At 40.9% G+C, this 57,671-nt stretch carries 44 protein-coding genes (2 of these 44 running past the window's edge); 5 read left to right on the forward strand and 39 right to left on the reverse strand.

Going from position 1 to position 57,671, the window contains the following annotated elements:
- The 31 genes from wecB to G631_RS0116840 all read right to left on the reverse strand — a co-directional run.
- On the reverse strand, positions 1-264 hold the beginning of the coding sequence (gene wecB / locus G631_RS0116675; protein WP_026490403.1) for a non-hydrolyzing UDP-N-acetylglucosamine 2-epimerase. It extends 843 nt beyond the left edge of the window; the window shows 264 of its 1,107 coding nt (coding positions 1-264); it begins with the start codon at positions 262-264; its stop codon lies off the left edge, out of view.
- Positions 265-287: 23 nt separating this feature from the next.
- The gene (locus G631_RS20495; protein WP_051197347.1) at positions 288-1,370 is read right to left on the reverse strand and encodes a glycosyltransferase; all 1,083 of its coding nucleotides are present in this window, start codon (positions 1,368-1,370) and stop codon (positions 288-290) included.
- Positions 1,371-1,391: 21 nt separating this feature from the next.
- Entirely contained in the window at positions 1,392-2,327 is a 936-nt protein-coding gene (locus G631_RS0116685; protein ID WP_026490404.1) for a radical SAM protein, read from the reverse strand.
- Between the two features lie 46 nt (positions 2,328-2,373).
- Positions 2,374-3,378: a polysaccharide pyruvyl transferase family protein gene (locus G631_RS0116690; RefSeq protein ID WP_026490405.1), complete on the reverse strand. Its 1,005-nt coding sequence runs from the start codon at positions 3,376-3,378 to the stop codon at positions 2,374-2,376.
- Positions 3,378-4,502, reverse strand: a complete 1,125-nt coding sequence (locus G631_RS0116695; RefSeq protein WP_026490406.1) for a hypothetical protein — start codon at positions 4,500-4,502, stop codon at positions 3,378-3,380. Before G631_RS0116695 ends, G631_RS0116690 begins: the two co-directional genes overlap by 1 nt.
- A gap of 117 nt (positions 4,503-4,619) precedes the next feature.
- Entirely contained in the window at positions 4,620-5,618 is a 999-nt protein-coding gene (locus G631_RS0116700) for a hypothetical protein (RefSeq protein WP_026490407.1), read from the reverse strand.
- Positions 5,619-5,655: 37 nt separating this feature from the next.
- Positions 5,656-6,123: a hypothetical protein gene (locus tag G631_RS0116705; RefSeq protein WP_026490408.1), complete on the reverse strand. Its 468-nt coding sequence runs from the start codon at positions 6,121-6,123 to the stop codon at positions 5,656-5,658.
- Between the two features lie 741 nt (positions 6,124-6,864).
- Entirely contained in the window at positions 6,865-8,097 is a 1,233-nt protein-coding gene (locus G631_RS0116715; protein WP_026490409.1) for a hypothetical protein, read from the reverse strand.
- A complete protein-coding gene (locus G631_RS0116720) occupies positions 8,087-8,836 on the reverse strand; it encodes a hypothetical protein (protein ID WP_155833957.1) in 750 nt (249 codons plus the stop codon). Before G631_RS0116720 ends, G631_RS0116715 begins: the two co-directional genes overlap by 11 nt.
- A gap of 484 nt (positions 8,837-9,320) precedes the next feature.
- A complete protein-coding gene (locus tag G631_RS0116725) occupies positions 9,321-9,542 on the reverse strand; it encodes a hypothetical protein (protein ID WP_035789975.1) in 222 nt (73 codons plus the stop codon).
- Complete coding sequence (locus G631_RS0116730) at positions 9,539-9,787, reverse strand: hypothetical protein (RefSeq protein WP_026490412.1); 249 nt, start codon at positions 9,785-9,787, stop codon at positions 9,539-9,541. Before G631_RS0116730 ends, G631_RS0116725 begins: the two co-directional genes overlap by 4 nt.
- Before the next feature lie 417 nt (positions 9,788-10,204).
- Positions 10,205-11,017, reverse strand: coding sequence for a tetratricopeptide repeat protein (locus G631_RS0116735; protein WP_026490413.1), 813 nt, complete (start codon positions 11,015-11,017; stop codon positions 10,205-10,207).
- A 42-nt stretch (positions 11,018-11,059) separates the two neighbouring features.
- A complete protein-coding gene (locus G631_RS0116740) occupies positions 11,060-12,022 on the reverse strand; it encodes a vWA domain-containing protein (RefSeq protein ID WP_026490414.1) in 963 nt (320 codons plus the stop codon).
- The gene (locus G631_RS0116745; protein ID WP_026490415.1) at positions 12,019-13,137 is read right to left on the reverse strand and encodes a hypothetical protein; all 1,119 of its coding nucleotides are present in this window, start codon (positions 13,135-13,137) and stop codon (positions 12,019-12,021) included. The genes G631_RS0116740 and G631_RS0116745 overlap by 4 nt, the downstream gene beginning before the upstream one ends.
- Entirely contained in the window at positions 13,128-13,622 is a 495-nt protein-coding gene (locus tag G631_RS0116750; RefSeq protein WP_026490416.1) for a hypothetical protein, read from the reverse strand. Before G631_RS0116750 ends, G631_RS0116745 begins: the two co-directional genes overlap by 10 nt.
- Positions 13,588-14,487 carry a DUF58 domain-containing protein gene (locus G631_RS0116755; protein ID WP_081671398.1) on the reverse strand — a complete coding sequence of 300 codons (900 nt, stop codon included), beginning with the start codon at positions 14,485-14,487 and terminating at the stop codon, positions 13,588-13,590. The genes G631_RS0116750 and G631_RS0116755 overlap by 35 nt, the downstream gene beginning before the upstream one ends.
- A 192-nt stretch (positions 14,488-14,679) precedes the next feature.
- On the reverse strand, positions 14,680-15,714 hold the full coding sequence (locus G631_RS0116760; RefSeq protein ID WP_092063370.1) for an AAA family ATPase: 1,035 nt from the start codon (positions 15,712-15,714) through the stop codon (positions 14,680-14,682).
- Positions 15,715-15,815: 101 nt separating this feature from the next.
- Positions 15,816-16,679, reverse strand: a complete 864-nt coding sequence (gene metF / locus G631_RS0116765; RefSeq protein ID WP_026490419.1) for a methylenetetrahydrofolate reductase [NAD(P)H] — start codon at positions 16,677-16,679, stop codon at positions 15,816-15,818.
- Positions 16,680-17,258: 579 nt separating this feature from the next.
- Positions 17,259-18,692 carry an adenylosuccinate lyase gene (gene purB / locus G631_RS0116775; protein ID WP_026490420.1) on the reverse strand — a complete coding sequence of 478 codons (1,434 nt, stop codon included), beginning with the start codon at positions 18,690-18,692 and terminating at the stop codon, positions 17,259-17,261.
- A gap of 196 nt (positions 18,693-18,888) precedes the next feature.
- A complete protein-coding gene (gene purF, locus G631_RS0116780) occupies positions 18,889-20,331 on the reverse strand; it encodes an amidophosphoribosyltransferase (protein ID WP_026490421.1) in 1,443 nt (480 codons plus the stop codon).
- Positions 20,332-20,483: 152 nt separating this feature from the next.
- On the reverse strand, positions 20,484-21,146 hold the full coding sequence (locus tag G631_RS0116790; protein ID WP_035789976.1) for a methionine ABC transporter permease: 663 nt from the start codon (positions 21,144-21,146) through the stop codon (positions 20,484-20,486).
- On the reverse strand, positions 21,146-22,117 hold the full coding sequence (locus G631_RS0116795; RefSeq protein ID WP_026490423.1) for a methionine ABC transporter ATP-binding protein: 972 nt from the start codon (positions 22,115-22,117) through the stop codon (positions 21,146-21,148). Before G631_RS0116795 ends, G631_RS0116790 begins: the two co-directional genes overlap by 1 nt.
- Positions 22,118-22,299: 182 nt before the next feature.
- The gene (locus G631_RS0116800) at positions 22,300-23,223 is read right to left on the reverse strand and encodes a MetQ/NlpA family ABC transporter substrate-binding protein (RefSeq protein WP_026490424.1); all 924 of its coding nucleotides are present in this window, start codon (positions 23,221-23,223) and stop codon (positions 22,300-22,302) included.
- A 178-nt stretch (positions 23,224-23,401) separates the two neighbouring features.
- The gene (locus G631_RS0116805) at positions 23,402-24,595 is read right to left on the reverse strand and encodes a hypothetical protein (RefSeq protein WP_026490425.1); all 1,194 of its coding nucleotides are present in this window, start codon (positions 24,593-24,595) and stop codon (positions 23,402-23,404) included.
- A 45-nt stretch (positions 24,596-24,640) separates the two neighbouring features.
- Entirely contained in the window at positions 24,641-25,489 is an 849-nt protein-coding gene (locus G631_RS0116810) for a hypothetical protein (RefSeq protein ID WP_026490426.1), read from the reverse strand.
- A 61-nt stretch (positions 25,490-25,550) separates the two neighbouring features.
- Positions 25,551-26,852 carry a DUF5716 family protein gene (locus tag G631_RS0116815; RefSeq protein WP_026490427.1) on the reverse strand — a complete coding sequence of 434 codons (1,302 nt, stop codon included), beginning with the start codon at positions 26,850-26,852 and terminating at the stop codon, positions 25,551-25,553.
- A gap of 8 nt (positions 26,853-26,860) precedes the next feature.
- On the reverse strand, positions 26,861-30,448 hold the full coding sequence (locus tag G631_RS0116820) for a DUF5717 family protein (RefSeq protein ID WP_026490428.1): 3,588 nt from the start codon (positions 30,446-30,448) through the stop codon (positions 26,861-26,863).
- A gap of 122 nt (positions 30,449-30,570) precedes the next feature.
- Positions 30,571-31,779, reverse strand: a complete 1,209-nt coding sequence (locus G631_RS0116825) for an ABC transporter permease (protein ID WP_026490429.1) — start codon at positions 31,777-31,779, stop codon at positions 30,571-30,573.
- Positions 31,780-31,791: 12 nt separating this feature from the next.
- Positions 31,792-33,000 (reverse strand): ABC transporter permease, encoded by a 1,209-nt coding sequence (locus tag G631_RS0116830; RefSeq protein ID WP_026490430.1) that lies wholly within the window; start codon positions 32,998-33,000, stop codon positions 31,792-31,794.
- Between the two features lie 12 nt (positions 33,001-33,012).
- A complete protein-coding gene (locus G631_RS0116835) occupies positions 33,013-34,584 on the reverse strand; it encodes an efflux RND transporter periplasmic adaptor subunit (RefSeq protein WP_026490431.1) in 1,572 nt (523 codons plus the stop codon).
- 12 nt (positions 34,585-34,596) lie between these two features.
- Positions 34,597-35,295, reverse strand: coding sequence for an ABC transporter ATP-binding protein (locus tag G631_RS0116840; protein WP_026490432.1), 699 nt, complete (start codon positions 35,293-35,295; stop codon positions 34,597-34,599).
- Between the two features lie 419 nt (positions 35,296-35,714).
- Between G631_RS0116840 and G631_RS0116845 the strand changes: the two genes are divergently transcribed.
- The 3 genes from G631_RS0116845 (at position 35,715) to G631_RS0116855 (ending at position 40,542) form a co-directional block, all read left to right on the forward strand.
- Positions 35,715-36,497, forward strand: a complete 783-nt coding sequence (locus tag G631_RS0116845; RefSeq protein WP_026490433.1) for a formate/nitrite transporter family protein — start codon at positions 35,715-35,717, stop codon at positions 36,495-36,497.
- Between the two features lie 314 nt (positions 36,498-36,811).
- Positions 36,812-39,751, forward strand: coding sequence for an ATP-binding protein (locus G631_RS20500; protein WP_051197348.1), 2,940 nt, complete (start codon positions 36,812-36,814; stop codon positions 39,749-39,751).
- A gap of 23 nt (positions 39,752-39,774) precedes the next feature.
- Positions 39,775-40,542: a response regulator gene (locus G631_RS0116855; protein WP_026490434.1), complete on the forward strand. Its 768-nt coding sequence runs from the start codon at positions 39,775-39,777 to the stop codon at positions 40,540-40,542.
- 89 nt (positions 40,543-40,631) lie between these two features.
- On the opposite strand, the gene htpG is transcribed toward G631_RS0116855, so the two are convergent.
- From htpG to G631_RS0116885, 6 genes are all read right to left on the reverse strand, one after another.
- Positions 40,632-42,761, reverse strand: a complete 2,130-nt coding sequence (gene htpG, locus G631_RS0116860) for a molecular chaperone HtpG (protein WP_026490435.1) — start codon at positions 42,759-42,761, stop codon at positions 40,632-40,634.
- Positions 42,762-43,003: 242 nt separating this feature from the next.
- Positions 43,004-44,032, reverse strand: coding sequence for a peptidylprolyl isomerase (locus G631_RS0116865; RefSeq protein WP_051197358.1), 1,029 nt, complete (start codon positions 44,030-44,032; stop codon positions 43,004-43,006).
- A 166-nt stretch (positions 44,033-44,198) separates the two neighbouring features.
- Positions 44,199-45,599, reverse strand: a complete 1,401-nt coding sequence (locus G631_RS0116870) for an NAD(P)/FAD-dependent oxidoreductase (RefSeq protein WP_026490437.1) — start codon at positions 45,597-45,599, stop codon at positions 44,199-44,201.
- A 174-nt stretch (positions 45,600-45,773) separates the two neighbouring features.
- A complete protein-coding gene (locus G631_RS0116875; protein WP_026490438.1) occupies positions 45,774-49,283 on the reverse strand; it encodes an N-acetylmuramoyl-L-alanine amidase family protein in 3,510 nt (1,169 codons plus the stop codon).
- A gap of 183 nt (positions 49,284-49,466) precedes the next feature.
- Positions 49,467-51,458, reverse strand: coding sequence for a 2-isopropylmalate synthase (locus G631_RS0116880; RefSeq protein ID WP_026490439.1), 1,992 nt, complete (start codon positions 51,456-51,458; stop codon positions 49,467-49,469).
- 306 nt (positions 51,459-51,764) lie between these two features.
- Positions 51,765-52,169 (reverse strand): amino acid-binding protein, encoded by a 405-nt coding sequence (locus tag G631_RS0116885; RefSeq protein WP_026490440.1) that lies wholly within the window; start codon positions 52,167-52,169, stop codon positions 51,765-51,767.
- A 486-nt stretch (positions 52,170-52,655) separates the two neighbouring features.
- Here G631_RS0116885 and G631_RS0116890 point away from each other — a divergent pair, with 486 nt between their 5' ends.
- Entirely contained in the window at positions 52,656-54,326 is a 1,671-nt protein-coding gene (locus G631_RS0116890; RefSeq protein WP_026490441.1) for a glycoside hydrolase family 43 protein, read from the forward strand.
- Between the two features lie 64 nt (positions 54,327-54,390).
- Here the strand turns inward: G631_RS0116890 and G631_RS0116895 are convergent, their stop codons facing one another.
- Positions 54,391-56,361, reverse strand: coding sequence for a glycoside hydrolase family 31 protein (locus G631_RS0116895; RefSeq protein WP_026490442.1), 1,971 nt, complete (start codon positions 56,359-56,361; stop codon positions 54,391-54,393).
- Between the two features lie 154 nt (positions 56,362-56,515).
- Here G631_RS0116895 and G631_RS0116900 point away from each other — a divergent pair, with 154 nt between their 5' ends.
- Positions 56,516-56,788, forward strand: a complete 273-nt coding sequence (locus tag G631_RS0116900) for a hypothetical protein (RefSeq protein ID WP_026490443.1) — start codon at positions 56,516-56,518, stop codon at positions 56,786-56,788.
- Between the two features lie 116 nt (positions 56,789-56,904).
- Here G631_RS0116900 and G631_RS0116905 read toward each other — a convergent pair whose 3' ends face one another.
- On the reverse strand, positions 56,905-57,671 hold the 3' portion of the coding sequence (locus G631_RS0116905) for a CPBP family intramembrane glutamic endopeptidase (RefSeq protein ID WP_026490444.1). Its footprint extends 151 nt past the window's final position; 767 of the gene's 918 nt are visible here — the last part of the coding sequence; its start codon lies beyond the right edge, outside the window — the gene reads right to left on this strand; the stop codon is at positions 56,905-56,907.

The following is a 57,671-nucleotide window of genomic DNA, read 5'->3' on the forward strand; positions in this document are numbered from 1 at the left end:
CGGCCTTTCTCTATCAAGAACTGTTTCTATTTTATTTAATACATTAGTAGTAATCTGGAAGAGCGATTGCTTTTCTTTCATTATGTCTAGATCTATATCTGGAATCACATCGAATATTTCAAGCACTTGATCCAGCATTTCTCTATGTTGACCGGAAACGCACACCACAACCTTGAAAAAGCCACTTTGCTTGAGCTTATTTACCAACGGACACATCTTTATAGCTTCCGGTCTCGTTCCAAAAACCACCAATACTTTTTCCACTTTGTTGCCCTTTCTAGATATAATCAAAAGAGAATGCTAAACTCCATATTAAAAGTTGAAAGTTCAAGCTGCTCTATTACTTCTTCCAATCCTTTTCCAGTTATAGCCACTACTACATTCTTCTTTAAGTCTATCATTTTTTCAAAGCTAATTATCTTCTTGTCGAAAAACATCTCTCCTTCACGTTCTTTGTTATTATCTGCATAGGCATAAATATTCTTGTAAGCGTTATATGCTTTTGCCCCCATTGTCCCAGCTCCAAAAATCACTATTTCCTCAGAATTATCCATGTCTTTTTTATACTTTTTCCATATAGAGTAATCTGATAATGATTTTCTTATATCAGTTATGTCTCCCCCCTTAGCTAAATAATCAAGTATAAATCTATTAACATATCGCCTATCGTTTTTTACTATCTGGCATATTTCCCCAAAATGCTTAGTTTTTGTCTTTACTACTTGCTCATCCACTAACTTCTTCATTGTTGCCGTTAAGCTTTTATTATGCCACCTATAATCATACAGGACCTCCGGTATTCCAATGATATTACCTTTAAAAGACAGTCTAATCCAATAATCCCAATCTTCCGCGCCAAATAAGTCTGTATCATATTTCCCAACAATATCAGCAAAATCCCTTTTGTATAAAAAACATGCACCAACTATATTAGACCTATACAGTTCTTCATACTCAAAATTTCCAATAATGCGTAATGATTTCCCGTTTTCATCCATATAATTCATTCCAGAATACACTAGAGCCGCCTCTCTATGTTTTTCCAATGTATCCTTTAATAAACTCAATGCATTTTTTCTGTACCGGTTATCATGGGATGTCCAAGTAAAATACTCCCCTTTAGCCTCAGCAAATCCAATATTAAGACTAGCCGGTAGTTTCATATTATGTTCATTCTTGATAACTCTGATTCTAGAATCTTTTTCCTTGTATTTTTCTATTATCTCTCCTGTATTATCTGTAGAGCAGTCATTGACTATAATTAGTTCCCAATTTATATATGTTTGATTTAATACGCTATCTATTGATTCCTCCAAGTATTCCCCTCCATTAAATACTGGTAACACAATAGAAATCAATTTTTCAATCATATTACTACCTCATTTTTAGTCTCAAAAAGAAAAATCTTTATATTCAACTTGTTTCTCTTCGCGATATTTCTTATTTCTTTCAACATATCCAATGAGGCTATTAACACTAGGAAATGAATTGTCTCCTCTAAAAGGATATGATATTAGCGATTGGCACAACTTCGAACACTTTTTCCGCCTCTTGTCTCGTTTAATATCGCCCTCAAAGAAATTGCCTCTTGATTTAGAATCTATGCAGCTAGTAATATTTCCATCATAACCGATAGTAAACATATCCATTCCCGCACTGCACAAACTAGGCTCCTTTTTCCCCCTAAGCCACATCCACTCATCTGGAGAAATAAATTGTTGAATAAACATTTGATATTCCTGATATTTTTCATAATTCGGATTATTAGCATAAGCAAAGTCACCAGCAATATTGACAAATACACCAATATCTTCAAATTTCTCTATAAGATTCATAACTGTCATTCCATAATCGTCACGTAAGTGTTCCAAATTGTATTTACTAGCGACAAAGTTTACCATGCCAACCATATCTAACTCTTTTAAGAGTTTTACCTTTCTAAACTCTTCATCTAGAGTGTGATATGGCATGTGGTATGAACAATTAAGTTTAATCTTATTGCTGGGACACTCCTTAGCAATTTTCTCCGCGAAAAAAGTATTGGTATCTATTCTAAATCCAGAAATGATATGATCCATTTTCACCCATTCCTTAAGCACTTTATAAGTACCATTTATACTGAATGGTTCTCCCCCCCACATATAAGGTTCAATATAATAGTCTGAAAATTTTTCCATGCCATTTACCCATTCCTCAACGGAATGATTGTCGAACATTGTTTTTTCATATTTTTTTTCACCATCAGCCAAAAAACAATATGCACATCTAAAATTGCATCCCATTGTAGGTACAAATCTAAAAAGTAACGTATCTTTTACATTTGCCATGAATTCGCTCTCCTTGTTTTGATGTGTCATTTTATAATTTCATTATCTACGAAAAATAATCATTAAGGTAAGAATACATATTACTAGACTTTTCCCTAAGTCTTTCCACATTTCTAGCTATAATATCTATATAATATTTTTGCTTTTCCCTGGCCTTTTCAATTTTTTCAGGAATTTTATTAAGTTCATCAAGTTCCACTGCTAATTCATCTATACCCAAATCAGTCACCAATGATTTTACTTTTTGATGATAAACAATCGGAATAGGAATTACGCCTAAAACAGCAGCTACCAAAATAATATGAAATCTCATGGCAACCAGATATTTGCATCTTCTGATTTCATTTATTGTTACTTCAATCTTTTCTCCCCTGTCTAAAAAGGGATAACACTTTAAAACATCAATATTCCCTATATTCCTTATTTTCTTCCACTGTTCATCACTAGAATCAGGAATAACAATCGAAATATCACATTTTGTATTCAATTTATTAAGCACATCTGCATCAAAATCTTTCATCAGATCCTTGAAAGGCAAATCCCTAAGGTTGATTCCAACTTTGTTTTCAATGTGGCAGCCAAATTTTAGAATTTCACTATTGTAAAAAACACAGTCTGCGCTTAATTTTACCTTGCCAGAAATAGTATATTCATGCAATCTCCTCTGAGAATAAGAATCACGAACATAGAAAAATTCTGCATTGTTTATCCAAAATTCTATCTGTTCAGCATAATTTGAATAATCAAAAACTGAAACTCCAAGACCAACTACACCATAGGGAACTTTTAAGAATTCGTAATCTTCCTTAAAATGCCGTATAACATTTGGCAAGCCTCTCTCAACAATTCCGCCTCCAGCAAACAGTAAGAAATCATGATTATTAGCTTCTTCTATTATCTCAATACAAGGTTCACCCACCTCATAAGAATCTACCTCTATACCCTTTTTTAGAAAAAAGTCTCTCGATGTCCTATACAACAGAACATCTCCAAAATTGTCGCCTTCCTGATACCACAATATCAGCACTTTTTTCACCTTACTTCCAACCATTATCCATTTTCCTCAAAAAGCATACATCCTAACGAATTATCTACAACTCCTTCTATAAATTCATCTAAACCGATACTTTGAATAGACGCCGCCATGCCTAATAAATTGTGTTTTCTTCTGTCCTTTTTCAAATTGGAAAGTAGCACATCTATTGTTAGTTTTTTCTTTTCATATATCGTCACAACGCCTCCAACATCGCGCAGTACGTATTCAACCCCTACATCATCTATAGCATGCACATCGTTTCCCACCTGATATATAGTCGGAATACAAACAGGCAATAAAGAAGATTTTTTTTCATTATGTAGCCTGACTGATTGTAATGTGTTTTCTTTCATGTCAAAAACTACAATTTCTGGAACATCCGATCTCGACAAATACAGGTTCGAGCCAATAATTACGCTTTCAAAAAAAATGCCATAATGCAAAGTCTCGGTGGTTTCAGCCAAGACATATTCCTTAAAATGCTCACCATCCATTTCATATTCAATAAGTTTTCCGCATCTGCCTACAATCCACATATTTTCATTGTAGAAAATATCGGTCACCCCATTAATATCATATGGTAACAGGATTTCTTTTATATTCCTTTGTTTCAAATTATATTCCAACAACTTATTTTCATAACTGAGTCCCAAATATATTTTATCTGCTATTTTACATGCACCTTTATAAACATATGGCGGTTCACTTTGTTTTAATAATTCATCAAATACATCATATTCAATAAGTTCTTTGCTTTTAGTTTTTACTTCGACTATGTATTTATATCTGCATGGAATTAAAAATACCGAATCACCTTCAACCAAAGCCTGGTAAAAAAAGCTACTACATCCAACACTAGCATGTGGCAAATCTAAATACTCACATTCTTCACTAATCAAATTATAAATAGCTATTTTGCTAGCTACAAATGGAACACAAACAAGGTAGTTACTGATTTTAATAGTCATCGAAAACATATTTGTCTCACATAAGTTTTCGATACTAAAAGGAGCTAAATATTCAAGAATATCATTATCCACATCCATATGAAATAAGCCATTAAAAGTAATAGATGAAAACCATACATTCTTGTCACATACTGCAGGCTTATAATAGACTATATTTTTATAAAGACTCATCCTTCCTCCAATAGAATGCACATTTCAGCCTTGTCATATACGTTATACTGATATAAATTATTATAATACAAAGAAAAGAGGGCTATCAACCCGATAGCCCTCAAAAGGATCAACTATTTAGTTTGACGTAACCGTAACTACATCCTCATGGTCATCACTGTACTTAACTTTTACACTAGCCCATGCAGCACTTACATTTTTAAGTGTAAGCTTGCCATCAGCTATAGTATAATGTGTACCTGATACACCATTAACTGAATTTCCATCACCCTTCACAATAGTGATTCCTGATACAGTAACCCCTGAAGGAAGAGTCAATGTCAATACTGCATCTGCTCCCGCTGCAACAGAACTCTTATCTACATACGCATCTTTATGCTCTGCTGCACTCCAAGTAAGCTTGATTGAAGGAGTAGCTTCATCAGCATCTGTCCATGTAGCATTAGTATTGATTGCGCCTGTTACAAAGAATGACTTTTTATTCCATGCAGCAGGAGATGCAATCTGTTGATATGCATATGTAGCTTTTCCATCACCACCTACAGTTCTTTTTACTTCAAAGTTTGTTGGAACACCAGCAATCTTCATGGTAAATGTTGTTGCAGTAGTACCAACTGGAACCACATTTGCATCATCACCTGTATCCGCTCCAGTTTCAGCAACTGCAAGATAAATTTCCTTATCCTTCTGATCAGCTGTCCATGTTCCAGTGGTAGCGAAGCCAATATTACCAGTATATTCTGCGGCAAGCTCTACCTTAACACTTACGTCTAGATCCTGTGCATTCTCATTTGTTATTTCTACAGCTTGGCTCTTATTATCAAATTTACTGTCCGCTGTTGGGAAATAAACATATGTATCACCTGAAGCAGGATACAAAGCCTTTATGTCATCATCTGCATATCTAGTGATAAGTTTGTTTGGGTCAGCAGTATAATTGAATATTCCAGCACCGACTGTTGGATATGTAACTGCTACTGCAAGATATTCAGGTTCAACGCCTTCAAATGTTCCACTACCTGTTGCGGTCGTATCTGCCGCAAAGGCTGTTACTGCACTGCCAAATGCAAGTGTTGCTACAAGTAAAGTTGCTGTTAATTTCTTGAATAATTTCATTGGTTTAATCCTCCTTGATTAAAAAAATTCTTTAAGGTCACTGCTCCACAGTGACCACTACTGCCACTCTTATTGTATCAAATGTAACCTGATTTTCGTCTACAAGATGATACTCAGCCACACAATCATATACTCCTGGATCAAGGTCTTGATCTAATTTAAAATTCTTAAGTTCGGCCCCGACAGGAATTATTGGAGATTTATAGAGAATATCCTCTTCATTGTCAGACCTAAATAAATCGAAGTATACATCTGATACATTCTTTTCTGAATTTTTTACATATGCGTCTGCAGAAGTGGATGTTCCATCAGGAAAATGCCAGTCATAGGTCATAATCGCCGTGTATGTTCCATCAAATCCTTCGGGAATATTCGCATTTGATTGCTGTTCTGATTCTTCTGAAACAGCCTCTTTTAAAATATCCTGAACGTTATCCTCAGTAACAATCACACTTCTTTTTTCTTCTGGTTCAGTTTCTTGTTTTAATGTGTTTGTTACAACCACTGCTGAAACTGCAACTGCTACAACTGCTACTGCTGAACCTATGACGATTGGTAATTTGTTTGCTCCTGATCCCGTAAAATCACCCTCTTTTCTATTGTGTATTTACTCGTATCTTTGTAGATGAATAATAACCATATATTTAAGGTGGTTGTTCTCTCACCTCCTTCTGCAGATTCTTGTCTGCATCTATGGTATGCTTTTGCTTATTCTTCTTTTTTTCAATGTGCATCGGCATCACCCCTCTTCGACTTCTAGTAGCTTTACTTGTAACTAGATTAGCTTGGAGTCTGACGATGAATTCCGATTATTTCGTATAACAGATCCGTTTTTTTCTGATAATATACAGATAATTAAACCCTGTATTTCTTAATTATCTTAAAATCATAGATTAATTATACAAAATATTGAAAACACCGTCAATTTCTGTTCACATCTTGTGCTCAATCATATCTAGCACCTTTTATATCGACATATTAGCATATTACTTTAGCTTTGTTTGGAAAGTTTTTATTAAATCAAAAATGCCGCAGCCATGCGGTTTTGCAGTGGTTGCGGCTTGATTTTAAGTGTTTATAAAGTTTTTATAAAGCGTATATAAATAGATGTTTCGAAGATTTTCTTTTATTTCAATCTGGAGTGAGGATTTATTTCAAAGATACTTCTTGGCTTGTGCTTTGGTAAGTTGATATTGAGAGCATAACTGCTCTAATATAGTTTTCTGTTTTGTGTTTTTCGAATCTCCTAATTCTTTAAATTATTGGGGCGTTGGTTCTTATATGGCGGGCCATATACATATTCTTCCATTTCCTTGGCCAGACTAATTTCAATACCGTGTTGAAATTCCAGGAATAAATCAAGCTTAAGGCTATAGCTATCTGATATTTGCTGTGCACGCTCTTCTCTTAGCCCGTATTGGCAGTAAAATTCCAAAGTCTCATTGGGTGTAGGCAAGAGATCCGCTTTTACAATGCTCTTATCATGTATGAGCTTAAGTCTGTCGATTTCTCTTTTCTCTATGCCAGTATTCTCCATTCTAACAAGAGATACCCGATCAAGGGCATATGGCGAATCAAAAAACATTGAATTACCATTATCATAAATTGGAGCCATGGATTTAAGCCTTAAGGTGTCAGAGTCTCTGAGGACGCCAAAATTATGCCAATGGCGATCTGAGTTAGAGGACACAAAGTCTATAGATATCATATAGTCCAGAAACTTGCGGACATAATCTTTTTCCAAACCTCCATCAACGCAGGCTGTAACATATTTTTCAAGTTCTGTCTGTCCTGAATAATCGCTAATGCCATGACCACAAGTCAGGTCAAATGCAGAAATAAGCTCTAAGTTCTGGTTAGTAAAGTACTTACATCTTGATAGTTCGCAGATTCCCTGTTCGTTTCTTATCACAGTATAGGGCGTATATTCCTGCCAACCTTGCCTTTTGTGTATTTCAGATACAAATAATTCGTTTATGTTCTGCTGAGCATCGGGATACTTGGGATTAAACTTCTTGTCCAAATACCACCCATCCTCAAGTTTCACAGACTCTTTATCAAGCGTTCCACCCAGAGCCGCATCTGGAGACTCGGAATAATGAGGGCAGCCATTGGAGTCATGGAAATGCTGCGAATCAAGGCCATGGTCAAAAAGATTAACTTCTTCCCATTTCAGCAATCGGTAATCAAAGGGGCACACCCAATATGTGTCCGTAAGGCTTAGGCCTAAATTCTTGAGCAAAAACTCAGGAGAGCTATCGCAACCGTACTTACCAAGTAGCTCGGAAAGCCTGTCCCTCCCTTCAGGAATTGCTCTATCTCTCCACCAGCGGTATATGCTCTTCTCTTCCTGGATAGGAATAAAGGGAACATAGGCAGGTTGTAAAATATGCGCATTGTGCATTTCTCCATCTTCACTGATCTGTAGGAGCGCCACATCTATGTTTTTATGTCTTAGAATATAATCCCTATTTCCCATAATATCTCCTGAGTGCATCGTCCATATCTATTTTTCTAATATACTCCTTAATTCTGGAAGAAAAAGAAAATCGCCTCATATCATCTGTTATATCAGGATAATCCATGTCAATCATGAACTCACAATGCTGACCGTGGTATGTAAAGTTCACAATATATCCGCTTTTCTGCCTTGATGCCTTGTAAGCTATTCCCTCCCTTGTTTTCCCCTTGAGCACGTCTTTTGACTTTTCTTTTATCTGAATTCCTGCATCACTAATTGCATTATCTATCACCATTGCAGCATCAGACATATATATGGGAATATCGCTGATATTTAGCTCTGGCACATATACTAAAGGTGCTGAAAATTTTCTCTTTCTGTAAGTGGCAACAGCTCTATATTCGTGTTTATTTTCCATGGCCTCTATGTGAAACATGGCATGAAACCTTGGGCTAACACCAACCGATCCGTGAAGCATTCTAAAACCTGCATACTTCTCAGGAAGTCTTACCTTACCCTCCACATTTTCTTCTGTCGGCACTCCTGAGAGCATCTCAATGTCCTGGGATAACCTTGCTATTCTCTGCTGGATTATTTCTCTTTGTGCTAAAGCCTTCAAATATATATCTTTGTCCTCTTCCGACAAGTAAACGGATACTATCTCGCCATTCTTGTCCCTATATTGAAGGTAATCATAAACTTTCTGCCCTATACGTTTATGGCTGATATAACCATCTATATCATATTTTCTGATCAAGGCCTTCTTTATATTAAGCTGAGTCTGTAGTTGTGATTTAAGATCACGCAAAAAAATCCGATAGTTCATATTAACCTCAATATTTCATTTTCTTTTCTTTATGTAGGTTAACTTCATAATATAACTATACAAATAATCCGTCAATAATGACTGCAAAATAAATGTCAGCGGCTCTACAATATTAAAATGCCGCAAGTAGCAAACTTAAACTACTTGCGGCATCTTAATCTCATAAATACTTTTTGGCTTGTGCTTTGGTAAGTTGATATTGAGAACATATCTCTTCTAGTATCGACTTATCATCAAGCTTCATTTTTCGAAGGATTGTTACAGCTCCAGATACTCCTTTGTCAAATCCCTGTTTTTCCGCTTTTTCAAAGAAGTCGTCCGAAAATTAATCTCTAAACATTCCACCCATATTTTTTATCACCCTCTATCATAAACGTATTGGCTAACAAGGCCAAACGTTAACGTAAAAATGGACTTAATTCTCTTGAGAAGATTTACTTTCAAAGCTCGAGAGATAATCATCTATTGCATCGTGAAAGTCCTTCTTTAACTCTTTTATTGTCTCACCTTCATATGAAACAATGTCATTTGGATTTTTAAGATTACGCACATGTCCATATAAAATGTCCGCTTCTGTATCAATTTCAATACTTCCAATGAATCCCTTATATTCAAGAACGTTAGATATATTGCTCATATCAAATCCTCCCTCTGCAAGAACATAATGATGTCTTTTATTGCATATTCTTTAAAGTAACTGTAGTCATGTGGCTTATGAAAGGCCAGCTTCCCACCACAAGGTGATATCAACATACATCTTGATCCGCTCCCTTTCTGAGAAATGGTGCATCCAAGTGCAGATGCTAATCCCTTTAGCTCAAAATACGTGTAATCACGCGGAACAGACAGCAATCTTTCTATCCGTTTTTCCTTTGTTGACATAATGTAATTATACTCCCTTCAATTATTTAACGCATCTTTCCTAGTACATAAAAATCTAGTATTTGAAAAAATCTGATCCTGCCAAGATTGAGTTCTTATACAGCGCCTTAGACACGCTGCCTGCATGATCAGTTGCTCTGAGTGAGCAAGTAGAAAGAGAATATCATTTATATTTGGTTCTGTAAATAGATATGGAATAAGATTAATAAAATCGCAAGAATTTTACTGTATACTAATAATCAATAAATGTATATTCGAGTACGCCTATTCATATTCTTTCATAACCTTTCACAACCTTTCGTAACCTTTCACAACTTCTTTTTTCTTTCACAACCTTTCGTAACCTTTCATAACTTTTCACAACTTTTTTCTCAAAAAAAGCCAGAAGAGACCTAACATCCCTTCTGGCTTACTATCTTACCATGGCTTATATCTTCCGCCACCGCCGCCATAGCCGGAACCGGCATCCTCGCCGTCTTTTTTGTCACCGCCCTGGCCATCGCTGTAGCTGCCCCATTTTTTCAGATCGTCCTGGTTCTTGCTACGCTCATCAAGGGCATCTTTCTTTTCACCCTCGAGTTCCTTCTGGAGACGCTTTTCCTTTTCGGACTGAGACTTATCGTCTTCCGACTGGGAATTATCCTGCTGGCCGCTGTTGTCCTGCTTGTTATCCTGCTGGTCCTGATTGTCCTTAGACTGGTCGCCCTGCTGGTTCTTGAGTTTCTCGATCATAGCATCGATGTCCTCTTTTAGCTGCTGGGCATCATCGTCTCTGTGGCCTTCGCCGTCCTCTGTAGCCCAGTTATTCACAAGAAGCACGTCCCTGGCCTTATATAGCACTACAAGAGCAGTATCAATTTCTTCCTTAGAATCCATATTCTGCCAGTCGATGCCGTAGCACATGGCAAGAGCAAGGTTAATTCTGATGTCGCACTCTTTCTCTCCATAAGGGAAAAGAGAAAGCGCCTCATTATAGTACCCTACTGCACTGGCATAATCGCCGTTTTCATAGGCTACATTTCCAAGGTTATAATAAGGAAGGTAGCTTTCTGGCACATTTAATTTAAGAAGTCCTTCTTCTTTCTCAGTCTTGTACTCACCCTCTGCATAAGCCTTCACAAAGAGGTGGTTATTGATGATCCTGAAAAAGAGAATTCCTGAAGAAATCCCAAATATAAGAGCCACTAACAATATAAAGTAAACTCTAAGAGGAATCTTTTTAAAGTCCATATTGTCCCCTTTCACATTTCCAATTCTTTTTTATTAACGCTATCACAGTCTGCCTTTTCTGATGAAGACCACGCCCTCAACTATGAGCATAGCTGCCAAAAGAGCTGCATAATAATAGTAGGTATCGATATATCTTTCTGCGCCGTCTCCAGTCTCAACTACAGTTGCAGCCTGCTGCTTGATGACTTCAATAGAAGCTGAAAGCGGGGAGTTCCCACCGTTTAAGTTAAGGTACTGAACTCCAAGCTCTCCGGCGATTTTCTGTAAATTCTCCTCATCAATCTTGGAGATAGCATCTGTGTGAGTATCGTAGTCGTAGATGTAGCTATGGCCTTCCTTCATCTTGCCGCCAGTAGCTGATCCATAGCCCAGAACTGCGCCGGTATCAATGTACTGAGCAAATTGAGAGTAGTCAACAGCCTGTTCTTCAGGGTTTGTGACCTCTCCATCGCTGATAAAGAAAACTATAGTCTTTCTGTTCTCTTTTTTATTAGAAGATTCCAGAAGCCCCTGAATATCTCTATAAGGAATGCCCATGTTACTTCCTGTTGAGTAGTAGCTGTCCGGAGTGATCATAACATCAAGAAGATTCTCGATATACTGCATATCCTGCGTAAATGGTGAAAGAACTCTTGCGCTGTCATCAAAGCTCACCAAAGCGAAATTTGATCCTGCAAGTTCATTCATTATGTAGTTGATATCTGCCTTGACACCGTCCATACGGGGGTTCTTACCATTATAATCAAGTGCCCACATACTGATCGTGTTATCCACAACAAAGAGAACATCAAGGTTCTTGGTCATGAACTCATAGTTGGTATCAACCTTTACTGGCCTAAGGCCTATGACAAATACTAAAATGTAGATAATTGTCATCCTGCAAAGAGATGCAATTTTTTCAAGTGTCTTTACCTTATTTCTTATAATCACAAAGGCTGTGGCACCAAAGAATAAGGCAAATACAAATATCATAAATCCAATTGGAAAAATAGGTTGTATCTTCATTTCTGTAACACCAATCCTGCCGCGCAGGTAAATGCGAGGCATATAATAAGGGCTATAAATGGCGGTCTTGGCACATCCTGTGTTTCTCTGGACATTACCATATTGGCCGTAATAACCTCTTTTTTCGTGATATCTTTTACTATAGCTGAAACCGGAAGATCGTCTGTTCTGACGTAAAGCGTGCCACCAGTTGTTGCCATTGCATTTGCAAGTTCCTGTTTGCAAGCGGAATAGCTATACTCCTCCGGATCGTAGAAATCCTCTTCATCAGGGAAAATTCCGTACACAGTAACATCATTGCTCTGGCAGTACTTGGCCGCCGTGTTCACATCCATGATCTGCTTGTATCCCCAGCTCTCATTAAGTTCATTATCAGTACTGAGGATGATAAATCTTGTCCTATCCTTTTCCCCAAGATAAGGGAAGGTATAAAGAGCTGTTCCAAGGCCCTCTCCAATAAGAGATGATCCCTTACTTGAGTTGTGGTGCAGAGTTCCGGCATCGTAGTACTCAAGTTTCTCTCTAAGCGCCATGTATTTCTCATACACATCGTCCGGATAATCTGAGAGGTATGTGCCGTATACATCATAATATTCCTCATACAGCTCTTTTTGCATAACGAAGTAATTGGATAGCTCACCCAGCTTCATTTCTACGTAATCGTAGTCATCCGTCATTGGAACATAAGTAACTGTAGAAGTATTAAAAATGTTAACGCCAATCCTGTCTCCCGCAAGGCCGTGAACTACGCCCTTTAGGTAATCCACAAGCTCCATATTAAGGTCATAAAGTGAATAGGATACATCCATGCAGATGATGATATCTCTTTTCTTGACCCCTGTGTAAACGTCCTGAGTCTTATAGGGCCTTGCCACCAGGAAAAGAGATGACAAAATGCTTCCGACCATTCCAATGGCCAATGCTGCCCTTAGTACGTTGTACTGCTTGTTCAGCGATTTATAAACCTTAGAAGATTTGATGAGGGAAGTGTTTGAAGCCTTAACTCCGTGTGTGTATTTCTCTTTTCCCTCATATTTGATAAAAAAGGCCAATGCTGCCGCTATTGCTGTGATGATAAGTCCCACAACAATGGCCCATACATTCATTAACTCCATGTTCTGATCACTCCTAATGCAATATTACAGGAGTTTACGAAATCCCTGCCACTTGCTCTTTCTTCCTCAGCAAATTCAGGAACATAATACTCCTCCATCAGGTTATCAAGATGCCTGATACCAAAGGCTTTGATCTCGGCCTTGGTGTAGTTTTCCACATTTATGCCTGTGGCCTCCTTGACAAAGCCTCTTATTAGAAGGCTAAGGCGCTGGTAGGCAGTTCTTTTGTCCATGGATTTGTTACCATAGGCAAGGGATAGCTGCTGAAGCTGGCCAATGTAGTCTTCCTTGATCTGATACAGCAATTTGGCAGGCGGAGTCTTTATCTGAGACTTGGGCTTGCTAAAAAGCTTAGAGAAAATGTGGAAATATTTATTCAGCACATAAAGAACTATCGCTATTGCAGCTGCTGCCAAGATAGCTGCTATTAAGATAACCCACCAGTAATATTCAAAGGGTGGTTGTAATGTAACCGTAGTAACCATGTCTATACCTTTCCAACAAATCTATTGTCGCATCAATGATCTGGCTCTCAGTGCTGATGCTGGTGAGGCCAACCTTGTTCTGCTTGCACAAAAAAGATGCGGCGTTTAGTATTTCTCCGTGAATCCTGACCTCTTCCTCGTGGAGCTTCTTGTTATGGGAAAAGAAAAGCTTCTCATAGAGGCTTACATCTATATCATAGACGATATCTCCAGTAAGCATGGCATCCTCGATGTTGATGATCATAAGGTCATGATCTGTGGTGATTCCCCTTAACATGTTTCCGTCAAGGTTCTTGAGTCCCTCCATATCTGTGATAAGGAAAATGATCATCTTTTTGTGGACGGTACTCATCACCTCTTTTATAACCTCATTGACACTGATTTCCTGGTCCTGATCCATATTTTTTTCCAGGTCATAAATGAGCTTTTCCATGTGCTCAGGGCCTGAGCGGAAAAGAGATACCATAGCCTTGTTGCCATTTGGATAAGCCAGAGCATAATCCGCTCCGTTCCTACCTGTGATGTAGGCGATAGTTCCAAAGGTCATAAGAGCCAGTTCCTTCTTGGCATCTCCTCCCGGAGTGTCGCCTCGCATCTTGCGACCGCAGTCGCAGACAAACATTACATTGTGTCTTCTGTCTGTCATGTACCTGCGGACCAGTATATCTCCCATTCTGGAAGAAGATTTCCAGTCAATATCGTGAACATCGTCGCCAAAGCTGTATTCCTTGAGGTCGTCAAATTCCATGCTGCGGCCGCGATGTATAGAGTGGAAGTCACCATCAAGAATGTTGGAGGTTTTCCTATTTGTATAAAGAGCTACTGCTCTTCGTATCCTCGATAAGTATTCATAATCTAGTTTCATTTTTTGTTACCTGAAATGTCAGTCGTGAATATATTATGTTGCTCATAGTTCTAGACATTACGACAAGCCAAATCATTGGATTTGTCTTGTCTCCATAGAACTAAAATCGCTCCATATATATATTCACTCCTGACACTATGTATTCAAATATACTAATATATAAATTCATCTAGCTTTTTGGGGGTTGATGCGTTATGGTGTCTTTACTGAGTTTACGATTCCGTCGATAACCTGCTCAACTGAAATATTATCAGCAACTGCAGAATAGTTAAGGCCAATCCTGTGACGAAGGACCTGGTGGCTAACTGCCTTAACATCATCAGGAGTAACGTAGGTTCTGCCCTGCATAAGAGCTGCAGCCCTTGCCATCTTAAGGAATGCAATAGAAGCACGAGGTGAGCAGCCAATTCTTACATACTTGCCAACTTCGCAGCCTGGAATCTGGTTTGCTCTTCTAGAAGCAACTACGATTGATGAAATGTACCACTTAACGGACTCATCAACATATACCTTGTCGCAGATATCCTGAACACGGTCAACGTCCTGAATTGTAAGAACAGGAGGTGTTGTCTGTGAAATTGATCCATTCTCAATTCTGTTAAGGATCTCAACTTCCTCAGAAGCAAGAGGATATGTGATAACTTCCTTGATGAGGAATCTATCAGTCTGAGCCTCAGAAAGAGGATATGTACCTTCCTGCTCGATAGGGTTCTGTGTAGCAATTACGGTAAAGATATCCTGAGGCATCTTGTAGGTTGTGCCACCAATAGTTACCTGCTTCTCCTGCATGGCTTCCAGCATGGCTGACTGTGTCTTGGCACTTGAACGGTTTACCTCATCCAGAAGTACAAAGTTTGCAAATACAGGTCCAAGGATTGTCTCAAACTTGCCATTAGCCTGATTGTAGATCTGTGTACCAATGATGTCTCCAGGAAGAAGGTCTGGTGTGCACTGTATACGTGCAAACTTACCATCTACTGCATCTGAAATAGCCTTGGCTGCTGTTGTCTTAGCAAGTCCAGGAACTGACTCAATAAGGATATGACCATCGGCAATGATAGCTCCAATAAGTGAGAACTTGAGCTGTTGCTGGCCTACAACCTTGGCATCATAATAATCTGAAAGTCTCTTTATTACTTCCTGTGCGTAGTTGTATTCCTCCTCTGTAATCTTGATATTAGACCCTGGCTGCCCAGGATTCTGATTATTCATGTTCTGCTCGTTCATTTTGTAAACCTCTGTTTCTGAATTATATATATTTGCGGTTTCCACCGCATTTCTTGCGTCTTTACTATATGTACAGTTGCAAGCCTAGAATTGTTGCGAACTTATCTAATGATAGTAGCAAGGTTTCTCATAATGCCTGCAGCGATGTCAGGCTTGTTCATTGAGTACACGTGGATGTGGCTGACGCCATTGGAAATCAGGTCGATGATCTGGTCGCTGGCATAGATTATTCCTGCCTCCTTCATCTTCTGAGGATCATCTGCAAATCTATCCACCATGATCTTCATCTTCTGTGGAATAGTTGAACCTGAAAGAGCAACGCTTCTTGCAACCTGTCTTGCATTTGTAATAGGCATGATTCCTGGGACTACAGGAACATCAATTCCTTTTTCCCTGATGCGGTAGAGGAACTGATACAAAGTTGAATTGTCAAAAAACATCTGTGTAGTCAAAAAGTCACAGCCTGCCTCAACTTTTTCTTTTAAATGCTCTATATCCTCTGACTGGCGGGCGCACTCAACATGTCCCTCCGGGTAGCAGGCTCCACCTATGCAGAAAGAGTCATCCTGACTCTTAATATCATAGATGAGCTGAGTTGCATGGTCGTAGTCGTAGCAGATTCTTCCTTCCTTGGGGATATCTCCACGAAGAGCCATGATATTCTCGATGCCCTTTTCCTTGTAGACAGTGATCATATCCTTAACAAATTCTCTTGTGGAGGACACACAGGTAAGATGCGCCAGAACTGGCGTATTGTACTTGTTCTGAAGGTCAGCTGCTATATTAGCTGTATTCTTGCTGGTTCCGCCACCAGCGCCATAGGTAACACTCATGAAGTCAGGCTTTAGTGCTGCAATTTCTGCTGCCGCCTTCTCCACTGCTTCGTACCCATCGTCAGTCTTGGGCGGGAACACTTCAAATGAGAGTGTTACTTCTTTATTCTGAAAGATTTCTTTTATGGTCATATACTTCCCCCTTTTTTTCTAATTTTCGGCAGACTATTTTTGCCTGTCGTATCTGCCGAAATTTCACTTTTTCCATTTTTCGGCAGTTTCATTTGGCCGATATCATCTGCCTGAATTTCACTTTTTCTAATTTGCGGCAGACTGTTTTTACCTGTTATACCTGCCTAAATTTCACTTTTTCTGATTTCCGGCAGTTCCATTTGGCCGATATCATCTGCCTAATTTCAGTTTTCCTAATTTGCGGCAGACTATTTTTACCTGTTATATCTGCCGAATTTTCACTTTTTCCAATTTTCGGCAGTTCCATTTGGCCGATATCGTCTGCCTAAATTCAGTTTTCCTAATTTGCGGCAGACTATTTTTGCCCGTTGTATCTGCCGAATTTTCATTCTATGCAAAAGTAGCAGTATTATTCTTTCAAATCCTACTGCTACTTTCTCCAATTCTGCCAAAAGTAGCAGAACACTCTATTATTTTCTACTGCCACTAAGAGATTGGTCCCACGTTTCTTTCAACACAATAGCATCACTGGTAGCAGATAACCGTAGTCTTCAAACATTTCTGCCAAAAGACATTTTATCACACATTGATTTCAGCTGTAACCCCAAGAAGCTCAGCATTTTCATCAAGGATTGGCTGAACAACTTCAGAAAGGAACTTCTCAACCTGGTGAACACTGCAGCCTACATACTTCTGAGGATCCATAGATGCCTTGAGGTCTTCAAGTGACATATGGAAAGCAGGATCGGCAGCGATAAGTTCGAGAAGGTTATTCTCCTTGCCCTCTACCTTAACATTCTTGCCAGCTTCCATGGAAAGCTCACGAATTCTCTCGTGAAGTTCCTGTCTGTCTCCACCTGCCTTAACAGCATCCATCATGATATTCTCAGTTGCCATGAATGGAAGTTCAGACATAAGGCGCTTCTCAATTACCTTAGGATAAACAACAAGGCCATCTACTACGTTGAGGCACAGGTCAAGGACGCCATCTGTAGCAAGGAAGCCCTCTGGAATAGAAAGTCTCTTATTTGCAGAATCATCAAGGGTTCTCTCAAACCACTGTGAAACCTCTGTGATAGCAGGGTTAAGTGTATCTACGATCACATATCTTGAGAGTGAGCAGATTCTCTCACTTCTCATAGGATTTCTCTTGTAAGCCATAGCTGAAGATCCGATCTGGCTCTTTTCAAATGGTTCCTCAACCTCCTTGAGGTGCTGAAGAAGTCTGATATCCTGTGCCATCTTGGTTGCTGATGAACAGATTCCAGCAAGTACATTTATAACCTTCATATCTATCTTGCGGCTGTAGGTCTGGCCTGAAACAGCCATGCATCCCTTAAAGCCCATCTTCTCAGCAAGCATTGGATCAAGCTTGTCAACCTTGGAAAGGTCGCCGTCAAAGAGTTCCAGGAAAGAAGCCTGTGTTCCTGTTGTTCCCTTTGAACCAAGAAGTTTCATATTATCAAGAACGTAATCAAGGTCCTCAAGGTCAATTGTGAAATCCTGAAGCCAGAGGCAGGCTCTTTTACCAACTGTTGTAGGCTGAGCTGGCTGGAAATGTGTAAAGCCAAGAGTTGCCTGAGCCTTGTATTTATCAGCAAATTTTGAGAGCTCTGCAATTACGTTAACAAGCTTCTTACGAACAAGTTTAAGAGCCTCAGTCATCACGATAATATCTGTGTTATCGCCAACGTAGCAGCTTGTAGCGCCAAGGTGAATGATTCCCTTAGCCTTGGGGCACTGCTGGCCATAGGCATAAACATGGCTCATTACGTCGTGGCGAACTTCCTTCTCACGGGCAATGGCTACTTCGTAGTTAATGTCGTCCTTGTGAGCCTTGAGCTCATCTATCTGCTCCTGTGTGATATTAAGACCTAACTCGTGTTCTATCTCAGCAAGGGCAATCCATAGTCTCCTCCAGGTTCTGAACTTCATATCCTGGGAAAAGATATACTGCATTTCCTTACTTGCATAACGCTCTGATAATGGGCTTGTGTAACGATCTGTACTCATTGTTTTCCTCCGTTGTATTCATATTATATGTATTTCGCGATAATACGCATGGCTCCGCTTCGCTCTCGCCATGCTACGTACATTCGTAAATCGAAATACTCACTTCGTTCGTATTTCTTTTTTACTCATGTACGTTGTGTCTTCGAATAAATGCAATCTCTTCTGCTAGCAGAAGATTGCATTTACTCTCATCCACTTATCGCTCAAAATCCCCTCTGATATCATCCTTTGGTGGGTCTACGGGGTAGTTGCCTGTAAAGCAACCCTTGCAGATTCCAAGGTTTCCGCCAACCATTTCCTCAAGTCTTTCTATATTAAGATATGCAAGGGAGTCTGCTCCGATTATCTTGCATATGTCATCAACATTTCTGTTGTAGGCAATAAGCTGATCTCTTGCTGGTACATCAGTTCCAAAGTAGCAAGGCCATAAAAATGGCGGTGAGCTGACTCTCATGTGAACTTCCTTGGCGCCAGCATCACGGAGCATCCTGACGATACGGTCTGAAGTAGTTCCTCTTACGATGGAGTCATCAATCATGATGATCCTCTTACCCTCAACAGCGCTCTTTAAGGCATTGAGCTTGACCTGTACGCTGGATTCTCTGTTCTTTTGCTTGGGTTTAATAAAGGTTCTGCCTATGTATGAATTCTTAACAAAGGCCTGTCCATAAGGAATTCCAGATTCAAGTGAATATCCAAGGGCTGCAACATTGCCGGACTCAGGAACGCCAACTACCATATCGGCCTCTACTGGTGAATCCTTGGCCAAAAATCTTCCTGCAGCAATCCTGGCGTCGTATACACTGATGCCATCAATGTTACTGTCTGGTCTGGAAAAATAGATATATTCAAAAATACAACGAGCGTGCTTCTCTTTAAGAATGCACATGGATTTGTCTGAACGGATGCCATATTCAGGGGAAATAGTAACGATTTCTCCCGGCTCAACATCTCTTATAAAGGTAGCTCCAATAGTATCAAGAGCGCAGGTCTCGGAAGCCAGAACATAACAGTTCTCTCTTCTTCCTATTACAAGGGGCTTAAATCCGTAAGGATCTCTTGCACCGATGAGCTTTCTAGGTGACATGATAACAAGAGAATAAGCGCCCTTTATCTTGGTCATAGCCTTGCCAACGGCCTCCTCAACAGAGTTTGTCACAAGCCTCTCTCTAGCAATATGGTATGCAATTACTTCTGAATCAATTGTAGTCTGGAAAATCGCACCTGTATAAGCAAGCTCCTGACGAAGCTCCGGTGCATTGACAAGGTTACCATTATGGGCCAGAGCCAGGGTACCCTTTACATAATTAAGAACCAGCGGCTGCGCGTTTTCTCTTGTGCTGCTCCCCGCTGTAGAATAGCGCACATGTCCAACACCGATATCTCCCTTCAATTTATCAAGGATCTCCGGCGTAAATGCCTCATTGACAAGGCCCATATCCTTGTAGCTAAGGACCTTCCCTTTAGGACCGGCAGTCTCGCTGACAGCTATACCGCAGCTCTCCTGTCCCCTGTGCTGAAGCGACACAAGGCCATAATAAATGGACTCTGCCACATCTCCACCATCAAAATCGTACATGCCAAAAACGCCGCATTCCTCTCCCAGGCGCTTGTAGCTCTCTAATCTACTCTCGGTCATACTCTCTCCCAATTAGATCTTGTAATATAGATGAAATTATCATCCATTGGCACAACACCAAAAATATATCATCTGCCAACCTTATTTTCAACATACTTTTTGCATAAAAAACTACCGCAATCATCAAAAAGAATTGCGGTAGTAAACATCATTTAAGACATCTTTTTATACATATAGTTACCAATCATCTGTATAATCTGAACAAAGATGATCAGTATGATAGAGCAATAGAATAAAATCTCATAATTGCGGGCCTGATAACCGTATCTGATGGCAATATCGCCGACACCGCCTCCTCCTACTGTTCCAGCCATAGCTGAATAGCCAATAAGAGAAATGATAAGAAGAACTATTCCATTAAGCATCCTTGGAATAGACTCTTTTACATATACATGAATTAGAATCTGAAGGTTGGATGCGCCAAAAGATCTGGCGGCTTCTACAACTCCAGGATTAGTGCCACGAAGGCTTGTTTCAAACACTCTTGCAATAAAAGGAATTGCAGAAATAGTAAGTGGAACGATCATAGCTGTAGTTCCGATAGAAGTTCCCACGATAACTCTTGTAAAAGGAATCAGGATTACAAGAAGGATGATAAAGGGAAAGCTTCTAAACACGTTGATTATAAAGCTAAGAACCTCATATATGATCTTGTTGGGCTTAAGTCCGTCAGGAGCTGTGAGAGTAAGCACGATCCCCGGAATAAAGCCTAAGATTACGGAAAATATTGTGGACATAAAAGTCATATATAAAGTTTCTTTAAAAGCTTTTAAAAGTATTTCTGAATAACCTGCAGTAGATAATATTCCTGGCATTAGCGAACTACCTCCCATGTAACATTCTTGGAATCAAGGAAAGCGCAGGCCCTCTCAAGATCTTTTTCCTCCATATTAAGGACAAGGCTACCATAAACGTCCTCACGGAAGTCCTCGAGCTTGGCCCAGCAGATGTTAAAGTCTGTATGGAGTTCCTGAGCCATCTGTGTAACTATAGGCCTCTGATTGCCCTCTCCAAAGAAAAAGAGCTTAAGATTGACTCCATTTGTAGGAAGCTTGTCACTTTCTTCTCTGAGGAAGTCTCTGATTTCTCTCTCCTCAGGCCAGATAAAGAGCTTCTCAGGTCTTCCAACTGCAAGAACTCTTCCACCAGATAAAAAGGCCACTCTCTGGCAGATCTGCTTAACAACCTCCATCTGATGAGTAACAACCACGATGGTAATTCCAAGTTCTTTATTAATCTTCTGCAAAAGAGCTAGTATCTCCCTTGTAATCTCTGGATCAAGGGCACTTGTTGCCTCATCGCAGAGCAAAAATTCAGGATCGAGGACCAACGCTCTTGCAATAGCTACACGCTGCTTCTGTCCGCCTGATAACTCTCTTGGCTTGGCATGAACCTTATTCTCAAGGCCTACGAGCTTTAGGAGCTTTAATATCTTTTCCTTAGATTCCGCAGACCTAGGATTGATGCCCCAGAATTTCATAGGAAGAGCTACGTTCTGATAAACGTCAAGTCTCTCTAAGAGGTTAAATCCCTGGAAGATCATGCCCATCCTCTTCTGGAGAAGTCTAAGGCTCTGCTTGTTCCTGATGTCTACCTTCTGTCCCTCTACCAGGATCTGTCCGTCATCATAGGACTCAAGACCGTTTACGCAGCGAAGAAGGGTAGATTTACCAGCTCCTGACTGACCAATAATTCCAAAGATCTCACCTTTTTCAATTTCAATTGAGATATCCTTAAGAACTTCTGTATTCTTGAAGGACTTTTTAACATTTTTAATCTGTATCATATTCTTGTCTTTCTATAATCTATTCCATTATTCTGAAAGAGTATATCACAAAAAAGAGGCCTTTGCGAGCCGCTAATCAGCATGACTGACAGTCATAAGAAAAGATGCGCCGCAAACCCGCAGCGCACCTCTTCAATGGTAGGATGATTTTTATGACTTACTCGGCTAATTTTATTACTATTTTACTGTGCATCAATAAATGATGTGATAACAGCTCCCTTGTAGGTATCATCGATATACTTCTGAACTTTCTCAGACTGAAGCGCCTTTACAAGAGCCTTTGTCTTTTCTGAATCTTCTGATCCCTGCTTAACAACAAGGAAGTTTGTTCTCTTAACAGTTGTCTCATCGTCAAATGTCTCAATCTCAATAGCTGGATACTGGGCTGGAAGACCTGCCTCAAGAGCATAGTTACCATTTATTGCAGCAGCATCAAGATCAGGAAGTGCAAGTGTAAGCTGTGCAGCCTCAAGTGGAGTGATAACATATCCATGAGGGTTTGCCTCTGTATCTTTTGTCAGAGAATCTTCTGTGTAGCCCTCTTCTGTGCCGTATCCACCCTTAGAAACAAGAAGTCCCTTTGAAACAAGAAGATCAATTCCTCTCTCTGCGTTGTCAGGGTCATTAGGGATACCAATCTTGGCTCCATCAGGAATATCTGAAAGTGCTGTGTACTTCTGAGAATAGATACCCATTGGCTCAATGTGAACGCCTGCAACTGCTGCAAGGTGAAGACCTGCATCTGAGTTCTGCTGGTTCATGTATCCAAGTGTCTGGAAGTAGTTGGCATCAAGCTCGCCCTGTTCAAGGGATGTATTTGGAAGTACATAATCTGTAAATACTACAGTCTCAAGTGTCCAGCCGTCTTCTGCAAGAACTTCCTTGACAACGTTATCAAGAATCTCTGCGTGTGGAACTGCAGTTGCGCCTACTCTGATTGTCTTATCTGCAGAATCCTGTGCTGGAGCTGCCTCTGTATTAGCAGTTTCTGTAGTGTTATTCTCTGTAGTTGTTGTGCTCTCTGGTGCAGATGCTCCACAGCCTGTAAGAGCTGATACAGCAAGTGTTGCTGCAAGTACTAAAGATGCGAATGATTTCTTTTTCATAAACTTTTCCTCCTCGAATCGCTGAAACAATCCTACCTGCATATCTGAATTGCTCTGCGTTATCTTTAACATGTTCATATAATAGAACAAAAAAGACATCTTGTGAATACACCTATACTTTTATCAACCTATAAGTGGAAGTTATCATTACATTTGCGAAGGCAATGATCTATTCTCCTCACATCTCCGGATACTTCTCCTCATAGCGGGATACCATATCAAGAATTTCCTGAGTATACTCGGGATACTGTCTTGCCATGTCCTCAATTTCTGACTTGGCATTACCTGCAACGATATCCCTGTTGTATTCCATGCGCTTTCTAAGGGACTGCCTCCTGACATTCAGACTGTGCCTTATCTCAACTTCTTCATTGTGATCAAGAAGAGCTTCTGGCTGGTGAATCCAGATTTCAGGATCCCTGACCCTAAAGTGCCTCAGAATATAGATAAGATCCTTCTGGTTTGTATCAAGACTCTTTTGGGAATCCTCAAACTCTGCTCTTTCCTTGGCCTCCTGAATGTAGCGGTTATACATGCTTGTAAGTTCCTTGGCATTTGAAACCCTGTATTTAAGGCATAGATAATCTATCAGGTTTGTGTTGTTGACATATCGGATCTTTACCTGATTCTGCAGCATGATAAGCCTTGAGATTGACTTGCGAACAGTCTTTAGCTCAACCACAGAATTGGTACTATTGAAATACAGAAGAGTCACAGATACTGCCGCCAGCAAAACCGCGATCATATAGCCATAGACCACATTTAGCTCCAGCACAAACTGCAGGAATAAAAGAAAAATAATGCAGAGCCCCAGTGTAACGGCCACAGTAATAATTAGCTTTTTGCAGTTATCCACAGTATTTACAAGTTCTTCTTCTCTATATAGATACGCCTCATGCTCTCCATCAAGGCGCTTTAGATCATTCTTTATCTTCTTTTGGTAATCCTCGGCATCCGCAAGCTTTTTGGCACCTTCTCTTGCTTCCGAAGCAAGCCTCTCCATGTGTTCAAACTCTTCATCAGTCATCTTGCTCTTGCGGCGTGAGAATTTATCCTGCTGCTGTTGGGAATCAAGGAGTTTTTGGGCTATCTCATTGACTTCAAGTCGCTGCTCAGGCGGAAGTGCATTTATCTCATCGATATCCCTTAAGTGGCTGGTAACATCATTGTATTCAAACTCAAGAGAATCAAGTTCCCTTGCAGCCTCCTCCATCTGCTGAAGACAGCTTCCTATATACTCTCTTCGCTGAACAGGATCATCCATATCCAGCTCTTTTCTCGAGTAAACAATGTCATTCCAGTTTTCAAGCTCAGACTGGATCTGCCTCTCATCGATTTTTCTTTTACCGAAAATATCCTCAAGAAATCCCATATCATCCCCCATGTATGACTATTTCTCAATACTCATATTCGCAGTTTATTTACTTCCAATCTTATCCTTTATCAGGTTCCTGTACTCTATCTTAAGGCCCTGAGTTGTTTCCCCGACCTTCTCATAATACTCATGCATCTTACCCTCAGCCTTGTAAACAGCAATAGTTCCCAGAGCATGTTTCTCATCGCTTGCGCTGTAATGATCCTCAGCTTCGTTCATGCGCTTTTCAAGTTCAAGGGAAGCCTCGTAAGCATCCTCATTGTCAGCTATAAATGCCACATAGTCCTTGCTGCTCAGCCTCATTCTGACAGCAGCCAGATACTGGATATAGGACTCGTGGTCTCTACCATGCTCGTAGGCCTGCATGAACATCTTCTCAGCTCTCTCAAACAAAAAGAGCCTTGCATACATAACTCCCTCATTGTGCTCTATCCGGGCACGGAGCTTCCTGTCGATGTCTGGATCATTGTTCAAAAGATATTCATATTCCTTAAAAGCCATGCTATAGCGGCCATTTCTCATCAGGAAGTCTGCCCGTGAAAGGCGCTTTTGATAATCGTCCATTCCCGCATTTTCCCTAAGGATTGCCTCTACCTTGTCTATCTCTGCCTTGGTGTTATAGCCCACATAATCAAGAAGTGTTCCCGCAAGAGCAGCTACAGAGCACTTCCTGGCACGCATCTTCCTAAGATCATCTGCAAGTCTGTCGAGGCTGCACTCAGTGGCAATCCAGTCAAAAAGCTCATCACCAAAGCTCTCCTCATCCAAAAGAAATGCATTCTGGACAAAAAGATAACACAGCTCCTCGATGCAATACACATTGCGGCCAAGTTTATCAATATGATATGGATTTTTACCGTAGGTTCCTACGCATAGAATCGGTCTACCCATACAAACTCCTGTTACTAAAATATTGAAACGAATTGCCCCATAACCTGGCAATTTAGCAATTCTATAAGTCTATAACCTGTTCCCAGACCTGATTGGTGGCAGGAAAGATTTCCCCAAAGCCAAGGTCCTGAACTCTTATATAAACTTCATCTACAGCATTCATGGTCATATTAACCTGAAGCCTTGTGGTTCCACGAGGCCTCTTTTCAAGATCTTCAAGATATAGCTGGATTGTCCTGGGCTTGCCCCCAGTAAGTGGTGTTATCTGAAAATCCAGGACTCCCGTCTGGTCAACATAAATATCAAGCTGGGCCTGAGCCTCATACCAGTTGATGCCTGCATCCAAAATGGCATGGTAGGCCTCTTTCCCGCACTTTAAAAGATTAATTCCAATGTTGGACTTTAACTTATCCTCACCGAGAAATACATATTTCTGTGCATCCTCACTGGGGCGGATTCTCTCCCTTGCTGCAATTGTGGCCCCTTTACTAAAGAGGTTATTACCCTGAAAGACTCTCCTTGTCCTGCAGAGAAACTCAAGAGATCTCTTTGGCCATTTTTCCTTGAAGCCATCACCCAAAAGGAATACCGTAGATACAATCTTTTCCCCACATATCTTTTGCATTATATTAAGGAACTCATCGTCAAGCCTCTCGCAGGTCTTGTGGAAAAGAGCTGCATCCTTGGGAAATCCATCGCTCCCAACCCTGAGAGCATCGTAGCTTGAAGGAGTAATAGTAGCCACAATAGGCGTAGTATTGGGATTCAAATTCATATCATACACATGCAAAGTCTCAAGATCATAGTCGCAGGCGATGATCTCATGGTGCATCAGTTCTTCAGGCTGATAGAGCATGTAATTGTAAAAGCTCTCCTCGTGGCTCTGGTAAAAGATATTCGTGGTCTTAAGCTCCAGAGAAGCCGTAACTGCATTGAGCACCTGAACCATTCTGTGGTCAAGGCTCTTAGTGGTAAACATGATAGCTTCTACCTTTTCAAGAGCAAGCTCCATCGATAGAAGAGATAAACTTCTTTTTACAAATAAGGTCAAAAGAGCTATGGGATCATACTCAGAATCCCCAACCATTACTGACTTGCCATCCCTTGCAGCAGAAACCAGGTTGCAGACAGCATCAGCCTTCCCTTCATCAATCTGACGAAGAGCCTCCTTGCCGTAATACCACTGGTTTGCATCCTTTCTTTTGCAAAGGACAGTTGGAATATTATAAAGTTCAGCTCCCGCCAGTACTGAGAGTGTCTCGGGCATATCCGCATCAGAAGCTAAAAAGCTAATCTGTGACACTTTATCTCCCAGGTCATAGCCCAGTACAAAGCGTTTTTCATCTGAGTTACCAAAAAGCATCTTATTCCTTATCCTTCTGTGTTGTTCTCATAACCTGTAAAAATCATGTTACAGATGTTCTTTTTGTGATAGTACTCCGAAAGGAGCCTGTCAACTGTTTCGTAGTCCTGGAGCGTCTCTCCGATCATGATATCGTTTATCATTCCATATCTGCCACCGGCAATATTCTTGACTATATCGCTCTTTGAAATTGTTCCGCTTCCAGTGGCTGTCTCAGTGCCATCTTTGCCCTCTTCAGTAATGTAGTACTGAAGCTTTTCTCCAAAGAAAAGCACAAAGCTTATAACATATATTCCATCAAACATCTCTCGCATAGAGCGGGTCTGATACTCAGTCTCTGAATCAGAATCAATCCTATAGTGGATAACGCAGTGAGTGCCGGGCCTTGTTCTGTGCTCTAGCATTGTCTTGTCGTTAAATTGCACCATGTCAGGGCAAAGGTCTTCAAACTCCTTGTAGAAGGGGAAATGAATATCCTTTTCCATGAGGTACCTGAGGAACTCCCTGGCAACATCTTCATTTATCTCCTCATCAGTGCTCTTTTCTGTAGCATAGTATCTAAGATATGCAAGCTTGCACACATCCTGAAGAGGTACATGGTCAAGAGCTAACTTCTCAATTTCCTCAAAGATAAATCTGTCAGCTATCTTGCCATGGACAAAGCTGTCATAGGCGCTCTGAGTAAGGAAAGCCACCTCAATATCAGTGTTGGCTCCGCTCTTTACATACTGTCTGAAGATTTCTATCTTTTCCCCTACATAAGAGCCAGTATAGAGCATCTGTATCAACATTCTCTCGCAGAGAACGTAGGTATCAAGGCCAAAAGACTCCGCTGCCTTCCACACATTTCTCTGCTCCTTGAGAGTTCCCTCGAAATACTTAACAAGGTATCCCAAAAGCTGCTCATCATATTTGCCATTTGAAAAGGCAAAGTAGGCTATCTCAATTTCCATAGGCGCAGCCTGATACTGCTGCCTGTCTATCATCCTGCCGCAGAGACGCAGGATTGTCTTTGGATCAACTCCAAAGGTTCCATAGGTCTTTACCCAGTCAAGGGCCTTGTCGTAAAGCCCTGCCATTACAACAAGCTCTAGTATCTCTGCTCTTTCTTTTCTCGAGAGCCTTGCTGGATCCACGTCCATAAGGTACTCTGTTAGCTGCCTTGTAAAATCATTGTCATAATAAAATCTGATCAGATTATTTCTGATCTCGTTTCTACACTTCTCTCTTACAAGTTCAGAAGACGCCAGGTCTCTATATCTGCCCACATTATCCATAGTGATACTATAGGCATTCTTGCCAAGATCGCACAGGAAAAGATCCAGATTCTCCTTGCCCTTTTGAATGTAAGGAATTGCATAGGCCGCAAGTTTTCCCGGAAGCATCATCTTAATGTTACTGTAAGGAACAGAAGTAGCATATCTGTTGTCGTCCCTGTCTGCCAAAAATACGCAGTAATCGCTGCCATAAAGTGGCACGTAGGCGCATCCGTCAGTCAGAGGATACTTCATTTCTCTTTCGCACTTGTCATAAACTACAACTACTGTGCAGACTCTTTTGTCCGTAGTCCTGATCTCTGAGGTATACAATACGCTAAGGACCTTAGAAGCATTGGCTGCATCAACCATCTGCTTGGTCAAAAGATTCTTGTATAGGTAGCCAAGATCCCTATTTATCCTGCCCTTATCAAGCTGAGCCATGAGATACTTCTCAATCTGAGGCTTGTAGGAATCGTAGAGCTCAGGATACTCTTCCCTGTTCTCATGGATGTATCTGTAGAGAATAGCATTCTTGTCATAGTCAAGGTCGCTCTGATAGGAGAAGTACATAAGTACCATCCTGTTGATCTCGCAGGGAAGAAGCCCATTCTCATCGGTGTAGATGGACATCATGTAGTACTCATAGAGCCTTGTTATTCGAAGCTGGCTCTCTACGCCCTTGGCATACCACTCAAAGGCTCCCTTGTCGGTACGACCGCCCTTTATCAAAAGAGCTACTATCGCCTCTAAGATCTCGTCTCCGCCCTTTATCATGTAGCAGGCTTTTAGGATCTTAAAGAGCTTTTCGTTGTAGTTTCTGACTCTCACCGCCTGATAGATGATCTGATCTATAAGGTTAAGACTTATTACTTCCTTTTTAGCTCCATACTCCAAGATGTAGAGCTCAAACTCATCAAGGCGAGTCAGGATTGATGGAGACTCATTTAAAAGATTAACCGCCTCCAGATACAGGATAGGGCTCCTGCAGCCATAGGAAAACTGCTCTTCCAGCATCATCCATTTTCTGGGGCTTGAAGCGCTAAATTCATCTGATACATATTGTATAAGCCAGGCAATGCGCCAGTTATCAGGGTTTCTCCTAAAGATACCCTCAAGTCTCTCTGATATGTCGTTGACAAAGCTGTCCTCTCTGCTGCAGAGAGTAGAAAGATACAGATAATAGCTGTAAAGTGTATCTCCAGGCGCTTCCTCAACTTCTCTTGCTGCCTGATCCAGTATCCACTTGCCTTCGTTGACTCTTCCGGCAGTTATATAGTAATGAGCTGTGTACAGCCTAAATTCAAGATCTTTTTCATCAAGGGCGTTCATCTTGGTAATGACCTTGCCAGTTTCTGAGAGCCAGGCCCTTGGATTTATCTTCTTGCAGCTAAAGTTCTCGTAGGCCTTAACAAGTTCAACCAAAAGCTTTTTCTTTTCCTGATAACTGGAGGTAGGAAGCCTGTCGTCTACGTTTACAGAAACGGTAACCGGGAGGGAAACCTTGGTAAAGGCATTCTCATAGGTTACCATGGCAAAATTGTTGCCTCTGTGGAGCTTATCCACCTTGAGTTTTAACTTAGTGTGACAAATTGAGCCGGTAAAGTCGTCGTCTTTAAGTTTTTCTTTTTCCGGGACAATGAAATCTCCGTCGACATTGACTGAAAGCTCAGAATAGCCCCATCCGCTTCTGGTGATAGAAACTGGTATTTCACGTAAGGTACTGGTATATTCAAGTGTCTCTTCCTTCTCATCCAGGATAAAGGACATGGGCTGTTTCTTGTTGATAGCGATCAGAAATTCCTCGACATTCTGCTCATTGCCGGGAATTGCGCTAAGGCCCCTGTAAAGGCTCTCGTAGCTATCGTCATTGCCGCTGAATATAGAAATAAACTCACCAGAATAAAAGAGGTCAACAGCCTCTCTCCAATCAGTCTTGGCCAGATTTGCAAAATGAAACAAATTCTTGATGTCACCAAGGCTTGATGCGATATGATCAAGCTTTACAGTGACTACGAAGGGGAGAAAGTATTCTCCCTGGTTTGAAATGATGCGGAAGTCTCCCTGAAGGACATCGCCCTTGCCAAGGCCTTCTGCATTGAATCTATAAGATACTTCATATGGTGTTCCAGAGAAATCTCTGGTGATGACCTGCATTCTCATGTCAGTGGAAGATACTTCCCCTACAAGGAGTCTGTCCTCAGGGCCAAAAATAGTGAATGACCCTTCCACAACTTCCCCTGCGCTAAGTGAAATTTCCACACGGGAAGTAGAGAAATCAAGATTTCTCTCGTAGTAGCTATTTTTCCCTTTAAGCAGCTGATCAACAATCTCTCTCACAATACACCCCAAAAGCAAACATATATACTAGATATTATAGCACAAAAGAGCCCGCGGTGCGCACGTATTCTCAATGTTCCTCCCTCCGCTCACGCTTGTGGCTAGGAGCGGAGGTGCGGTGGTTACTCGGTGCGGAGGGCTTCGATTGGGTCGAGGGCTGCGGCTCTTTTGGCGGGGTAGATACCAAAGAAGAGGCCGATTGCAGTTGATATGAGGACTACGATGACTACCAGGACCGGATTGACTATGAAAGCAAAGTCAATGATCTTGCAGATAAGGTAGGATATTGCAAGGCCCAGAAGGAGGCCGATAAGGCCACCTGTAAAGGTGAGGATTGAAGCCTCAGCCAGGAACTGGGTCAGGATTGAAGAAGTTCTAGCGCCCAGGGACTTCCTGATACCGATTTCTCTTGTTCTTTCTGTAACTGAAACAGTCATGATGTTCATAACGCCGATTCCGCCAACAAGAAGTGAAATAGCAGCGATAACAGCTACTACTGTGGTTATGATGTTAAGAATTGTATTTGTGGTTTCGTCAAAGCCGTAGCCGGAAGAAATTTTTACCGCATTTTCTCCCCTTAGTCCCATGACGTTTTCCACAACAGATCTTGTTTTTGAAAGAACCTGATCCTTGTACTCACTGTCTGTGTAAATTGTGAAACCATGAACATTGCTCTCCATATCGATCATATAAAGATCAAGCATAGATGTATAGGGCATTGTCACAATAAATGAAGGCTCATCAAAAAAGCTTGCATAGGCTGTATCAAGGGTATTATCCTTGCGGACTCCCACAACAACATACTCATCTGTCGCTCCATAAGCGCTTACTTCCAGGAAGTTTCCCACAACGTCTTCATAGCCAAAAAGTTTTGTTGCAGCTGTCTGGCTGAGAACTACCACTTTCTTGGCTTCATCCACATCGGATTTAATAAGGAATCTTCCGTGGATCATCTCAACCTGGCCTGACATCCCGGAAGCTGGGGTTTCTCCATTGACTATAGCATCAAAGGTCTTATCTCCCATCACAAGCTGGCCTCCATACTGAAGTCCGGGAGATACTCCATCAATATCGCTTATATTGTTTTCGATAAGGTCAAGCTGGTCCTTGGTAAAGCCTTTATCTGTTTTGGTATCATCAAGGGTTACGGAAATGGTGGTGGCTCCTATAGAGTCCATTTCGCCATTTACTGTAGCCTTCATGCCATCCCCAATTATGAGCACAGTAAGTACGGCAGCTATTCCTATGATGATGCCAAGCATCGTAAGGAAAGACCTGCCTTTATTACTTTTTATGCTGGATATTGCGCTTTTTACATACTCTAGATACATTTATGCTCCTGTTTATAACCTGAGTGCGTCGATTGGTTTCATCTTGGCAGCTTTTCGTGCTGGATAAATTCCAAAGAAAAGTCCTATAAGTACCGAGAAAAGAGCTGCTCCAATTACGGAAGTTGGTGTGATTATCACATCAAATCCAATAAGGGTGCAGATTATGTAGGCCATGACAATGCCAAGGATGATTCCGACTATTCCGCCAAGGAGTGTCAATATCGCGGCCTCAGCAAGGAACTGGGTCATAATAGCTCCAGTCTTGGCTCCTATGGACTTTCGTATACCGATCTCTCTGGTTCTTTCCGTTACCGATACCAGCATGATATTCATTACACCTATGCCACCTACAATAAGAGATATGACTGACACCAGTAAAAGGAACTTAGTGGCATAGCCAAGGATAGTGTCAAGCTGTTCAGAAATATCAGCCATGCTATAGGCATTAATAGCCTTGATTCCATGAAGTCCGTGAGTGTTTGTAAGTATCTCTTTTGCCGTATTAATTCTATCAGTAAGGATAGACTGATCTGCAAAAAGAACCATTGAATAGAAGTTGTCTACATAAATATCAAAATCTGCCCCAAGAGATGTGTAGGGAATCTCGATAGTTGCGCTGTAGTCCTGGCCTTCCATGATAAAAGAGTACATTCTGTTCATGTTCTCGCGAAGTCCCACTACAGTGTAGGTTGCTGTTTTTCCCCATATAGTAATGTCTATGTTAAGTCCTATTGCATCTTCTGTTCCAAAGATTTTCTTGGCATCATCAAGGAGCATAACGCATACTCTCTGGTTGCTATCAACCTGCTGCCTGGTAAAATATCTGCCCTTTACTATTCCATTGCTGTAGGAATACTCAAGGCTTTCAGTGCCGCCAGAAACGTACGCGGAATAGGTTTCTCTTCTTCCTGCCACCTTTCCATAAACTGAAAAGTCAGGAGAAACGCCCTTGATATCAGGCATAGCTTCTTCCAAAAGATCCATATCGTCCTTGGTAAAGGTTTCCGAAGTCTTGGAGGAATCGATGCTGATATTGCCATAGTTACCTGCGATATCATTAAGCTGGCTGGTAACAAAATGGCTCATACCATTTCCAAGAGAAACAACAGCTATGACCGCCGCGATACCAATAACTATTCCCAGCATGGTCATGACGGTTCTATAGCCGTTACTTATTATCTGTTTAATTGCGCTTTTAAAATATTCGCCGAATTTTCCCATAATCCTGATTATTTACTGAGGCATAACTGCCACTGCCATTCCCTCTGTAAGAGTGTCATAATTTCCTGCGATAACCATATCTCCAGCGTTAAGTCCCTCTACAATCTGAGCCTGAGTGCTGGATGCAATACCAATAGTAACGTTCTTGCGGGCAACAACTCCGTTGTCATAAACATATACAAAATCTCCCTGGGCATCAGTCTGAACATACTCATATGGAAGAACCAGCGTATTATCAGCCTTCTGAGCATGGATCTTATTATTTGCCTCTACGCCAAGGATAATGTCTGAATCAGGATTTTTAACCTTGATAGTTGTAGCTACAACCGCAACACCGTTATTATTCTTGGTAGCTGCACCAGCAATCTTCTCAATCTCGCCATCATAGGCCTTACCGTTTATTGTGATATCAACCTGCTGTCCTATTGCTATCTTAGGAAGGTCACTCTTTGAAATCTGAACCAAAACTTCAACGTCATCAAGATTTTCAAGAGTAAGGAGCTGGGCTCCGTTTGCAGCAGTCGCACCTTCTACAATTGCAACATTTGTTACAACACCATTAAAGTCGGCCTTAATTCCCTCTTTTGCCTCAGAAATCTTATCCTTGCTATCGCCCTGGGTCAGCACTGTAGAATCCTTGGAAGCCTTGGAAGATGTAGCCTGGCCGGGGTTGATATATGCACCCTTGGCAGCATTAAGATTTGTCTGCTCAAGAGTAAGTGCTGTGATCTGATTGTTCCAGCTTATGATCTCTGGGTCATTTGTAAGGGCATACTGGATCTCGGCAAGAGAGTTCTGGGTCTGAAGGTACATTTCATTACCATTTTCGTCCTTTCTCTCCATTGGATCATAGCCCTCTTCCTTGTCGGAAATGCCATTTTCATTGTAGTCATTAAGGAGCTTATTAAGCTCTGTCTGTGTGCGCTGAAGTCTTGTTGTCTTTTCACTGATCTTGTTCTTAAGGTCCTGAATTTCAAGAGTGATGTGATTTAATCTGTCCTGGATCTGATGAAGTGACATGCCCTGTGCATACTCTCTGTCATAAGCATTGGCTGTTGTGTACATGCTGTTGTAAGAGCCTTCAGCCTGAGTGATTGCAAGGTCTGCAGTCTGCTCTGCAAGATTAAGAGCAGATTCATCATAGGAAAGAAGCACATCTCCTGCCGCCACCTTGTCTCCAACCTTGACATTTACGCTTGATACAGGCGCAGTCACCTCGGAAAAATAAGTCTTGGACTCTGCACTCTGCACTGTTCCTGAAATAGAAAGCACGTTCTCGATTGTTCCAAGGCTTGCTTCCTCAACCGGAACATATACAACCATATTCTTGGCTGCATTTAATCTGGACACTACAAAGAATACTATCAAAAGAGCTACAACGCCCAGAGCAATAAATCTTTTCTTTACCCTCTTCTTGGGCTTTTTAGCTATTTCTGTAGTCTCATATTCTTCGTAAACAGGTGCTTCACTAGTAGCCTCACTTTTACTTACCTCAGCCTTTTCGTTGTCTGCATTTACCACTGTCTGAGCCGCAGTATCTGCTGTATCTTTTGTTTTTACCTCAAGTTCCTTATCCTGTGCCATATTGCCTCCCTATTAATCCTTGTAGTCTTTGTTCATGATATCTGAAACTATCTGTCCGTCAGATATAGTTATTATTCTCTTTGCCTGTGCTGCTATTCCCGGGTCATGAGTGATTATGATTACTGTTCGACCCTCTTTATATAATTTCTTGATAATGCTGATGATTTCCTTACTAGAGCCTGAATCCAGGTTACCAGTTGGCTCATCCGCAAGAAGAATTGGTGGTGCCTGGGCTATAGCCCTAGCAATAGCTACTCTCTGCTGCTGACCACCTGACATCTCATTGGGCCTGTGAGTCATTCGGTTTCCAAGTCCCACATGATGTAGCGCATCCATGGAAAGCTTGGCTCTTTCCTTTTTACCCACACCTCTATATATAAGAGGCAGCTCAACATTCTCAAGTGCTGTCAGAGATGGTATCAGGTTAAAGCCCTGGAAGATAAAGCCTATCTCCCTGTTTCTGACATCAGACTGCTCGTCATCTGTCATATGGGATACATCCTGTCCATGTAAAAAATATTTGCCGCTGGTTGGAGTATCAAGACACCCCAGCATATTCATAAGAGTGGATTTTCCTGAGCCAGACTGGCCTATGATTGCTACAAACTCGCCCTCACCTATTATCAGGTTGACGTGATTAAGAGCTTTTACTTCATTGACCCCGGGATTGTATATCTTAGATACATCCTTTATTTCTACAAGTTTTTTCATAACTAACCTCTATCGTCACTTCCCGTGATTATCGCAAAACAAAGTTTCCGTTGTATAAAATCTAATCAACATACTTTAGATTATGCTTTTAAAGTATTTTTGTAAACATAAAGCAACAAAAATACACAGAATCTACACGATTTTTAATGTCTTTTAATCGTTTTCGTTTTTAATTATCCCCTATTTTTGCGAAGATTTCTTGCAAAGATTCTAAATTTTTTATAAAATCATTTAGTTTGCTGCAAAATAATTGCTGCCTTCAAAAAGGTGCCCACAACATATTGTGTTTTTGCATGCAATAATATACTATATTAAGTATATGATATAGGTGTCAAAAGTCACAAATGCTTGCATGTTATGCATTTTGACTTTATGTCCCAAACAAATATGAGTAGTTAAGTATTCAGGAGGAACAATCAATGAAATCACCTGCAGAAATCGCAGTAAAATATGAAACAGTAGGAAAGGGCAAGACAGAAACCGGCGTATTAAAGACCTTTCTACTTAGTATCCTGGCTGGTGCCTTTATAGCTCTTGGTGGTCTTGGAAGTCAGATTGCAAGCTGCTGCGCAGCTGACCCTTCAAGTGCCCGCATGATCAGTAGTGTTGTCTTCCCAATAGGTCTTTTTATGGTCCTTATAGGCGGAGCTGAGCTCTTTACCGGAAACTGCCTTATCTTTATCCCTGTATTATCAGGTAAGGCCAAGATTTCTGGCATGCTAAAGAACTGGGTCATCGTTTATTTTGGTAATATGGTTGGTGGTTTTCTCATTGCCCTTACAGCAACTTATTCTCACATATATTCCTTTGCAAATAATGCCCTTGCAGAAAATGTAGTATCAACTGCAGTTACCAAGGCTAATATTTCCTTTAGCGACGGGCTTCTCCGCGGCATCCTCTGCAATGTACTTGTCTGCATGGCTGTATGGTGCTCTTTTTCAGCAGATGAAATAGCCGGCAAGGTCCTTGCTCTCTGGCTTCCTGTAATGCTCTTTATTATCTGCGGTTTTGAGCACTGCGTAGCTAACATGTACTTCATCCCTGCAGGAATGCTCGCAAGCGCTGAATATGGAATTTCGGCTCAGGGTCTTTCACTATTTGGCTTTTTTGTAACTAACCTTATTCCAGTAACAATTGGAAATATCATAGGCGGAGCTGTCTGCGTAGGTGCTATGTACTATGCAATCTATCTAAAAAAATAATATGCCTGATAACTCTGATTTATCTAGCCTATTTTTATCATCGTTATATCGTATTTTTAGTTGCAGAATTATGTATCATATTCTGCAACTTTTTTGTATAATTATTTTGATATAGGGATTCAAAGTCATAGGTTGCTATGCTTGCATAAAGCAACATATGACCTTGAAGACCGAACAAATATGAGGAATACGCAATTTACGAAGTAAATTAGCGATTTCCGAATATTTGTAGAATAGAGGGAGTTTCGAAGAAACAAAGCAATTCATATATCATATATGCACCGCCGCGCTTTATGTCATGAGGGACCTGATCTATGAAAAAAGATAAAGCTAAGACCTTTCAGACCATTCTGGCATTTGTTATTAATATAGCCGTGTTCCTACTGCTTTCTTTTTATTGCGCATTTACCGGACTCAATGAAGATAGCATGAAAGTAGCTTCAGGCGGCACTACATATTTTACCTTTTTTCTTTCGCCATTTCTTTTGATAGGAGCCTTATATGGGTACTTTCTGGCCCTATTTGCTTATGTTTTTTCTTTTATACTTTCCCTTATATTCAATACCGCCAACGCCTACAATATGGTCGTTCTTCTTATGGCGATGCTGATGTTTTCTGCTTTTTCACAATATTACTACTTCAAGACCATAAAAAAGACCATAATCAGTGCAGCTGTAACTCTTTTCATCACTTCGTTCTTTGAGCTTGCCTGCTTTTCACTTATCCCCAACAATGAGTTTAGGCTTTACAGATTTTTTGATTATACGACCTATCTTTTTAGGGATACCCTTGTAATTTTTTCTACTGCAATCTTTTTCTATTTGTACTATACCAAGTGCCCCGATTTCCTAAAGTATCCCTTCCCGCTTTCAATCCGCTATACCAAGGAATTTAGTGGAGAACATGATTATCTTATAAATCACAGAAAGACAAAGATAAGCATGAAGATCACAGCCATAATCGTATTCGTAGAGATCATCCTTGGGCTTTCTGTTGCTGTATTTATGGTAGTTCTTTTCCCAGATATCAAGAAGATAATTTCAGACTCAGTAAATTCAAGCTACCTATTTTCTCAGCAGGCAACTGTTTTTCAAAATGATGTGCTGGATGAACTGCAGAGTTTAACCTTTACCTTTGACACTACTGTCTTGGGATATGACCTTAAGATGCTGCTTCTGATGATGTGCATCGGAATTCCTATGGCCGGATTTATTAATTTCTATGTTAAGACCTGTATAGGCGTTCCCCTTGGCAACATGTCAGATTTTATGGATAAGTATTCCAGAGCCGATGATGCCAAAAAGCTTGAAGTCGGAAGGACTGTGGATAATCTTAACGTAAGATCCCATGACGAGATCAGGATAGTAAATGATTCCATAAAGGAAACTGTCCACGCCGTGGAAGCCTATATAAACCGCCTGCAGGAGGAACAGGAGCTGGAAAAAGAGCTAGAGGTTGCAACAAGAGCTTCCGAAGCCAAATCCTCTTTTCTCTCAAATATGTCCCATGAGATCAGGACTCCTATAAACGCAGTTCTGGGTCTTAACGAGATGATAATAAGGGAAAGCAGCCAGGAGTCAATCGTCGAATATGCAAACAGCATAAAGAGCGCCGGAAACTCTCTTCTTAATATAGTTAATGATATTCTGGATTTTTCAAAGATTGAAGCGGGCAAAATGGATATTCTGCCAATGCCTTATCATTTGGGCTCAACTATAAACGACCTTATAAATCTGATATCAGCAAGAGCAAATGATAAGGGGCTTGCCCTTGAACTTAATATTGACCCCACCCTTCCAAGCGGCCTTATAGGTGATGAGATCAGGATAAAGCAGTGCGTCAGCAACATTCTCACAAATGCCGTCAAATACACTGAGGAAGGCTCTGTAACACTAAACATCAGCTACAGAAAAAAAGATGAAGGCAGTATTTACTTGAACTTCCAGGTAATTGACACTGGAATTGGCATAAAGGATGAAGACCTCAAAAAGCTCTACTCTCCTTTTGAAAGGATTGAAGAGAGCCGAAACCGCACTATTGAAGGCACCGGGCTTGGCATGAGTATTGTACAAAAGTTACTAGCTCTTATGGGTTCAAGCCTCAATGTTTCCAGTATTTATGGTGAGGGTTCCTCTTTTTCTTTTGAAATTGTTCAAAATGTTGCTTCCTGGGATGAGCTTGGTGATTTTAAAGAAAAGTATAAAGAATTTGTGCGGTCTCAAGAGAAGTATCATGAGAAGTTCAGAGCTCCCGAGGCTGAAATTCTGGTAGTAGATGATACTCCAATCAATCTCACGGTCGTAAAGGGTCTTTTAAAGGCAACTCAGATCAGAATTGACACCGCAGAAAGTGGAATGGAAACCCTTGAAAAGGTTCAGAAAAAGAAATACGATGTCATCTTTATCGATCACAGAATGCCGGAAATGGATGGTGTCGAAACTTTGCATGCCATGAAGGAGCTTTCCGGAAATCTCTGCAAAGGTGTTCCCTGTATTGCTCTTACAGCCAATGCAGGAGTTGGTGCCAGGGAAGAATACCTGGCAGAGGGATTTGATGGCTATCTGTCAAAGCCCATTGATGCAGCTCTTTTAGAGGATATGTTAAAGAGCTACCTGCCAAAAGAAAAGCTAATAGATGTTTCAAAAGACTCTAAAGACAGTGAAAAGGCTGATTCTGCAGGCGATGCAGATGTACTGTCTATGCTAGAGGGAATAGATTTAAGTGAAGCTATCAAAAACTGCGGAAGCCGGGACCTTCTTACAGATGTGGTAAAAGAGTTTTTGACAACCATAGATTCCAAGGCTGATAACATAGAAAACTTTGCAAATAGCGATGACTACAGGAATTATACAATTAGTGTGCATGCTCTAAAGAGCTCTGCAAGGCTTATTGGTGCTATGAAGTTATCTGAAATGGCTGCCTTTCTGGAAGACTGTGGAAATAAAGAAGATGCTCCTGAGGTAAAAAATAAAACTCCTGAGCTTTTAGCCCTTTATAGAAGCTACAAGGACAAGTTGTCAAAGATAAATGGCAATGAATCTGATAAGGAACTGCCCCCTATTGACGAGGAGACCTTGGAAAGGGCCTTTCGTGATATGAAAGAGCTCATTGATGCCTATGACTATGATACAGCAGATGGCATCATGAAGATGCTCGCAGAGTACAGTATTCCTGACAAGTATCAGGATAAATATAGCAAGGTAAAGATTCTTTTGTCCAACGTAGACAGAGATGAGCTTTTAAAGCTGTTATAGATATTGGTTAATGAGGATCGATTATGGAAAAAAGAGTGATTTTAGTAGGTGATAAAAAAAGCTTTATGGTGACCTCCATTGCAGGCGAGCTTCAAAGCCAGGGGTTTGAAGTCCTGCAGGCGCCACCTGACGTGACAGCAATTGAACATCTAGAGAATAAACCAAATGTCTACCTTGTCTATGTGGATGATATTGAGGAGATGATGGAGTTCTTTGTATATCTACGGGACAAGGCCATAGAAAACACGCTTTCTATAAGCGTAATAGGCTCTCCTGATGAAATAGAAAAAATCTACACAGCAACCACCAAAGATAAGATTGCAGCTGCATTTGTCAGGCCTGTCAATGTAAAAGAGCTTGGGGCTAAGATGCTGGAAATAGTTGCGGCAGAAGAAGTAAGACTTCAAAAGAAAAAGATTCTTGTTATCGACGATGATGGCACGATGCTGCGAACCATAAAGAGCTGGCTCTCTGAAAAGTACCAGGTATTCATGGTAAATTCCGGAATGGCAGCCATCACTTTCCTGGCCAAAAACACTGTTGACCTTATCCTCCTTGACTATGAGATGCCTATCACAAATGGGCCAAAGGTCCTTGAAATGCTAAGAAGCGAAACCACCACCAACGATATCCCTGTCATGTTCCTGACTGTAAAGGGTGACAAGGAAAGTGTCATGAACGTAGTAGCTCTTAAACCCGAAAAATACCTCTTAAAAACCATGCCACCAGCAGAGCTTATTGCAAATATCGATGAGTTCTTTGAGAAGCAGAAAGCGAAACAATATATTTAGTTTTCGATATAAAAAGGACGTTTCAGGTTACTCAAAAGCTTCTGAAACGTCCTAGCATATTGTATTCTTTTAAATTATGATATATCTGATCATTTTGTAAGTGTCAGCATGATCTCATTACTACGAGCGATGAACTTAGTCATAGCCTCGCCCTCAAGTGGTGCATTCTGGATGCGAGCAAGATCGTAGAGCTGCTCGCAGATCATCTTTGTATTGTTTGCATCTTCATGCTCAAGTACATACTGTACAAGAGGATGGTTAGCGTTAAGAATAAGTGTCTGGCCTTCTGCGCCAAAATCTCCCATTCCCATTCCGTTCATGGCATACATCTTCATCATGTCAGCCATACGTCTGGACTCTTCTGATACTGTAAGCATAGAAGAAAGCTTCTTGTCCTTGAGCTTTTCAAGCTTAACGGTGAGCTTGTCGTTCTTAAGAGCTTTCTTAACCTTCTCGGCAAGAGTTTTCTCTTTTTCTGCAAGTTCCTCTGCTGCCTTCTTGCCCACTTTGGACTTGAAGGTATCTGTAAGGTCTGCATCGATTCTCTTGAAGGAAATGCCCTCATTCTTGGCCTCAAGCTGCTGCATGAAAGGTACATCAATTGAGTGGTTCATGATGAAGGCTTCCATCTTCTGAGCCTTAAACATGTTGATGTACTGGCTCTGCTGCTGCTCATCTGTTACATAGTAAATTGTGCGAGGCTCTTTCTCTTTTTCCTCGTCCTTCTTGTCATCAGCTGTCTGATCCTTGGGAGCGTCTGCGCCATCTGAAACTGGCTTACCCTCAGAATCTACAACCTCTGCCTGAACCTTCTCACCATTCTCATCAGTAGCCTCTTCCTTGGCAGCTGCTTCCTCAGCCTCTTTGTTGATCTGAAGAGCCTCAGGAGTTGTAAGATACTTGCCATCAAGGTTCTTGAACAGGATATAATCTGTCATCTTCTGGCAGAACTTGTCGTCGCGAAGGCAACCATATTTGATGAATGGGCTGATGTCATCCCAGTACTTGTCATAGTTCTCTTTGTCAGTCTTGCAAAGACCTGCAAGCTTCTCAGCAACCTTCTTGCTGATGTACTCTGAAATCTTCTTGACAAAACCATCATTCTGAAGCGCTGATCTTGATACGTTAAGAGGAAGATCAGGACAGTCAATAACACCCTTAAGGAGCATGAGGTACTCAGGAATAACTTCCTTGATGTTATCAGCAATGAATACCTGGTTGTTGTAAAGCTTTATAGTTCCCTCAATTGACTCAAACTCCATGTTGATCTTAGGGAAGTAGAGGATACCCTTTAAGTTGAATGGGTAATCCATGTTAAGGTGAATCCAGAATAAAGGCTCCTTGTAGTCGCGGAATACCTTTCTGTAGAACTCCTTGTACTCCTCATCTGTGCAGTCCTTAGGAGTCTTAGCCCAAAGAGGATGTGTATCATTAAGAAGCTGAGGACGTCTTTTTATCTTGAGCTTTCTCTCCTCTTCCTGAGGCTCCTCGCCCTCTTTAGCCTCTTTCTTCTCAGGCTCGATAGTCTCTATAACTACATCGTCATCGCGCTTTTCAGATTCCTTGATGGTCTCTGTGCCGTCCTCGTTCTCCTTGGACAGGTAGATCTCATAAGGCATGAATGAGCAGTATTTCTCGATAACTTCTCTAGCCTTGTACTCGTTGCAGAACTCAAGGCAGTCCTCTGAGAGGTGAAGTGTGATTGTTGTACCAACCTCAGTCTTCTGACCGTCGCTCATCTCAAAGTCTGAGCCGCCATCGCAGGTCCAGTGTACAGACTCAGCATCTGACTTGTAAGAGCGCGTATCGATGTCTACATAATCAGAAACCATGAAGGTTGAATAGAAACCAAGACCAAAGTGACCAATGATCTGATCTGCGTTAGCCTTGTCCTTGTACTTGTTAAGGAAGTCTGTAGCTCCAGAAAAAGCTACCTGGTTGATATATTCCTCAACCTCTTCTGCTGTCATACCGATACCATTATCTGTGATCTTGATAGTCTTCTCTTTGTCATTTAAAACTACATCTACACGAGGTTTAAATCCCTCTGGAAGTGTGTACTCACCCATCATATCCATCTTGCGGATCTTGGTGATAGCATCACATGCATTTGAAATTACTTCTCTGTAAAAAATATCATGATCCGAATACAACCATTTCTTGATGATTGGGAACATGTTCTCGCTGTTGATTGAAAGATTACCTTTTTTTGAAGCCATAATTCTCACTCCCTTTTTAATAATTCTGTTCATATTGATAGTCTGATAAATCTGTCGCTTACACAATTTATCAGAATAAATGTGGGCGTATCTTGCCCACCAAGTTCTAGTTTAAGACCCTCAAAAACAAAAGTCAATAAAAAATTAGCACTCACAATATGTGAGTGCTAACAACGTTGTTAATCAAGTCTTTATTATTAAATTTGTGCATTATCTATTGATAGACATATTTCCTGGTTCAATCACTTGAAATATACATCATACACCTTCCATAAATCTGAAGTTGTCACTGCTTCGTTGGAAGTTACTTCGATGGAATCCCACAAATCTTCATTGAGCTCTTTTGTGAGAGTATCAACAAAGGCATCATATTTCTCCCCGAAGACTTCTCTTTTTCTCTCAGCGACAATCCTGACCTTGTTGTATTCAGTCTGCTCTCTGTTGAAGGTGGATATACATTTGATGATAACGTATCCGTCAGAAGTTTCCACAATCCCGCTTACTTCATCAGTTCCAAGGTTAAAAGCAGCCTGTTCATAGGCTTCATCCATCTCTCCCTTACCAAAGGAAATTGTGGATTCCTCAGCCTCGTTATAATTGGTCATCAGTTCTTCAAAGGTGCTGCCTTCTATGAGCTGATTTTTGATGCTGGTAGCCTTAAGATATGTGGTGTTCTTCTCTGATTCATTGAAGGGAACCTTCTCGCCAGCTGCATTAAGGCTGTAGGTCTTTAAAAAGATCTGCTCAACTGTGATAGTTCTAGCCTCGTCATCACTGATCTCCGGATTGATGTCCCTTATAATGTAGTCATAGACCTTGTCTGCAAGAGCGTATTCAGAATACACCTGAAAGATTGTATCCTCTGTTGCCCCATACATGGCATCAACATCTGACTGATTTAGAGTATCGTAGTAGGCAGCTGCTGCCTCTCTGGCATTTTGAAGTTCCTCTTCATCAAGTGTTATTCCCATATCCGCAGCCAGAAGGTTCATAGCCTTTATCTGAGCAAGCTTGGCAAGAACCGACTCTTTTAACTGGGTAGATACTGTGCCCTGATCTGTCTGAGCTTCCCATATCTGCGAGCCAAAGGTGTTCTCATAGCCATTCTGCGTGTTGATGAGGTAAACCATAACTTCCTGAATACTGCAAACACTGTCCTCTATTCTGAATACCTCATTATTAGAAAAGCCCGTGGTAAACACCACCTTGGCGGTCCCTTCAGAAAGGCCGCAGCCAGTAAGCCCACACAAGCTTGTTATAAGTAAAGCCATGCATAGGCTACGCTGGAATATATGAACTTTGTGTTTTGCTTTTGATTTCGCTGCTATTATCATCACTTGTTCTGCTTCTTATGTTTCTTATGCTTCATGCCTTGTTCTAGCTAGGCCGGGGTGTGCTGTGCCTGCGCTAAACTCGCGTTTATTCAAGTTGCTTATCTCAGTCAAGGCTCTTTATGATGCTGCGGGCAACGCTAAGGCCGTTGGCACTTGCCTGCTGAAGACCACGAGTAACACCGGCGCCGTCACCGATTGCGCGAAGGCCCTTAATGCTAGTCTCGAAGTCCTTGTTGACAATTACCTTATTAGAATAGAACTTAACCTCAACGCCGTACAGAAGTGTCTCGTCAGAGGCTATACCAGGTGTGACCTTATCAAGAGCCTGGATCATCTCATCAAGATCTACCATGATTCTGTGAGGAAAAACTAGTGAAAGATCTCCAGGTACCGCATCCTTAAGTGTAGGAATCAGGTTGTTTCTGCAGAGTCTCTCCTCTGTTGTTCTTCTGCCACGTCTGAAGTCTCCGTAAGTCTGAACAAGAATCTTACCGCCACAGAGCATGTTTGAAAGCTCTGCAATCTTCTTACCATATTCGATAGGAGTCTTGAAAGGCTTAGTAAAGTTCTTGGATACAAGAAGAGCAAAGTTTGTGTTGTTGGTCTTTAGCTCTTTTCCCTTATAAGCATGTCCGTTAACTACTGCAAGTCCGCCATCATAGTACTCTGTAGCAACCTCGCCTGATGGATTTGTACAGAAGGTACGAACCTTATCATCAAAGGTTGGTGTGTGGTAGATAAGCTTGGCTTCATAGAGGTTCTCATTGAGGAACTGCATAACTTCATCTCTTACCTCGACACGAACGCCCACGTCAACGGTTCCAGGCTTAGTCTCGATGCCGATTTCCTCGCACTTATCCTTAAACCAGTCTGCGCCCTCACGTCCAACGGCTGAAACTACTTCTCTTGCGTAGATTTCCTCGCCCTTGTCAGTCTTTACTCCCTTACATACGCCATCCTCAACGATGATCTCTGTAACCATTGTGTTAAACTCAATCTCAACGCCCTGAGAAAGGATATGCTCCTGAAGCTTACTGTAAATCTTGTAGCCTTCCTCTGTTCCAAGGTGTCTGATAGGGCACTCAACAAGCTTAAGGTTAGCGTTGATGGCCTTTCTACGGATCTCGCGAAGCTCAACTTCCTTGTCGATTCCGTATACACTCTTATCTGCGCCAAACTTAAGATAGATTTCATCTGACTCGTGGATGAGCCTTGTAGCCTCATCATAGCCAAGGATATCAGGAAGTGTTCCACCTACATCTGGTGAAAGAGAAAGCTTTCCATCAGAAAAAGCACCAGCTCCTGCAAAGCCTGTTGTAATTGAGCAAGGCTTGCAGCCTGCGCAGGTCTTAGTTACACGCTTGGGGCAGTTTCTCTTTTCTATAGAACGTCCCTTTTCTATCATGAGGACCTTAAGATCAGGTCTTTTCTCCATCAGCTCATAGGCGCAGAAAATTCCGCCAGGGCCAGCTCCAATAATAACAACATCTACATTTTTAGCCATAAAAATCCTCCATATAAAAAGCTAAATGTGTATAAAAAATACATTGCCTACAAGAAACAATAAACTTGTAAGCAATGTATTATATCATATTTTATTAAGTTGTCACAGCGTATGAGCAATTATACATGATAATGCGCATTTTGGGGCTGAACAGTAACAGGGACAGCACTTGTATCAATTGATCAGAACACCTCTATCATCAAATGTGTACTTCTTGCCCCATTTGAGAATGGTTTCTGACTTAGCAAGATGTCCGTCAGCCTTTGAATAGTACTTGTCACCGCCTACTGTAATCCAGGTGCTGACAGTCATTCTGCCATCAGCCTTGAAGTAATAGGTCTTATCTTCAATATCTGTAAATCCAGTCTGGATAACGCCTTCGTCATCTGCATAGTAGGTTGCACTCCACTTACTAAACCAGCCTGTGGTCAGCTTACCTTCTGAGCCGAAATAGAACTTCTTGCCCTCAGACTCATAGAAAGCATTCTTCTGAAGAGTTCCATTCTTGCTAAAAAGATAAGTCTCAGTGCCAATCTTCTGCATGCCGGTAGCTTTTTTACCATCTGGTGTTTCATAGTAGGATGCACCGTACTTCTGAATCCACTTTCCTCCCTCAGGAGCAGCAGGTGTACCAGCAGAAACCGCAAAATCAGGTGATACGTAAGTAGCTGTTATAACATCTCCTTCTCTAATCTCCAATGTTTCATAATATTTCCACTCTGTTCCATTGACTGTCAACTTGGTGCTATCTGAAATTGCATAATCATCATAACAATTTTTAGGTACCTCAACTTGTACGAATGCTCTGTAGCGTCCTTCAATTACCGTATATTCTTCGCCCATTTCAATCCAATGGAAGCCTTCACCGTCATCTCTTTCTATATGGCTGTTATAGACCCATACTTTCTCATTTCCTGATTCAAAATGAGGCACTATTAGTTTATTACCATAAACAAGTATTTCCTGAAGATCACTTGTAGCATTGATTTCTCCAATTATTTCTCTTGATCCCTCAATATCAAATACCTCTGAGTAGAAAATACATGTTGATAAAATAAAATCTCCAGTATCTATCTTTATTATTTCTTTATCCCATGTTTTGCCATTTACCTGCAATGAAAAATCATCACTTAATTTGTAATCTATATCATCAGCGGTAAATTGTATACATGCTTCATAGCGCCATTTTCCAGCTGTAAACTGGTCAAAATCAGTCTCATCCCATGTGTCATTTTCAGTTTCTTTGAACCAGTTTCCTTTTACTTCAATTGGTAAATCCCCTTCAATATCAAAAGTAGGTTGTTCTATTGGCTTACCCAGCTGTGGAATAGATTCATAGTTGCTGGTTGCAGAAGCTGTTGACAAAACATTCCCAGATTCTGCACCACCGTAGTTGTACTTAAGTTCAACGTATGGTGTGAGCGGAATCACGCTATAATCATCATCGAGTAATACTGCAGCAATTCTTACAGAAACTATTCCTTTTGCAATGCCCATATCGTCACATGCTGTTTTAAGGTCATAAGGAGCAATTTTGTAAACACCATCACTCTCTCCATTTATTTGTATATCATAACCAGAGTGCATGCCATTATATAGATCCCAATATAAATAATCTCCAACTATATAAACATTCGTGAGTCCTGCGTCTATAATAACTGGAGGCTCTTCTCCGGAAACCAAAATTCCTGGTGATTCGAACAATGCAGTCACCAAATATCCATCTGTATCGCCTATGAAATTGACAAATATCCATTCTGTTCCATCAACTATCAGCCTGACATCTTCAGAAAACGCATTTTTCAAAGGCGTATCCGTTTTCACAGTCAAAACAACACTGCATTTATATATTCCCGCAGTTACTTCTCCATAAAGATTTATTGGTCTGACTTTTTGTCCAATAACCTCCACAGCATCGTATTGTGATACTGAAACCCTGTCATCAGACAGAGTATACGTAGGATATCTAAACTCACCGTTTAATACAAATATGTCCGCAATGTCACTTGTTGCTGTTACCTCAGTGATCAGATTCATCTCTGCCGGCTTCTCAAGCGTAAAGGTTTCTGAAGTAAATACTGGGTCTCCTCCGCCAAATGAAATAGCTTTTTCCCATGTTTGTCCAGCTACTTCAAGCTCAAAATCAGGGCTTAACTCGTAAGTGGATGCATATTTTTCGCTTAAACTTACAAATCCTTCAAAGCGCCAATTTCCAGGTGTGAATGTACCTGAGTTATAATATTGCCAAGAGCCATCTGACTCCTCTTTATACCACGTGCCTATAAATGCTAATTGGGTGTCCCATTCTTCAAACTCAAAATAGGGGAACTGTATTTGCGCATCAACCTTAGGAATAATCTTATAGTTACTCTTTACCTTGGCTGATTCAATCACAGTCTTCTCGGAAGCAGGTTTGAATGTATACTCAGGAGATTCAAACTTAATTGAACTTACTTCGCCAGAATTCTCTTTCTTAATAGTTATTGGTGTAAACTTCTTGCCATCCACCGTAAGCTCAAAATCAGGATCCAAGCAATATGTATTACTGCTAAATGGAGCCACCTTAACTGTTACGTCATATTTATAGGATTTATCCTGGAATCTGGTACCAGTCAAAATATAATTCCAATCATCGCCGGATTTTTCGCGCCATCCATTAAACTCATATAATATGTTAAAATTATTCAGCTCAACAGACACCTGCGTAGCAGGCGCGCCTAATACAAATATTTGGTCAGCATCACTGGTTGTATTCACACTTGTAAGTGGAGTTTTGTTACTTCCACCTTGATAGACATATTTAAGTTCAGTAATTGCAGAAAGGCTCTCATCACCAGCATTAAAATCTACAGCTTCTAATGTCACTGTAACTTCTCCGGGACTCACATTAAGATAAGCGCACTGATCAATAAGATTTACTGGAGGGTCAGCATAATAATCACCCTGTCCATTTGTGGTTACTACATATAATATATGTTGTCCAGGTTCTGCCACTATAGGATCCCAATATAATTTGTCACCCTCTATATACACATTCTGTAATGCAGGTAATGTTTCTTGGGTAATCACAATTTCTGGTGACCTAAAAATCGCAGACATCAAAAATCCATCAACTAGAATAGCCGCTTGCTCATACGTCCATTCTTTCCCATCAACTAAAAGCTTGACATTAGATGAAAGTGCATATTCCCTGGACATCTGGTTCTTCATATCCACAGATGCAAATACTCTGTATTTTCCTTCAGTCACCTCTCCAAAGTCATTAATAGTGGTGAATTCTCCATTTTTCTCTTTTTGAATCTCATATTGCGATACTGAAACCATCTCATTATCACAATTGAATGTAACAGGTTTAAGCCCACCGTTTAATACAAAAATGCTCGCAATATCACTTGTAGTTGTTACTTCAGTGATCAGCTCTCTATCCTGGTATGTATCGCTAATATTAGAGACATCACTCTCGTCAGCTACACTGGCTGTTATTTTCGGTACAACTTCAGGCACAGTTGTAGTCAGCTCCGGCTGCTCAATTGTAGCCTCTTCACTTGGCAATTCTCCCACATTTTCTACCGGGTCAGTAATATCCCCTTCGCCTTGTTCAGTAGCGTATACAGCAACAGGTTGCAAAACAAGTGCTGCGCTCATTACAAAAGCTAGTAATCTTGCAAAGTTTTTCTTTTTCATCCTATCCCACCTTTCTCATTAATAAGGAGCCTTCTCTGGCAGCTCTTTTAATTGGGGCCACCATTTATAATTCTAATAAAGGATTGAATGAAAAAACATTAACCTTTGGTTAGTATTTTTATAAAATTTTGCAACAAAAATGCATTGCCCGCAATTTATTTCGCAAGCAATGCATTATCTCTTTTATCTACTACTTCTGTACTGTACCGGAGTCATTCCGTATTTCTTTTTAAAGAGTCTGTTGAAATGCTCGACATTTTGGTAACCTGCTGCCTCAGCCACCTTTTCAACCTTCATGTTGCCATTTCTAAGAAGGGTGCTGGCCTTGTTGAGTCTGATTCTCTTTACATTCTCGCCAAAGGTCATACCAGATTTTTCCTTGATATACTTGGAAAGATATGGCTTTGAAAGGTAGAACTGGCTTGAAAGATCATCAAGTGTAACTGTCAGATAGTTCTCCTGTATATAGTTGATGATAGAATTTATCCTCTCATCCTTGCTGTTCTTGATATCTCTTACTTCATCCACCTGATTAACAGCGATAACAAGGGCATTTATGGAAGAACGGATAATATCTTCGTCAATGCCTACGCCCCAATACTTCTTGCCATTGTGGGTAATTCCAACGTAGGTGCAGGCCTTTGAAGATGAACCTCTTGAAAGAGCGTGCTCCTCGTAGGTTGAAAGCTCGTAGCTGACGTTAAAGTACTGCTTGATGGCGTTGCTGACAGCATCGAGACGGCCATTACCATTAGCTTCGATAACATGCTCCTTGTCTGCATGAGAAATTGTTACCTCTGCAAGGATTCCGTCTATCTGCTTGAAATGGCAGGCAGTGATCTTGAATATATTGTCATTGTGAACGTATTTATCCTCAAATATCTGATAAATTCTGGCTGGTGAAAGCTCAGCATGCTCTCTGTCGGAAATATCTTTGATAGTGTAGCTGACATCTGCCTGCATTTCCTTGGGAACCATCATGCCGTAGTTGTTCTTCAAGATGTAGCTTACGCCGCCCTTTCCAGACTGGCTGTTGATCCTGATAACATCGCCGTCGTACTCTCTTCCAAGATCCTTGGGATCCACAGGAAGGTAAGGAACTGACCAGATGCCTCTGTCTTTTTTCTGCTCATGCCATGTAAAGCCCTTGGAGATGGCATCCTGATGGGATCCGGAAAAAGCAGTAAACACAAGCTGTCCAGCATAGGGCTGTCTCTCGTAGATATGCATTCTTGTAAGTCTCTCGTAGGTTTCGCCAACTTCCATAATGTGGCTAAAATCAAGTCCCGGGTCAATACCATGAGAGAACATGTTGATTGCAAGGGTTACAATGTCCACATTGCCTGTTCTCTCGCCGTTTCCAAATAATGTACCCTCGATTCTGTCTGCACCAGCAAGGCATCCAAGCTCAGCATCGCTGACGCCTGTGCCTCTGTCATTATGTGGATGGAGCGAAAGAACTACAGCATCCCTGTACTTGAGGTTCTTGCTGATATATTCAACCTGGGTTGCGAACACATGTGGCATTGCTATCTCTACTGTTGTAGGGATATTTATGACTACCTTATTCTTCTTGGTTGGCTTCCAAACGTCAAGGACGGCATTGCAGACTTCCACTGCGTAGTCCACCTCTGTTCCAGGAAAACTTTCCGGTGAATATTCAAAAGAGAAATTGCCAGTAGTCTCTTTTGCCAGCTTATCAAGGAGTTTTGCGCCATCAATGGCTATCTGCTTGACTTCTTCCTTGCTCTTTTTGAAAACCTGCTCGCGCTGAGCTACAGAAGTTGAATTGTAAAGATGGATTATGGCCTTTGGAGCACCTTTTACGGCTTCGAAAGTTCTTTTTATAATGTGCTCTCTTGCCTGGGTGAGAACCTGAACTGTCACATCGTCAGGAATCATGTTCTTCTCGATAAGAGTCCTTGCAAACTCGAACTCTGTCTCAGAAGCTGCAGGGAAACCGATCTCAATCTCCTTGAAGCCAAGGTTTACCAGCATTGTAAAGAACTCTAGCTTCTCATCAAGGCTCATGGGCTCAATAAGGGCCTGATTGCCATCGCGAAGGTCAACACTGCACCAGATTGGTGGGTGGTCGATGTAGTCTTTCTTGACCCAGTCGTAGCTTGCCTTAGGTGGCATGAAATATTGACGCTGATACTTCTCGAAATTCTTCATAATGCTGCTCCCCTTTTCTTATGAGTCTATTCCTGACCCTTTTGTCACTATAATAATTTGTAATCCTGATGCTTATATTCTTCTAACTTAGGCTTGATGTTTTTTAACATTACAATATTAATATCGGTCAGTTTACTTGATAATATTTACCCCTAAATTGAAAATTTCTGACGGATTTTTTGATTATTATTATGTTACCATAAATTTCTACAATTACATCATGGTGAAATTAATCAGTTTACTTGATGTTTTTTATGATACGAAAAGAGCGCCCATGAAGGCGCCCTTATAGCGATGCGGCTGCCATCAGTCGCACTGATATCCCTTGTTGACAAGGATATTCTCAACTGCATTCACATCCTCTGTATGCATGACCATAATTGGGTTTCCAGTCTCTCTGTTAAAAGAAAGATAGGTGTAATCCACATTTATATGGCTATCCTTGAGAGTCTTTAAAATGTTGTCCAAAGCTCCTACCTCATCCTTACACTCAACTGCAAGAACATTAGAAGTCTTGCACATATAGCCCGCTCCCTGAAGAACCTCAATACACTTATCAGAGTCAGAAACTACCATTCTGATAATTCCGTATTCTGCTGAATCATTGGTAACTGAACCCAGGATATTTATCTCATTCTCTCTTAAAAGCCCAGTAATATTCTGAAGGCATCCTTTCTTATTCTCTGCGTAAATTGAAACCTGCTTAAGCATCTCTTTCTTTTCCTCCAAACTCTTGTAAATGCAATAGCGCTATATCAAAATCTATACCGCTGATCATCATCTTATTATTGGTAATGTACTGTGACCTAGCCCTTTGACATTGCTCAGCAGCATTGCCCTATGACTTCACCCTGTGATATTTTCCTTGCGTTTATGTGTTATCACTTAAAAGCGCTAAAGTACATTACTTTGACTACTATACCACAATACCACTAAATAATTCAAGGAAATATGAGTGTTTTTATTATTTTAGGTTTGCTTAACTCCATCCGCAATAATAGCCTCAAATTTAGCAAGAATAAGGAATTAAGATGAATAGCTCTTGTTTTATAATGTTTGTAGGCTTTATGATATTAGCTTTTTTGATTTAGAACTATGAATGTAGGCTTTACGGATTCAGACATTTTTTATCTAGTCCTTATAAACTTAATCTTGAGGACCTAGACAATATACTCAGCAGAAGGAGATTTCTTTTACATGATACAAAAAAACATAAACCCCATCACCAGGCTTGATTACCCGGATCCAGATATCATCCGCGTTGGCGATACCTATTACATGGTCAGCACCACAATGTACTTTATGCCCGGTTGCGAAATTCTGCGCTCCTATGATCTTGTTCACTGGGAGCACGCTACTTTTGTCTACGACAGGCTTGATAGCACGCCTGCCCAACGCCTTGAGGGAAAAGATAACATCTACGGCCAGGGAATGTGGGCTGCCTCTCTGCGCTATCATGAGGGGATATTCTACATTTGCTTTGTGGCCAACGACACCCACAAGACCTATATTTATCAGTCAAAAGATATAACTGGGCCCTGGGAGAAATACACTCTAGATGGTTTTTATCACGACAATTCTATTTTATTTGATGATGATGGAAGGATCTTTATTGTCTCCGGAAATAAGGAGATTCATATAAAAGAGCTAAAGCTTGTTTCCAAGGATTTAAGCGGAATTACGAATGACGCTACTTCAAATATACCAACAGTTCTTACCGATAAATTTGATAGCAGTCTTGATATGACTATTGTGCAAGACTCAGATGATGTATATCTTGGCTATGAAGGCGCTCACTTCTATAAAATAAACGGCAAGTACTATCTCTTTTTCATCCACATGCCTAAGTCAACAGGAAAGCGTACAGAGGCTGTTTTCGTAGCAGACAGGCCAGAAGGGCCCTACGTTGGACGTGATGTTATGGATGATGACAGGGGGTACAGAGGAAGCGGCGTAGCTCAAGGCGGAATTGTAGAGACTCCAAGCGGCAAGTGGTACAGCATTCTGTTTCAGGATAGCGGCGCCGTTGGAAGAATTCCCGTGCTGATGCCTGTGACCTGGGGAAATGATGGTTTCCCTGTCTTTGGTGATAACGGCAAGATTCCTGAGGAATTTGAGATTGAAGATTTGCGTCCGGGATATGAGTATACTCCTCTTGTCGGAAGTGATGATTTTAAAGCTGAACTTCACGAAGATACTAGAGATTCAATTGTTAATAATCCAGCTGATGATTCAAAAATGGCCGGAAGCTTTGGTTTTAAGCCCTGCTGGCAGTTTAATCACGAGCCTGATATGTCCCTTATAAAAAGAGATTTAGAAATGGGCACTGTAACCATTACTACAGACAAACTCTGCACAAACCTGGTTCAAGCCAAGAACACTCTAACTCAGAGAACCCTTTTTCCTGGTTGCTCATGCAGTGTAAAGTTAGATGGAAGTTTACTAAAAGATGGAGACTACGCAGGGCTCTGCATCCTGGAAAGTAACTATGGACTTGTTGGAATTACCCGCAAAGAGGGAGATTATTATCTAGTCATGGGAAAGCGCGAAATTACCACAGGCGGCTTCTGGGGCGAGAGACACGACGATGAGCCCTTTGAAGAGGTAGAGCGGATCAAGCTGGATTCTCCTGTTGTTACGCTGTATTCATCTATATGTTATGATCCAAGCGCTGTTCAGACAGCAGATAGCATAAATTGTAATGATGATACTGCTGTATTCTACTATAACGAAGAGCAAATTGGCGAAGCTTTCAAGCTCAAATTCATGCTTGATCACTTCACCGGTGCCCGTTTCGGTCTTTTTGTCTACAGCACCGTAGAGGCCGGCGGCAGCGCCACTTTTTCAAATTTTGTGTATATGAATTAATTGGATTCGTGCTTAAAATATCAAAAGCTTGTCATGCATGGCAAGCTTTTTTCTAGTTTCTGCATCACTCCATGATTCTGCTAACTCCATCATCTGTATAAAGCTCATAGCCACTAGGATCAGCTTCATAGCAAATATAAGAAAGTCCAGCCGCAGCCGCATCAACACCGGTAGTTCTCTTTGAAGGCTTGGCAAGTGGCAACACATGGCCCTTTCTCACAAATACGAGCACTTCTGAAAGGCCAGCCTTTACGTAGTGATCGCCAGCCTGTAGAATCTCTTCATCATAGTCGTCATAGGCTCTGAATCTGATCATCTTCATATCTTCAGGAAGATATACATATCTACCTGTAGCATTCTGCTTGTAGACAGGTGCCAGCATCAGGCTCTCACCCAGAAGAAGCTGGTCTTCGACTTCAAGGCTTCTAGCATCATCATATTCAAAGCTAAGTGGCTTGAACAGCATTTCATCATCGCGCACAGCCTTCATAAATTCAGAATACAGATATGGCAAAAGAGAGTAGCGAAGCTCAATAAGTCTTCTAAATGAGTCAGTTTTCTCAAATCTATAAACTTCCTGCCTTCTGGTTCCCATAGCTGAGTGGTTTCTAAAAAGTGGCGTAAATATGCCAAAGGCAGTCCATCTAAGAAGCAAATCTTCTGTAGTATCAGCTCCAAAGCCGCCAATGTCCGCGCCGCTATACAAGAATCCGCACATATTAAGGGCTGGCATCTGCTGAATATTTAAAAGAAGATGTGACCACCAGGACATGTTATCTCCGCACCAGACGCCGCCATATCTGTGCATTCCAATAAAGGATGATCTTGAGAACATCAGAACACGCTTGTCAGGACATAGCCTCTCAAAGGCTCCACCTGCTGCCCTTGTCATGTTGTAGCCATATAGGTTGTGGACCTTGTCATGCCTAATCTTCTGTCCCTTATAGTTGTGGTAAAAGCGCTTATAATCTTCGCTGTTATTGCTAATAGAACCCACAAGTCCCTTGAAATCAAAGAATGAATTGATATCAAGATTCTTGCCCTTATAGTCTTCTATCTGCTCAAACACCTCCTGCAGATGATCCTCAGTATAGAAAATAGCTGGTTCATTCATATCATTCCAGAAGCCATCAATTCCCTGATCCAGCAAGAATTTATACTTGTTTCCAAACCACTCTCTCGCCTTTTCATCAAGAAAGTCAGGAAAATGCACCTTGCCTGGCCATACAGCAGCTACCAGGTTTTCGCCATTTTCTTTTTTGCAGAAATAATCTCCTGAAAGCCCCTCTTCATATACATCATAGCCCTCTTCAATCTTGACGCCCGCATCAATGATTGGTACAAGATGAATTCCCCTATTCTTCATCTCCTGAACAAACTTAGGGAAATCAGGAAAAGACTTATCGTCAACAGTAAAATCCTTGTATCTCTCCATGTAATCGATATCAAGATAGATCATATCAAGTGGAATGCCGGCTTCATCGTACTTGTCAGCAACCTCTCTGACTTCATCAGCACTCATGTAGCTCCATCTGCACTGTCCAAAGCCAAAGGCCCACCTAGGCGGAACATAGCTCTTTCCGATAATTTTCCTAAACTGTCTCACTATCTCTTTTAAGCTATCACCTTCAACCAGATACAAATCAGAGTCAAAGTCGTCAAAAGAAATCACAAGTTCAGACGACCTTGTGTAGCCCATATCAAAAGTGACTCTCTCTGGAGTATCCACATATATTCCAAATCTCCCATCATCTCCGTCAACTATAAAGAAATTCTGAGACGCATAAAGAGACCTCTTATCCTCAGTATGTACAGGGTCATCCGCATTATTGCTGATGTAGATCCATCCCCTTTTATTCATGCCTCTTGTGGTCTCACCAAGCCCCCAGATTCTGTCGCTTTCAGACAGCTTTAGGAAAAGAGATTTCTTTTCCACATCAGTTGTAAAAAAAGGAATGTTCCCTTCTGTAATTTCTATCTCTGTCACTACTGATTCAGTTGGAATTGGATTTCCTATCCTATACTTTCTTATCATACTAATTGCCCCTTTTTATTATCTTTTCACTTATAAAGAAATTATCAAAGAAAACTAGTAATATCAACAACTTAATAAAGCGACTTTTGGTATTACAAGCCATAAGTTAAGTAATACCAACAACCCTATAAATCAGGAAATTGGTATTACTAGTTTGAAGTCAGGTAATACCAACATGCTTATTTTTGCATGTTTTGGTATTACAAGCCAGAAGTCAAGTAATACCATCAGCCCCATAAATCAGGAAATTGGTATTACTAGTTTGAAGTCAGGTAATACCAACATGCTTATTTTTGCATGTTTTGGTATTACAAGCCAGAAGTCAAGTAATACCATCAGCCCCATAAATCAGGAAATTGGTATTACTAGTTTGAAGTCAGGTAATACTAACATGCTTATTTTTGCATGTTTTTGTATTACATGTTAAGTCTATGATATAAAAATACCCTCACCAGTATACCGCTGGTGAGGGTACTTTACATATTTATAAAAGCTATTACTTTTTTGGATACAACAGCTGTATTTCCCAATAAGTTAATAAGCTCAATCCTTCTTGCACTTTGCATATATAAATGCTGCCAGGACAAAAAGCGGAATTCCAGCAATAAGTCCGTTTGGTGCAGCTCCCAGGATTCTGAATTTATCAAGACCTGTAAGTGTTACAGTTAGCGGAAGCGTAGCTGCTGCGTTGAAGGCTCCGTGGAAAATTGCAGGATACCAAATACAGCCACTCTTTTGATATACGTAGTCACACAAAATTCCTAAAGCAACAGTTACAGCGCAGAACAGAATCATCCCAACAATAGGAAATCCCAGATAGTCCTTGCCGTACTCGTATCCTGTAAAGATCATAAGAGGCCAATGCCACATTCCCCAGATGATGCCGCCAATGATCCAGGCTTTTTTCTGTCCAAATTTTTCTCTAAGTGCTGGATACATGTAGCCTCGCCAGCCTGCCTCTTCGCCTACAGCTGGGAACATGTTGATAAGTGGTGCATAGGTAAGGCAGGCAATGCAATTTATGATAATATATGTGCCATATGTCATTCCTGTAGAAGTAATCGTATCAAGCCCTTCCTGCCCGGCAACTGCCACAAGATAAGAGCCTGTAAGGTCAAAGTGAGATCTGAAAATGCCGAAATACAAAACCACTCCAATGGCTGTTAAGATAGCAGGCACAAACCATGCAAAAAGAAACTGCGGCACGCAGCCTTTGATCCTAGGCTTCCAGCCAATTTCCTTAATCTTCCCACCTGCAAGCATAACAGAGATCAGAGGAATAAACATCATTCCTGCAATAAGGTACTGAA

Origin of the sequence: Butyrivibrio sp. XBB1001 (genome assembly GCF_000424505.1) — a bacterium.
Taxonomy (GTDB): domain Bacteria; phylum Bacillota; class Clostridia; order Lachnospirales; family Lachnospiraceae; genus Butyrivibrio.

Excerpts from the sequence above, each read along its gene's own strand:
- G631_RS0116800 (WP_026490424.1), bottom strand. The coding sequence starts at position 23,223 with ATGAAAAAGAAATCATTCGCATCTTTAGTACTTGCAGCAACACTTGCT.
- G631_RS0116730 (WP_026490412.1), bottom strand. The coding sequence starts at position 9,787 with ATGTCAACAAAGGAAAAACGGATAGAAAGATTGCTGTCTGTTCCGCGT.
- G631_RS0116725 (WP_035789975.1), bottom strand. The coding sequence starts at position 9,542 with ATGAGCAATATATCTAACGTTCTTGAATATAAGGGATTCATTGGAAGT.
- purB (WP_026490420.1), bottom strand. The coding sequence starts at position 18,692 with ATGAGTACAGATCGTTACACAAGCCCATTATCAGAGCGTTATGCAAGT.
- G631_RS0116880 (WP_026490439.1), bottom strand. The coding sequence starts at position 51,458 with ATGAAGAATTTCGAGAAGTATCAGCGTCAATATTTCATGCCACCTAAG.
- G631_RS0116835 (WP_026490431.1), bottom strand. The coding sequence starts at position 34,584 with ATGGCACAGGATAAGGAACTTGAGGTAAAAACAAAAGATACAGCAGAT.
- G631_RS0116795 (WP_026490423.1), bottom strand. The coding sequence starts at position 22,117 with ATGATACAGATTAAAAATGTTAAAAAGTCCTTCAAGAATACAGAAGTT.
- G631_RS0116750 (WP_026490416.1), bottom strand. The coding sequence starts at position 13,622 with ATGGTTACTACGGTTACATTACAACCACCCTTTGAATATTACTGGTGG.
- G631_RS0116735 (WP_026490413.1), bottom strand. The coding sequence starts at position 11,017 with ATGGACTTTAAAAAGATTCCTCTTAGAGTTTACTTTATATTGTTAGTG.
- G631_RS0116690 (WP_026490405.1), bottom strand. The coding sequence starts at position 3,378 with ATGGTTGGAAGTAAGGTGAAAAAAGTGCTGATATTGTGGTATCAGGAA.
- G631_RS0116875 (WP_026490438.1), bottom strand. The coding sequence starts at position 49,283 with ATGAAAAAGAAAAACTTTGCAAGATTACTAGCTTTTGTAATGAGCGCA.
- G631_RS0116870 (WP_026490437.1), bottom strand. The coding sequence starts at position 45,599 with ATGGCTAAAAATGTAGATGTTGTTATTATTGGAGCTGGCCCTGGCGGA.
- G631_RS0116810 (WP_026490426.1), bottom strand. The coding sequence starts at position 25,489 with ATGGGTAGACCGATTCTATGCGTAGGAACCTACGGTAAAAATCCATAT.
- G631_RS0116855 (WP_026490434.1), top strand. The coding sequence starts at position 39,775 with ATGGAAAAAAGAGTGATTTTAGTAGGTGATAAAAAAAGCTTTATGGTG.
- G631_RS0116845 (WP_026490433.1), top strand. The coding sequence starts at position 35,715 with ATGAAATCACCTGCAGAAATCGCAGTAAAATATGAAACAGTAGGAAAG.
- G631_RS0116805 (WP_026490425.1), bottom strand. The coding sequence starts at position 24,595 with ATGGGATTTCTTGAGGATATTTTCGGTAAAAGAAAAATCGATGAGAGG.
- G631_RS20500 (WP_051197348.1), top strand. The coding sequence starts at position 36,812 with ATGAAAAAAGATAAAGCTAAGACCTTTCAGACCATTCTGGCATTTGTT.
- G631_RS0116890 (WP_026490441.1), top strand. The coding sequence starts at position 52,656 with ATGATACAAAAAAACATAAACCCCATCACCAGGCTTGATTACCCGGAT.
- purF (WP_026490421.1), bottom strand. The coding sequence starts at position 20,331 with ATGACCGAGAGTAGATTAGAGAGCTACAAGCGCCTGGGAGAGGAATGC.
- G631_RS0116885 (WP_026490440.1), bottom strand. The coding sequence starts at position 52,169 with ATGCTTAAGCAGGTTTCAATTTACGCAGAGAATAAGAAAGGATGCCTT.
- metF (WP_026490419.1), bottom strand. The coding sequence starts at position 16,679 with ATGACCATAAAAGAAATCTTTCAGAATAAAGAAGTAACACTCTCATTT.
- G631_RS0116790 (WP_035789976.1), bottom strand. The coding sequence starts at position 21,146 with ATGCCAGGAATATTATCTACTGCAGGTTATTCAGAAATACTTTTAAAA.
- G631_RS0116755 (WP_081671398.1), bottom strand. The coding sequence starts at position 14,487 with ATGAAACTAGATTATGAATACTTATCGAGGATACGAAGAGCAGTAGCT.
- G631_RS0116830 (WP_026490430.1), bottom strand. The coding sequence starts at position 33,000 with ATGGGAAAATTCGGCGAATATTTTAAAAGCGCAATTAAACAGATAATA.
- G631_RS0116840 (WP_026490432.1), bottom strand. The coding sequence starts at position 35,295 with ATGAAAAAACTTGTAGAAATAAAGGATGTATCTAAGATATACAATCCC.
- htpG (WP_026490435.1), bottom strand. The coding sequence starts at position 42,761 with ATGGCTTCAAAAAAAGGTAATCTTTCAATCAACAGCGAGAACATGTTC.
- G631_RS0116760 (WP_092063370.1), bottom strand. The coding sequence starts at position 15,714 with ATGAACGAGCAGAACATGAATAATCAGAATCCTGGGCAGCCAGGGTCT.
- G631_RS0116815 (WP_026490427.1), bottom strand. The coding sequence starts at position 26,852 with ATGCTTTTTGGTAACTCAGATGAAAAACGCTTTGTACTGGGCTATGAC.
- G631_RS0116695 (WP_026490406.1), bottom strand. The coding sequence starts at position 4,502 with ATGAGTCTTTATAAAAATATAGTCTATTATAAGCCTGCAGTATGTGAC.
- G631_RS20495 (WP_051197347.1), bottom strand. The coding sequence starts at position 1,370 with ATGATTGAAAAATTGATTTCTATTGTGTTACCAGTATTTAATGGAGGG.
- G631_RS0116825 (WP_026490429.1), bottom strand. The coding sequence starts at position 31,779 with ATGTATCTAGAGTATGTAAAAAGCGCAATATCCAGCATAAAAAGTAAT.
- G631_RS0116700 (WP_026490407.1), bottom strand. The coding sequence starts at position 5,618 with ATGAAATTATTCAAGAAATTAACAGCAACTTTACTTGTAGCAACACTT.
- G631_RS0116895 (WP_026490442.1), bottom strand. The coding sequence starts at position 56,361 with ATGATAAGAAAGTATAGGATAGGAAATCCAATTCCAACTGAATCAGTA.
- G631_RS0116740 (WP_026490414.1), bottom strand. The coding sequence starts at position 12,022 with ATGAAGATACAACCTATTTTTCCAATTGGATTTATGATATTTGTATTT.
- G631_RS0116685 (WP_026490404.1), bottom strand. The coding sequence starts at position 2,327 with ATGGCAAATGTAAAAGATACGTTACTTTTTAGATTTGTACCTACAATG.
- G631_RS0116745 (WP_026490415.1), bottom strand. The coding sequence starts at position 13,137 with ATGGAGTTAATGAATGTATGGGCCATTGTTGTGGGACTTATCATCACA.
- G631_RS0116715 (WP_026490409.1), bottom strand. The coding sequence starts at position 8,097 with ATGGGAAATAGGGATTATATTCTAAGACATAAAAACATAGATGTGGCG.
- G631_RS0116865 (WP_051197358.1), bottom strand. The coding sequence starts at position 44,032 with ATGGCTTTACTTATAACAAGCTTGTGTGGGCTTACTGGCTGCGGCCTT.